General features: G+C 64.2%; 53 protein-coding genes (2 of these 53 cut by a window edge). 15 read left to right on the top strand and 38 right to left on the bottom strand.

The annotated features are described in order from the left end of the window. Positions 1–273: the 3' end of a hypothetical protein gene (locus tag O3300_RS25880; RefSeq protein ID WP_305054512.1), read on the top strand. 378 nt of this gene lie to the left of the window's left edge; the window shows 273 of its 651 coding nt (coding positions 379–651); its start codon lies off the left edge, out of view; it ends in the stop codon at positions 271–273. Here the strand turns inward: O3300_RS25880 and O3300_RS25875 are convergent. From O3300_RS25875 to lptF, 4 genes are read right to left on the bottom strand one after another with little or no spacing between them, the layout of a single operon-like run. Then, on the bottom strand, positions 270–1238 hold the full coding sequence (locus O3300_RS25875; RefSeq protein WP_305054511.1) for a Stealth CR1 domain-containing protein: 969 nt from the start codon (positions 1236–1238) through the stop codon (positions 270–272). The two genes, O3300_RS25880 and O3300_RS25875, sit on opposite strands and share 4 nt — an antisense overlap. Then, complete coding sequence (locus tag O3300_RS25870) at positions 1235–1642, bottom strand: sirohydrochlorin chelatase (protein ID WP_305054510.1); 408 nt, start codon at positions 1640–1642, stop codon at positions 1235–1237. Before O3300_RS25870 ends, O3300_RS25875 begins: the two co-directional genes overlap by 4 nt. Further along, on the bottom strand, positions 1642–2811 hold the full coding sequence (gene lptG, locus O3300_RS25865) for an LPS export ABC transporter permease LptG (protein WP_289900075.1): 1170 nt from the start codon (positions 2809–2811) through the stop codon (positions 1642–1644). The genes O3300_RS25870 and lptG overlap by 1 nt, the downstream gene beginning before the upstream one ends. Beyond that, positions 2808–3953, bottom strand: a complete 1146-nt coding sequence (lptF, locus tag O3300_RS25860; RefSeq protein WP_077401100.1) for an LPS export ABC transporter permease LptF — start codon at positions 3951–3953, stop codon at positions 2808–2810. Before lptF ends, lptG begins: the two co-directional genes overlap by 4 nt. A gap of 67 nt (positions 3954–4020) precedes the next feature. On the opposite strand from lptF, the gene O3300_RS25855 reads away from it, so the two are divergent. Further along, complete coding sequence (locus tag O3300_RS25855; protein WP_289906114.1) at positions 4021–5514, top strand: leucyl aminopeptidase; 1494 nt, start codon at positions 4021–4023, stop codon at positions 5512–5514. A 103-nt stretch (positions 5515–5617) separates the two neighbouring features. Here O3300_RS25855 and O3300_RS25850 read toward each other — a convergent pair whose 3' ends face one another. Genes O3300_RS25850 through O3300_RS25835 form a run of 4 tightly spaced genes read right to left on the bottom strand, consistent with a single transcriptional unit; the run spans position 5618 to position 7230 of the window. After that, complete coding sequence (locus O3300_RS25850) at positions 5618–6145, bottom strand: hypothetical protein (protein ID WP_305054509.1); 528 nt, start codon at positions 6143–6145, stop codon at positions 5618–5620. 10 nt (positions 6146–6155) lie between these two features. Further along, the gene (locus O3300_RS25845; RefSeq protein ID WP_251350049.1) at positions 6156–6626 is read right to left on the bottom strand and encodes a CreA family protein; all 471 of its coding nucleotides are present in this window, start codon (positions 6624–6626) and stop codon (positions 6156–6158) included. A 33-nt stretch (positions 6627–6659) separates the two neighbouring features. Beyond that, positions 6660–6848 (bottom strand): DUF1653 domain-containing protein, encoded by a 189-nt coding sequence (locus tag O3300_RS25840; RefSeq protein WP_034782199.1) that lies wholly within the window; start codon positions 6846–6848, stop codon positions 6660–6662. Positions 6849–6858: 10 nt separating this feature from the next. Next, positions 6859–7230, bottom strand: coding sequence for a hypothetical protein (locus tag O3300_RS25835; protein ID WP_034751548.1), 372 nt, complete (start codon positions 7228–7230; stop codon positions 6859–6861). Between the two features lie 569 nt (positions 7231–7799). Here O3300_RS25835 and xth point away from each other — a divergent pair. Beyond that, positions 7800–8564 carry an exodeoxyribonuclease III gene (xth, locus tag O3300_RS25830; protein ID WP_305054508.1) on the top strand — a complete coding sequence of 255 codons (765 nt, stop codon included), beginning with the start codon at positions 7800–7802 and terminating at the stop codon, positions 8562–8564. Here xth and O3300_RS25825 read toward each other — a convergent pair. Next, positions 8561–12223, bottom strand: a complete 3663-nt coding sequence (locus tag O3300_RS25825) for an EAL domain-containing protein (RefSeq protein WP_305054507.1) — start codon at positions 12221–12223, stop codon at positions 8561–8563. The two genes, xth and O3300_RS25825, sit on opposite strands and share 4 nt — an antisense overlap. A 211-nt stretch (positions 12224–12434) precedes the next feature. Here O3300_RS25825 and prpR point away from each other — a divergent pair, with 211 nt between their 5' ends. The 5 genes from prpR to O3300_RS25800 all read left to right on the top strand — a co-directional run bounded on the left by prpR (position 12435) and on the right by O3300_RS25800 (position 17762). Beyond that, positions 12435–14063: a propionate catabolism operon regulatory protein PrpR gene (gene prpR / locus O3300_RS25820; protein WP_305054506.1), complete on the top strand. Its 1629-nt coding sequence runs from the start codon at positions 12435–12437 to the stop codon at positions 14061–14063. 25 nt (positions 14064–14088) lie between these two features. Beyond that, complete coding sequence (locus tag O3300_RS25815; protein ID WP_305054505.1) at positions 14089–15015, top strand: phytanoyl-CoA dioxygenase family protein; 927 nt, start codon at positions 14089–14091, stop codon at positions 15013–15015. A 90-nt stretch (positions 15016–15105) separates the two neighbouring features. Further along, entirely contained in the window at positions 15106–15978 is an 873-nt protein-coding gene (locus tag O3300_RS25810) for an alpha/beta fold hydrolase (protein ID WP_305054504.1), read from the top strand. A gap of 3 nt (positions 15979–15981) precedes the next feature. Continuing rightward, on the top strand, positions 15982–17046 hold the full coding sequence (locus tag O3300_RS25805) for a sensor histidine kinase (protein ID WP_305054503.1): 1065 nt from the start codon (positions 15982–15984) through the stop codon (positions 17044–17046). Continuing rightward, the gene (locus O3300_RS25800) at positions 17043–17762 is read left to right on the top strand and encodes a LytTR family DNA-binding domain-containing protein (RefSeq protein WP_305054502.1); all 720 of its coding nucleotides are present in this window, start codon (positions 17043–17045) and stop codon (positions 17760–17762) included. Before O3300_RS25805 ends, O3300_RS25800 begins: the two co-directional genes overlap by 4 nt. A 5-nt stretch (positions 17763–17767) precedes the next feature. On the opposite strand, the gene O3300_RS25795 is transcribed toward O3300_RS25800, so the two are convergent. The 3 genes from O3300_RS25795 to clpS all read right to left on the bottom strand — a co-directional run bounded on the left by O3300_RS25795 (position 17768) and on the right by clpS (position 23928). Beyond that, positions 17768–21121: a S41 family peptidase gene (locus O3300_RS25795; RefSeq protein ID WP_305054501.1), complete on the bottom strand. Its 3354-nt coding sequence runs from the start codon at positions 21119–21121 to the stop codon at positions 17768–17770. Positions 21122–21328: 207 nt separating this feature from the next. Then, positions 21329–23629 carry an ATP-dependent Clp protease ATP-binding subunit ClpA gene (gene clpA / locus O3300_RS25790; protein ID WP_035825884.1) on the bottom strand — a complete coding sequence of 767 codons (2301 nt, stop codon included), beginning with the start codon at positions 23627–23629 and terminating at the stop codon, positions 21329–21331. Next, positions 23626–23928, bottom strand: a complete 303-nt coding sequence (clpS, locus tag O3300_RS25785) for an ATP-dependent Clp protease adapter ClpS (RefSeq protein ID WP_034751577.1) — start codon at positions 23926–23928, stop codon at positions 23626–23628. Before clpS ends, clpA begins: the two co-directional genes overlap by 4 nt. A 321-nt stretch (positions 23929–24249) precedes the next feature. Here clpS and O3300_RS25780 point away from each other — a divergent pair, with 321 nt between their 5' ends. After that, complete coding sequence (locus tag O3300_RS25780; protein WP_010395943.1) at positions 24250–24453, top strand: cold-shock protein; 204 nt, start codon at positions 24250–24252, stop codon at positions 24451–24453. Positions 24454–24545: 92 nt separating this feature from the next. On the opposite strand, the gene icd is transcribed toward O3300_RS25780, so the two are convergent. Next, positions 24546–25799, bottom strand: a complete 1254-nt coding sequence (gene icd, locus O3300_RS25775) for an NADP-dependent isocitrate dehydrogenase (RefSeq protein ID WP_099665050.1) — start codon at positions 25797–25799, stop codon at positions 24546–24548. A 292-nt stretch (positions 25800–26091) separates the two neighbouring features. Here icd and O3300_RS25770 point away from each other — a divergent pair, with 292 nt between their 5' ends. The 3 genes from O3300_RS25770 (at position 26092) to O3300_RS25760 (ending at position 27695) form a co-directional block, all read left to right on the top strand. Beyond that, positions 26092–26655: a pseudouridine synthase gene (locus O3300_RS25770; RefSeq protein ID WP_305054500.1), complete on the top strand. Its 564-nt coding sequence runs from the start codon at positions 26092–26094 to the stop codon at positions 26653–26655. Positions 26656–26765: 110 nt separating this feature from the next. Beyond that, the gene (locus O3300_RS25765) at positions 26766–27089 is read left to right on the top strand and encodes a hypothetical protein (RefSeq protein WP_099665052.1); all 324 of its coding nucleotides are present in this window, start codon (positions 26766–26768) and stop codon (positions 27087–27089) included. Between the two features lie 162 nt (positions 27090–27251). Next, the gene (locus O3300_RS25760; protein ID WP_305054499.1) at positions 27252–27695 is read left to right on the top strand and encodes a DUF192 domain-containing protein; all 444 of its coding nucleotides are present in this window, start codon (positions 27252–27254) and stop codon (positions 27693–27695) included. 162 nt (positions 27696–27857) lie between these two features. On the opposite strand, the gene rpsT is transcribed toward O3300_RS25760, so the two are convergent. Further along, the gene (gene rpsT / locus O3300_RS25755; protein ID WP_010395935.1) at positions 27858–28124 is read right to left on the bottom strand and encodes a 30S ribosomal protein S20; all 267 of its coding nucleotides are present in this window, start codon (positions 28122–28124) and stop codon (positions 27858–27860) included. A gap of 308 nt (positions 28125–28432) precedes the next feature. On the opposite strand from rpsT, the gene murJ reads away from it, so the two are divergent. Next, positions 28433–29980, top strand: a complete 1548-nt coding sequence (gene murJ, locus O3300_RS25750; RefSeq protein WP_305054498.1) for a murein biosynthesis integral membrane protein MurJ — start codon at positions 28433–28435, stop codon at positions 29978–29980. A gap of 160 nt (positions 29981–30140) precedes the next feature. Here the strand turns inward: murJ and O3300_RS25745 are convergent, their stop codons facing one another. From O3300_RS25745 to gspG, 12 genes are all read right to left on the bottom strand, one after another. Then, positions 30141–30638 (bottom strand): FxDxF family PEP-CTERM protein, encoded by a 498-nt coding sequence (locus tag O3300_RS25745; protein ID WP_077401053.1) that lies wholly within the window; start codon positions 30636–30638, stop codon positions 30141–30143. A gap of 222 nt (positions 30639–30860) precedes the next feature. After that, a complete protein-coding gene (locus tag O3300_RS25740) occupies positions 30861–31502 on the bottom strand; it encodes a type II secretion system protein (protein WP_305054497.1) in 642 nt (213 codons plus the stop codon). Between the two features lie 5 nt (positions 31503–31507). Then, positions 31508–31891 carry a type II secretion system protein gene (locus O3300_RS25735; protein WP_099665056.1) on the bottom strand — a complete coding sequence of 128 codons (384 nt, stop codon included), beginning with the start codon at positions 31889–31891 and terminating at the stop codon, positions 31508–31510. A 3-nt stretch (positions 31892–31894) separates the two neighbouring features. Further along, a complete protein-coding gene (locus tag O3300_RS25730) occupies positions 31895–32386 on the bottom strand; it encodes a type II secretion system protein (RefSeq protein ID WP_305054496.1) in 492 nt (163 codons plus the stop codon). Continuing rightward, positions 32383–34398, bottom strand: coding sequence for a secretin N-terminal domain-containing protein (locus O3300_RS25725; protein ID WP_289900060.1), 2016 nt, complete (start codon positions 34396–34398; stop codon positions 32383–32385). The genes O3300_RS25730 and O3300_RS25725 overlap by 4 nt, the downstream gene beginning before the upstream one ends. Next, positions 34398–34919 (bottom strand): hypothetical protein, encoded by a 522-nt coding sequence (locus O3300_RS25720; protein WP_305054495.1) that lies wholly within the window; start codon positions 34917–34919, stop codon positions 34398–34400. Before O3300_RS25720 ends, O3300_RS25725 begins: the two co-directional genes overlap by 1 nt. After that, the gene (locus O3300_RS25715) at positions 34916–35500 is read right to left on the bottom strand and encodes a hypothetical protein (protein ID WP_289900058.1); all 585 of its coding nucleotides are present in this window, start codon (positions 35498–35500) and stop codon (positions 34916–34918) included. Before O3300_RS25715 ends, O3300_RS25720 begins: the two co-directional genes overlap by 4 nt. Next, positions 35497–36045 (bottom strand): hypothetical protein, encoded by a 549-nt coding sequence (locus O3300_RS25710; protein ID WP_305054494.1) that lies wholly within the window; start codon positions 36043–36045, stop codon positions 35497–35499. The genes O3300_RS25715 and O3300_RS25710 overlap by 4 nt, the downstream gene beginning before the upstream one ends. Further along, positions 36042–36860, bottom strand: coding sequence for a hypothetical protein (locus tag O3300_RS25705; protein ID WP_305054493.1), 819 nt, complete (start codon positions 36858–36860; stop codon positions 36042–36044). Before O3300_RS25705 ends, O3300_RS25710 begins: the two co-directional genes overlap by 4 nt. Beyond that, a complete protein-coding gene (locus O3300_RS25700; RefSeq protein ID WP_305054492.1) occupies positions 36853–38559 on the bottom strand; it encodes a GspE/PulE family protein in 1707 nt (568 codons plus the stop codon). The genes O3300_RS25705 and O3300_RS25700 overlap by 8 nt, the downstream gene beginning before the upstream one ends. After that, positions 38556–39761 carry a type II secretion system F family protein gene (locus O3300_RS25695; protein ID WP_305054491.1) on the bottom strand — a complete coding sequence of 402 codons (1206 nt, stop codon included), beginning with the start codon at positions 39759–39761 and terminating at the stop codon, positions 38556–38558. The genes O3300_RS25700 and O3300_RS25695 overlap by 4 nt, the downstream gene beginning before the upstream one ends. Before the next feature lie 36 nt (positions 39762–39797). After that, positions 39798–40241 carry a type II secretion system major pseudopilin GspG gene (gene gspG, locus O3300_RS25690; RefSeq protein WP_034751618.1) on the bottom strand — a complete coding sequence of 148 codons (444 nt, stop codon included), beginning with the start codon at positions 40239–40241 and terminating at the stop codon, positions 39798–39800. A 262-nt stretch (positions 40242–40503) separates the two neighbouring features. On the opposite strand from gspG, the gene O3300_RS25685 reads away from it, so the two are divergent. Further along, positions 40504–40869, top strand: a complete 366-nt coding sequence (locus tag O3300_RS25685) for a protease inhibitor I9 family protein (protein ID WP_305054490.1) — start codon at positions 40504–40506, stop codon at positions 40867–40869. Between the two features lie 6 nt (positions 40870–40875). Here the strand turns inward: O3300_RS25685 and O3300_RS25680 are convergent, their stop codons facing one another. From O3300_RS25680 to O3300_RS25660, 5 genes are all read right to left on the bottom strand, one after another. Then, entirely contained in the window at positions 40876–41559 is a 684-nt protein-coding gene (locus O3300_RS25680) for a LuxR C-terminal-related transcriptional regulator (RefSeq protein ID WP_305054521.1), read from the bottom strand. After that, positions 41559–42269, bottom strand: coding sequence for a winged helix-turn-helix domain-containing protein (locus O3300_RS25675; RefSeq protein ID WP_305054489.1), 711 nt, complete (start codon positions 42267–42269; stop codon positions 41559–41561). The genes O3300_RS25680 and O3300_RS25675 overlap by 1 nt, the downstream gene beginning before the upstream one ends. Before the next feature lie 195 nt (positions 42270–42464). Next, positions 42465–43103, bottom strand: coding sequence for an NF038129 family PEP-CTERM protein (locus O3300_RS25670; protein WP_305054488.1), 639 nt, complete (start codon positions 43101–43103; stop codon positions 42465–42467). Between the two features lie 10 nt (positions 43104–43113). After that, complete coding sequence (locus tag O3300_RS25665; protein ID WP_305054487.1) at positions 43114–46128, bottom strand: ExeM/NucH family extracellular endonuclease; 3015 nt, start codon at positions 46126–46128, stop codon at positions 43114–43116. A 124-nt stretch (positions 46129–46252) separates the two neighbouring features. Further along, complete coding sequence (locus O3300_RS25660; protein ID WP_305054486.1) at positions 46253–46579, bottom strand: hypothetical protein; 327 nt, start codon at positions 46577–46579, stop codon at positions 46253–46255. Between O3300_RS25660 and O3300_RS25655 the strand changes: the two genes are divergently transcribed. Beyond that, positions 46578–47300, top strand: a complete 723-nt coding sequence (locus tag O3300_RS25655; RefSeq protein ID WP_251350025.1) for a PEP-CTERM sorting domain-containing protein — start codon at positions 46578–46580, stop codon at positions 47298–47300. The two genes, O3300_RS25660 and O3300_RS25655, sit on opposite strands and share 2 nt — an antisense overlap. A 65-nt stretch (positions 47301–47365) precedes the next feature. On the opposite strand, the gene O3300_RS25650 is transcribed toward O3300_RS25655, so the two are convergent. The 7 genes from O3300_RS25650 to asnB all read right to left on the bottom strand — a co-directional run. Next, positions 47366–48406 (bottom strand): TIGR03790 family protein, encoded by a 1041-nt coding sequence (locus O3300_RS25650; protein ID WP_289906139.1) that lies wholly within the window; start codon positions 48404–48406, stop codon positions 47366–47368. A gap of 74 nt (positions 48407–48480) precedes the next feature. Next, positions 48481–49935, bottom strand: a complete 1455-nt coding sequence (locus tag O3300_RS25645; RefSeq protein WP_305054485.1) for a mannose-1-phosphate guanylyltransferase/mannose-6-phosphate isomerase — start codon at positions 49933–49935, stop codon at positions 48481–48483. A 20-nt stretch (positions 49936–49955) separates the two neighbouring features. Next, positions 49956–51110 (bottom strand): NDP-sugar synthase, encoded by a 1155-nt coding sequence (locus O3300_RS25640; protein ID WP_289906141.1) that lies wholly within the window; start codon positions 51108–51110, stop codon positions 49956–49958. A 49-nt stretch (positions 51111–51159) separates the two neighbouring features. Next, complete coding sequence (locus O3300_RS25635; RefSeq protein ID WP_305054484.1) at positions 51160–52422, bottom strand: glycosyltransferase family 4 protein; 1263 nt, start codon at positions 52420–52422, stop codon at positions 51160–51162. Beyond that, positions 52403–53713, bottom strand: coding sequence for a nucleotide sugar dehydrogenase (locus O3300_RS25630; protein ID WP_077400992.1), 1311 nt, complete (start codon positions 53711–53713; stop codon positions 52403–52405). The genes O3300_RS25635 and O3300_RS25630 overlap by 20 nt, the downstream gene beginning before the upstream one ends. Then, positions 53710–55725: an alginate lyase family protein gene (locus O3300_RS25625; RefSeq protein ID WP_305054483.1), complete on the bottom strand. Its 2016-nt coding sequence runs from the start codon at positions 55723–55725 to the stop codon at positions 53710–53712. Before O3300_RS25625 ends, O3300_RS25630 begins: the two co-directional genes overlap by 4 nt. A 7-nt stretch (positions 55726–55732) precedes the next feature. Then, positions 55733–56036, bottom strand: the end of a protein-coding gene (gene asnB, locus O3300_RS25620; RefSeq protein WP_251350020.1) for an asparagine synthase (glutamine-hydrolyzing). Its footprint extends 1565 nt past the window's final position; 304 of the gene's 1869 nt are visible here — the last part of the coding sequence; its start codon lies off the right edge, out of view; it ends in the stop codon at positions 55733–55735.

Here is a 56036-nt window from a genome sequence, read left to right as displayed (position 1 = left end):
ATCTTTTTCGCACCGCGCGCGCGCAAGGTATTTGCCCATGCGCCGCAGATTTTCAGCATGCGCATCACCATCCTGACGGCCATCGGCGGCTTGCTGATGGTTGCCGGCTGGCCCTTCGACAAGAAGGTCTTCCATGGCATGCCGGACGCCTATGCGCTGCTGGGCGAGGAAGTCTTCGAACTGGGCGCCTATCTGCTGCTGTTCCTCGCTTCGCTGTCCGACAGCGCGGCCGCCGCCCGCATCAGCCTGGCGCCGAAGACACAGCTGGCCTAGCCCAGTTCAAACGAGGATGGCAACGGCAACAGCCGCTGCAAGGTAGCGGCCACGCGCAACAGGCGCGGGTCGTCGTCCTCGGCCTCGTCGCAGGTATCGTTGATACAGAAAAACGGCAAGCTGCCGAAACGCGCCGCCAGCTCCTCGAGCTGCTGCGGCGCCTGCACATCGCCGCTGGCGATATGCAGCGGGTCGAGCATGCGCGAGCGCGCCAGCCCCTGATGCACCATCCAGCGCGGCACCAGGTCGGGCAGCAAGGCCGGCACCTGCCACGAGCGGAACACCGTCGCGCGCACGCCGGCAAACATGGCCGGCGCCAGCCCTTCCAGTACCTGCAGTGCGCTTTTCAGCATGGGCCGCGGCGCATGCGCATACAAGCGCGGTTCATGCCGGTAATCGGCGTACTGCGCCGACAGCCATTGCCGCGACAAGGTGGCGCAATTGACGGGCGCCGCCACGTCGGCGCGCAAGCCCTGCAACTCATCCTGCAGCGCGCTCTCCGTGAAAACACTCAACCGTCCGTCCCCTTCCCCGCCAAACCAGAATGCGGGTTCGAACGGCGCGCCGAAAAACACGTCGTCGTTCAGATACAGGAAACGCTCGGACAGACCCTGAATATGGTGCAGATACGATTCGATATGGCCGGAATCGAACACCGGCAGGGATGCATCGGGCATCAGGCTGGCATGGTCGATCACCGTCAGACGCTTTGATGCGCGCAGCCAGCGGGGAACTTGCCGGTCCGTCAGCAGGTAGACATGGCCGTGGCCGGGGAAGAAGCGCTCGAGCGCGCGCAGGTTGTAGCGCAGTTCGCCATTGTCGCGGTAGCGCCCCGCCACGTTGCCGTGCAGGGCCAGCTGGCCGGGATGCGCCTGCGCCCAGGCGGCATATGCCTGCTGCCGGCGCGCGCGCCAGGCGGGATCGGCGCCGTCCACCCACAGGTAGACGATGTCGATGCCGTTCAAGGCAGAGGGCTGGAGCCTGGCGCCGCCACGCAGTAATCGGCGATGGCGGCGAGCACGCTGGCGTTCTCGCCCACCGCCTCGACCACCTTCAGGCGCAGCGCCGGATGCTGCTGGCGCAATTCTTCCAGCAACAGCGGCAAGTCGCGCAGCACATGCCCGCCCTGCCCCAGGAACACGGGCACCACGGTGGCGTCCAGGATGGCGCCGGCGGGCAGCTGGGCCAGCAGGGTCGCCACCAGTTCGGGCAGGCGCGGCGACATCAGCTCCAGGAAGGCCAGGTGCACGCCGGTGCCCGGCATGCGCGCCTGGATCAGGTCGCGCAGGCGCTCGAAGGGCGCGGCCCACGATGCGGCGCGCGCGCCATGGGCAAACAGGATCAGCGCCTGCTGCACGTTCGTCTCCATCAGTGCCGCTCCACCCACCACAGGGCGCCCAGCGCCAGCAGCAGGTACAGGGCGCTCGGCGCCACCGCCGTCAGGAAGGCCGGCCAGGTGCTGAGCAGGCCAAGATGCGAGAACAGGGTGTTGACCAGCATGAAGCTCACGCCGATCATGATGCCGATGAAGATCTTCAGGCTGATGCCGCCGCTGCGCGTATGCATGTAGGCGAACGGCAGCGCCAGCGCCATCAGCACGAAAATGGCCAGCGGATCGATCAGTTTTTTCCAGAAGGCGATGCGGAAACGCTCGGTTTCCTGCTTGTTCTCGGCCAGGTGGCGCGTGTACACGGCCAGTTCGCTGGCCGACATGCGCTCGGGATCGGACGCCGATACCGTCAGGATCTTCGGCGTCACTTCCGACGTCATGTCCTTGCTGGCGCTTTGCACCGTGCGCACCAGGCTCGTTTCCTGCCCATAGTAGTTCGCCAGCTTCGGCTCGAAGCCGGGCGAGGCGGCCGCGCTGTTCGAGAACGACGTTTCCGTCACCTCGGTCAGGCGCCAGATATTATTGCCCTGATACGTAGCTCCCTTGGCCACGGTCAAGGTGCGCAAACGCATATCGGTGTCAAATTCATACAGCTTGACGTTTTTCAGCTGGCCGTCCGGACGCGCTTCGCCGACATTGAAAAAGCGCGAACCGGTGACGGTGCCCGTCAAGCCCTCGCTCTTGACCATGTCCTTGGTCCACAGGCCGGAGCGGAATTCGCTCGATACGGCCGCGCCGCGCGAGGTCAGCTTGAGGCGTTCGGCCAGCGGTTCCGTGCGCGGCGTGATCAACTCGCCGAAGATGAAGGTGATGACGACGAAGACGATACCGATGCGGAACAGGAAACCGGCCGCCATCGCCGTCGACATGCTCGATGCGCGCATGATGGTAAATTCGGAGCTGGCGGCAAACTGCGCCATCGTGTAGATGGTGCCGATCAGCGCCGCGATCGGCATCACCTCGTACACGTGTCCCGGCACCAGCACCAGCACGTACAGGAAGGCATACTGGATGGTGTAGCCGTTGCGCCCCACCTTGGGCAGCTCGCCCGTCAGGTCGATGAAGGCTTGCAGTGCCAGGAAGGCCAGCAGCACGAACAGCACCGCCTGGAATATCGAGACCGCAAAATAGCGCTGTAAAATCTTCATTTCGATGCCGCTTTACTTGTGTTGCCGGCGCGGCGCGCGCGCTTGAAAGCCGCCAGCAGGACCAGCGGATGATAGCGGTGGTTCACATTCAGGCGCCACGCGAACAGCCCCACCACGGCCAGCGCCGCCAGCAGGTGCAGCGGCCACCAGGCCAGGCCGAAGGTCAGGCGGCCCTGCTTCACGCTCGCTTCGATGACCTTGATCAGGTTGCTGTACGTAAAGAAAATCAGCAGGGCGATGATCAAATTGGTCGAACTGCCGGCACGCGGATTGACAAAGCCCAGCGGAATGGCCAGCAGGATCAGCATCAGGCCGATCAGGGGCGCACTCACCCGCCACAGCAATTCGGCCATGGTGTAGGGATTCGGCTCGGCGATGAGCGCCATGGTGCTCATGGCGCGCACGCCCAGTTCCGCGCCCAGTTCCTGCTGCTTGCTCTCGATGCGCATGATGTACTGTTCGAATTCCATGGTCTGGAAGTCCGCCTGCGTCGGCACGCCCTGGTAGCGGCGGCCGCTCTTGAGCACCAGGAAGCGTTCGCCCTTGGCGTCGGTGTTGATCACGCCTTCCTTGGCGACGACGACGACGGCGCTGCCTTTTTCATCGACGGTATTGACGAAGACGTTCTGCACCACGGTCTTCTCGCCGCTGACGCCCTCGACGAAGAAGATGCGGTTGCTGCCGGCCGATTCGCGGAACTGGCCAGGCGTGACTTTCTGCAGGTCTTCGCGCTTCTCGAAGCGCGCCACGTATTCATCGCTCTTCTTTTGCGCCCACGGCGTGGCGTACAGGCTCAGGATGCCGGTGGCCAGCACCAGCGGCAAGCCGAAGCTGAGCACGGGCCAGATCCAGCGCGACAGGCTCAGGCCGGACGCGAACCACACCACCATCTCCGACTCCTTGTAGCTGCGGGTGACGACCATCAGCACCGAGATGAAACCGGTGAGGATGAGGATGGTGGGCAGCTGCATCAGGGCGGAAAAAACCATCAGCGACATGACGTCGGACGACGCGATCTTGCCGCCCGCCGCCTTGCCGAGAATACCGATCAGCATCCAGGTGAGCAGGATGCTGAACAAAACTGTGAAGGTGGCCCCGGCGGCACTAGCCAATTCACGTCGAAGGGCGCGTTGAAAGATCATTCGGAGTTTATAATTCGGGTCAGTTAGTTGAGTAACACGTTACTAGTAAATGAAAACGGAGAACCAAATGGACTTTAGCATAAAAGCATTCGATACCAAGAGCACCCTCGGCACGGCCAAAAGCGGATGCATCGCGGTTGCGGTATTCGAAAACAAAAAACTGTCGCCAGCGGCAAAATCGCTGGACAGCAAGGGTGCGATTTCGGCTGCGCTGAAGTCCGGCGACATCAGCGGCAAGCCTGGCAGCACTTTGCTGCTGCGCGCAGTCGATGGCGTCGCCGCCGAACGTGTTCTGCTGGTAGGCATGGGCAGCGATGACGCTGTCAGCGAAAAAAGCTTCACGACCGGCGTACAAGCCGCACTGAAGGCCTTCGGCTCGCTGGGCGCTGCGGACGCCATTATCGCACTACCGCTGACTGAAGTGAAAGAGCGCGACGTAAATTGGGCAATCCGTTGCGTGGTGCAAGCCGCCCACGACAGCGAATACCGCTGCGACTCGCAGAAAAGCAAAAAAGATCCGGCACCGGCAGGCGTGCGCAAGATCGTCCTGGCGGCGCCTGCAACGGCAGCCACGCGCGGCGCGCTGGCGCAAGCCATCGCCATCGCCAACGGTTCCGACCTGACGCGCAACCTGGGCGACCTGCCGGCGAACATCGCCAATCCGACCTACCTGGCCAACACCGCCAAGCAGCTGGCCAAGGATTACAAGTTCGAAGTCGAAGTGCTGGACCGCAAACAGCTCGAAGCGCTGAAAATGGGCAGCTTCCTGTCCGTCACCAACGGCAGCGAGCAACCGCCGAAGTTCATCGTCCTGAAACACATGGGCGGCAAGGCCAAGGATGCGCCAGTGGTCCTGGTCGGCAAGGGCATCACCTTCGACACGGGCGGCATTTCGATCAAGGCCGGTCCTGGCATGGATGAAATGAAGTACGACATGTGCGGCGCCGCCTCGGTCCTGGGCACCTTCCGCGCCATCGGCGAAATGAACCTGAAGCTGAACGTCATCGGCGTCATCGCCGCGTGCGAAAACATGCCGTCGGGCCGCGCCACCAAGCCGGGCGACATCGTCACCTCCATGAACGGCCTGACCATCGAAGTGCTGAACACGGACGCCGAAGGCCGTCTGGTGCTGTGCGACGCGCTGACCTACGCAGAACGCTTCAAGCCGGCGGCCGTGGTCGATATCGCCACCCTGACGGGCGCTTGCGTCGTGGCCCTGGGCCACCACAACAGCGGCCTGTTTACGCGCAGCGATGCGGCGCATGACCAGCTGGCCAATGAATTGCTGGCAGCAGGCAAGCAGTCGAGCGACACGGCATGGCGCATGCCGATCGAAGAGGCGTACAACGAGCAGTTGAAGTCGAACTTCGCCGACCTGGCCAACATCGGCACGCCAGGCGGCGGCTCGGTGACGGCAGCGGCCTTCCTGGAAAACTTCACCAAGAAGTACACCTGGGCGCATCTGGACATCGCCGGCACGGCGTGGAAGTCGGGCGGCTCGAAGGGCGCGACCGGCCGTCCAGTGCCACTCTTGACGACGTTCCTGATCAACCGCGTATAAGTTGACGCTTGCCGGTAGGGTAGCGCCATGCGCTATCGGCAGCGCCATGCACAAAAAACCGCCAGGTCTTGCGACCATGGCGGTTTTTTTATGTACGTTTGAATCAGTAGACGACGGGATTGGGCAGAGGCGATGGCGCCACTTTCGGCTGCACCACCGTTTCCGGCACGGCAGCCGCTGGCGGCGACGCTGAAATCGGCGCGGGCGGCGGTGCCAGGCGCGCGGGGTCCTGCATGACGATGGTCAGAATGGACGGGTAGTCGAAGCCGGCGCCCGTGTTGCGGTCGACGAAATAGCCGACGCCCAGGGTCAGGATGACATTGCCCCAGACGCTGCCATTGAGCTTGGGATCGATATGGTCGTCCGTCGCGATGGCGGGCGAACCGTGCTTGCGGCAATCGACCTTCAACGGTTCCTGGCTCTTGCGGATGGTGATGCGCCCGGGCGTGGTAACGAACCATTTGCCCACGTCGTTGCTGAGGATGCAGCCGGCGCCCGTCAGCTCGCGGTTGTCCTGGATGGTTTGCACCAGCACCATTTGCTCGGTGTTGCCCGTCAGCGTGGCGCAGCCGCCCAGGCCCAACAGCAGCAGCGTCCTGGCGGCAAAGGGAGCAGACAGCGGCACGCGCATGGGAGCTCGCTTAACGGACGGGAATCGGCTGGTCGCCAGGCACGGCGACGGCGGTGACGCTGTTTTTCGGACTGCCTTCGATCAGGCGGTCGGAATACACGAGGTAGACCAGCGCATTGCGCTTGCTGTCGACCATGCGCACGACGCGCACGTGCTTGAAGAAGATCGAGGCACGCTCGGTAAACACTTCTTCCTGGCGCGGCAGCTTGCCCTTGAATTGCAGCGGCCCCACCTGGCGGCACGCGACGGCCGCATCGGCCTTGTCTTCGGCCAGGCCGACGGCGCCCTTGATGCCGCCCGTCTTGGCGCGCGACAGATAGCAGCTGACGCCGGCGACGCGCGGATCGTCATACGCTTCGACGACGATCTTGTGGTCAGGGCCGATCAGTTTGAACACCGTGTCGACCGAACCGATGGTTTCGGCCCGCGCCGCGGCGCAGGCAAGGCCCAGCACCAGAGCGGCAGGCAGCAATTTACGCATGAAGAGTATCCCGGGCACGCACGCAGGCGGCCATCAGTTGATGGGAGCGAAACGCTGGACCATGACGCCTTCGACTTCGATCAGTTGAAAGAACACGTCTTTCGGCCTGGTCCAGATGGAACCGTCGGCGGCGCGATACACGATCATCGGCGTCAGATCCGCTTCCAGCGTGGCTTCGCACACCAGTTCATAAATGCCGCCCTTGTAGTGCCGATAACGCATCGCCGTCCCCTCAAGCCGTGGAATCTTCGCTCTTGTCGTCGGCCAGTGCCTTCTGCTTCTGCTTCAGGCCCTGGATCACTTTCAGTATGCCTTCCATGCCGGCCGCGCCATCGGCGCCGCTGAAGGCGTCGAGCACCTCATTGAGCACCTTGTTGCGCACGGTCGCTTCATCGGAAGACATTTCCAGCGCGCGCTGGGCTTTCGCCGCCTTTTCGGCCGCGCTCACGCGCGGCTTGGCAGCCGTCTTGCCATGCGTCAGAGCAGCCTGCCAGATAACCCAGCGGCGCTGGGTCTCGAAAATCAGGTACTCATCCGGTTTGTCTTCTCTTCGCCGCACAATGTGGCCGTCACGCTGCGCCCACGCTTCAAATGCAGTTCGCATTTTCTTCCTTTGCAAATGCTACGCGCAAGTCTCACTATTAAAACTGCAACATTTCAAAATAGTACCATCTATTGATGTCGCAAAACAGTCTCATAGATATAGTACTGCAATTTATATAACAAGTCTGGCGGCGCCAAGGACGGAATTGACACTCCGTCCCCGGCACAGTGGTCATGTAATCGGAATAGCAATTACAACTAATTACAACTGCTTCCTGTTCGGTTCTTAACTTGGCTGTAACAAAGCCGTATGACACAGTTGTTACACGGTGCCATTTTAGTAGTTTTTATCGCGTTTTAGCGAGAAACTTTACACCTTTGTCGCGTTAAACGGCCAGACGCATCCTGCCGCGCCAGCCACTTATGCCAAATCAAACATAGGGGTTGATCAATGATACACAAAAACATAATATTCATGCGCCACGATTGGTTAAGTATAAATATTTTATTTGCACTCTTATTCCCGGCAAGTAAATAAAGCCCGCACCGGCCAGGCAGCGCAGGACGCCGGCGACACGCATGCGGTAAGATTCGCGCCTATCGATACCTATTCAAGCAAGGATTTTTCCCATGAAACTCGCCACCTGGAACGTCAATTCGCTCAAAGTGCGCCTGCCGCAAGTGCTGCAATGGCTGACGGACAACCCGGTCGACATACTCTGCCTGCAGGAAACCAAGCTCACGGACGACAAGTTCCCCGTCGCCGAAATCGAGGCGGCCGGCTACCAGGTGGTCTTCAGCGGCCAGAAAACCTACAACGGCGTGGCCATCCTGTCGAAGCTGCCGATCACCGACGTGGTGAAGAACAACCCGCGCTATGAAGATGCGCAGCAGCGCATCCTGGCCGCCACCATCGGTGGCGTGCGCGTCGTCTGCGCCTACGTGCCGAACGGCCAGAGCATCGATTCGGACAAGTACGAATACAAGCTGGGCTGGCTGGCCGCCCTGCACGACTGGCTGGCCGAAGAAGCGCAGCAGCACCCGCAGCTGGCCGTCGTCGGCGACTACAATATCGCGCCCGACGACCGCGACGTGCACGACCCCGTCGCCTGGGCCGGCCAGGTACTGGTCTCGGACAAGGAACGCGCCGCCCTGCAGCGCCTGTTCGACCTCGGCCTGACGGACGCCTTCCGCCTGTTCGAGCAGGCGGACAAATCGTTCAGCTGGTGGGATTACCGCCAGCTGGGCTTCCGCCTGAACAAGGGCCTGCGCATCGACCACATCCTGCTCTCGCCCGCCCTCGCCGCCCGCTGCACGGCCTGCGTGATCGACCGCGTGCCCCGCAAATGGGAACAGCCGTCCGACCACGCGCCCGTCGTGGCGACGATTGATTAACTAAGGGCTATCCGCTCCAGCAAGGCCTGCGCGTTCACGGCAGGCACGGGCGCGGAAAACAGATAGCCCTGCGCATAGCGGCAGCCGTTCGCCTGCAGCAGGGCGAACTGCTCTTCCGTCTCCACGCCTTCGGCCACGGCCGACAATTGCAGGCTGTCGGCCAGCGCGATGATGGCCGCCACGATGGCGCGGTCCTCTCCGCTGTGTTCGAGGTCCTTGATGAAGGCGCGGTCGATCTTGACCTTCTTCACGGGGAAGCGCTTCAGGTAGGCCAGGCTGGAATAGCCGGTGCCGAAATCGTCGATCGACAGGCGCAAGCCCATGCCATTGATCTGCCGCAAAATCTCCAGCGTATGCTCGCCGTGCTGCATCAGCGCCGTCTCGGTGATCTCGAATTCCAGCAGCGCCGGGTCGATGCCCGTTTCCCGCACCACGGTCCCGATGGCAGCCACCAGGCCCTTGTGCATGAACTGGCGCGGCGACAGATTCACCGCCAAGGGCACGGGCTGCAAGCCCTGGCGCTGCCAGGCCATGCTTTGTTCGCACGCCTGGCGCATCACCCACTCGCCCACCGGCACGATCAAGCCGTTTTCCTCCATGATGGGGATGAAGCGGTCCGGCAGCACCAGGCCGTGGCCGGGACGGCGCCAGCGCAGCAGCACTTCCATGCCGTGCAGCCGGCGCGTGGCGATATCGATGACCGGCTGGTAAAACAGCTCGAACTGCTGCAGCGCCAGCGCCGTGCGCAAGCTGCTTTCCAGGTCGAAGTGCAGGGCCGCCGCCTGGTTCATCGTCTGCGTGAAGAACTGGTAGTTGTTGCGGCCATTGCCCTTCGCGTGGTACATGGCCGCATCCGCATGGCGCATCAGCGCGTCGACATCGCCGCCATCGTCCGGATACAGGCAGATGCCGATCGACGGCGTCACGTGCAGCACGTGGCCGTCGAGCGGAAAGGCGGGCGTCAGCGCCTCGATGACCTTCTCGGCCACGTGCGCCGCTTCGTCGCTGCCGCGGATGCCCGGCACCAGCACGACGAATTCATCGCCGCCCAGGCGCGCCACCGTGTCGCTGGCGCGCACGGCGCCGCACAGCCGGGCGGCCACTTCCTTGAGCAGCAGGTCGCCCGTCATGTGGCCCAGCGAATCGTTGATGGTCTTGAAGCGGTCCAGGTCGATGAACATCACGGCCAGCTTGCGCCCGGAGCGCTGCGCGGCCAGCATGGCCCGCTCCAGCCGGTCCGACAGCAGCGCGCGGTTCGGCAAGCCCGTCAGGTTGTCGTGGTACGCCATGTGATGCACCCGCGCCTCGGCCTGGCGCCGCTCGACGATTTCGCCCTGCAGCAGCAGGTTGGCGCCGGCCAGTTCGGCCGTGCGCTCCTGCACGCGCAATTCCAGCTCGTCGCGCGCGCGGCGCACCGCCTCGGCCGCCTCGCGGCGCGCCGTCACGTCGTCGACCAGCCACACGGAACGGCCATGCGCATGCGCCAGGTCGAACGGCCGGCCGGACAGGCGCGCCCAGAAGCGGCTGCCATCCTTGCGCACCAGCTGGTATTCGGACATGTGCACTCTGCCCGCATCGAAATCGCGCGCCGTCTCGCCGCGCGCCGCCTTCCACGCGGCCACGTCGGGATACAGGGCCTGCACCGACAGGCCGTTGATCTCGCCGGGTCCATAGCCGAACAGCTCTTCCATCTTGCTGTTGGCGCGCAAATTGTGGCCGCCCTCCACCACCGAGATGCCCAGCACGGCGCTGTCGAGGATGGCCTGGTTTTCCAGCAGCGCGTTGCGCAGGGATTCTTCGGCGCGCTTGGCTTCCGTGCGGTCCTCGATGATCCAGATGGTGCCGGCGGCGGGATCGTCGGGATTGACGACATAGGCGATCAGCTGCGCCCACAAGGTGCTGCCGTCGCGGCGCATCATTTCCACTTCCGTCTGGAAGGGCTTGGCCACGGACAGGAAGGGAAAGGCCGCCGCGCCCAGCAATTCGTAGGATTGCTGCGACACGTACAGCGCGCGCCCGGGCAAGCCCAGCGCCTCGTCGCCGCTGTAGCCGAACATCGCGGCAAAGCCCAGGTTATAGCGCGTGATCTGGCGGTTCTTGGTATACAGGATGCTCACTGAGGCATTCGTCATGATGGCCGCCACTTCCATCTGCGTCTGGCGGCTGGCCGTGACGTCTTCCAGGATCCAGATGGCGCCCTGCTCGCTGTGCGCCTGGTCGACGGCCTTGGCGCGGATGCGGCACCAGAACAGGCTGCCGTCGCGGCGGCGGAACAGCGATTCATCCTGCTCGTACGGCAAGCCCTGTCCCAGCAGCGGCGTGGCTTGCACGCCAAACGCCTCGTAGGCGGCGGGGGAGGGAAACAGCTCGGCGGCAGGCAAGCCCGTCATCTCCTCCTGCGCGTAGCCGAACATTTCGGCGAAGCGGGGATTGCAGCGCAGGACCAGGCGCGAACGGGAAAACAGGATGCCGACGGAGGCATTGTCGAGGATAGCCTGCTGCTCCAGCATCAGCTGGCGCGTCGCCTCCTCGGCCGCCTTCTGCGCGCTGCGGTCGTCGAACAGCCAGATCGTGTCGCGCAGGCCGCGATCCGTCTGGCTCTCCGGGTTCAGGACATAGCCATACGCCAGCGCCCAGAACGTGGAGCCGTCGCGGCGGCGCATCTCCATCTCGCCCTGGAACGGCAAGCCGCGCCGCAGCAGCGGCGCGGCCTGGCGCACGACATTGTCATACGCCGCGCGCGACGGGTACAGGTCGGCGACGGCCAGGCCCACGCCGCTGTCGCCATCGAAGCCGAAGCATTCGGCAAAGCGCCGGTTGTAGCGCAGCACGCCCATGTCGCGCTGGAAGCCGATGGCCAGCGGCGCGTTGTCCATCACGGCCTGCATTTCCAGCATGGCGCGGCGCAGCTGGTCTTCATCGCGGCGGTGGTCGCTGATATCCTCGATGATCCAGACCGTACCATCATGGGTATTGAGGGGGTCGACGGCGCGTCCGTGCAGGCGGCTCCAGAACAAGCTGCCATCCTGGCGCCGCAGTTCCAGCTCCGTGCGGTACGGCTTGCCCTTCGACAGCAGCGGCGCCGCTTCCAGTCCCAGGGCGCGGCAATGCTCGGCGGAGCGGTACAGCACCGCCCCGGGCATGCCCGTCAGCTGGTGGCGCGCATAGCCGAGCATCTCGGCGGCACGGATATTGCACTCCTCGATGAAGCCGCCCTTGGAAAAGACGATGCCGACGGCCGCGCTTTCCAGGATCGCCTGCTGCTCGAGCAAGGTCTTGCGCAAGGCTTGCTGGTCGCGCTGCTGCACGCTGATGTCGGCAAACACGAGGGTCGCGCCGGGCAAGCCATCGTCCACCAGCAGCGGCCTGGACCATACCTGCACGGCGATGGCGCCCGCCGTCCCTTCCAGGCTGCTGTCCCAGTGCCGCTCGCGCCCGGCCGCGCCCAGCGCGCCGCGCAGCATGCTGGTGCTCGACGCGCGGTAGGCATCCGTAAAGCAGTCGGCCAGCAGCCGGCCCGCGATATCCCGGCCCAGCAAGGCCTGCAAGGCGCCATTCGCCGCCACCACCATGCCGCAGGCATCGCAGGCGCAGGCCGGCAAGGCGATCAGTTGCAAGGCATCGGCGATGAAATCGGGACTGGTCGGTACGCGGTTCATGGACACCATGGGACGGTTGAGGACGAGATAAACATGCGCTTGGGAAAGTATTCCTCCAAGCATCATGGTGCTGCTAGATCATAAACCAGTTTCCGGCGGTTTTTTCATATTCCTTATTGGCAATATCTGAAACGCCACAGACCACTTGCAACACGCCCGTTGCAACGCCGTTGCATGGCAAGAAAATGAAACAAATCGTTTAGAATAAAGCATGCGCCGCCCTCCCCAACCTCCGCTCGACCACCGCGACAAACCCGTCATCTGGACCGTCTCCGTGTCGCGGCTGTTCGATCTGTTCCGCGACATCACGCTCGAATACGACGACTTGGCGACGATCGAACCGATCAACCTGGGCTTCGACGACGCCGTGCGCCACATCCGCGAACGCATGGCCACCGAGCGCTGCGACGCCGTCATCGCGGCCGGCTCGAACGGCGCCTACCTGAAAGGCCGCCTGTCGGTGCCCGTCATCATCGCCAAGGCCAGCGGCTACGACGTGATGCAGGCGCTGGCGCGCGCGCGGCGCATCTCGCCGCACATCGGCGTCGTCACCTACCAGGATCCGATGCCGGAACTGGCCGAATTCGCCGCCACCTTCGGCTTCCAGATCGCCCAGCGCACCTACGCCACCGAGGAAGACGCGCGCGCGCAGATCAATGAATTGAAGGCGGCCGGCGTCAAGGCCGTCGTCGGCGCGGGCCTCGTCACCGACCTGGCCGAAGAGGCGGGACTGTCCGCCGTCTTCGTGTATTCGGCCACGGCCATCCGGCGCGCCTTCGACGACGCGCTGGAACTGGCGCGCCTGACCCAGATCGAATCGAACCGGGGCCGGCGCGCGGTGGTGGCCGACACCCTGCGCGCGCGCCACGGCCTGCACGATCTGCGCGGCGAATCGGAAGCGATGGAAGCGCTGCGCCAGTCGGTGGTGCTGTATGCGCGCTCGCCGGCGACGGTGCTGATCCAGGGCGAGACGGGCAGCGGCAAGGAACTGGTGGCGCAGGCGATCCACCGCGAAAGCCCGCGCAGCCTGGGCGCGAACCGGCCCTTCATCGCCATCAATTGCGGCGCCATCGCCGAATCGCTGCTGGAATCGGAGCTGTTCGGCCACGAGGATGGCGCCTTCACGGGTGCGCGCCGGGGCGGCCATGCGGGCCTGTTCGAAGCGGCCAACCACGGCACCCTGTTCCTCGACGAAATCGGCGAAATGCCGCTGGCCCTGCAAACGCGATTGCTGCGCGTGCTGGAAGAGCGCGAAGTGGTGCGCGTGGGCGGCACGCGGCCCATCGCCATCAATGTGCGCATCATCAGCGCCACGCACTGCGACCTGGAACAGCGCATCCGCGAAGGACGCTTCCGCGCCGACCTGTTCTATCGCCTGGCCGTGCTGCGCCTGCATTTGCCCGCCTTGCGCGAACGCGCCAGCGACATTCCCGGCCTGGCCGAATGGTCGCTGAAAAACGCGCTGGCGGCGCTGGGCGCCCGCCCGCATCCCAACCTGCACGCGGAAATCCAGGCTTGCGCGCCGCTGCTGCGCCGCTACGACTGGCCCGGCAACGTGCGCGAACTGCGCAATCTGGCCGAGCGCCTGGCGCTGTTCCTGGCGGCAGAACCGCTGCAGGCGCTCACGCCCGCCTTCGTGCTGGGCGTGGCGCCGGAACTGGCCAGCGCTGGCGGCACGGCGGCGGCGCTGCCGGCGCCAGCCGCCGCCACCGCCGCGCCGCGCCTGGAAGACGAAAGCGCCAGCGCCGTGCTGGCGCGCTTCGGCGGGCGCCGCGACGCCGCCGCCCAGTACCTCGGCATCAGCCGTACCACCTTGTGGCGCCGCCTGCGCGCCGGCTGATTTTTCCAACCAGACAAAAAACACCATGGACGACTGGGCTCACTTGCACGATTTATGGCAGCGCTGCACGGGACAAGGCGCCGCGAGCGGCAACCTGGGACTGGCGCGCGACCACAGCGACATCAAGGCGCTGTACGCACGCGGCATTTCGATGGAAGACGCGCTGCACTTCCTGTATCAGCAACGGCCGACCCTGCAAGCCTACACGGACTGGATCGCCGCGCGCACGCGCCCACGCCCGGCCCATGCCGCCAGCGCGCACGAGGACGTGCTGTCCGCCGCCGAGCTGCACCATTTCGAGGAGCACGGCTACCTGGTGCTGCGCGGCGCCGTGCCGCGCGTGCAGTGCGCCGCTGCCCGGGCGGCCATCTGGGACTACCTGGGCGCCAGCCCGGATGATGCGGCATCGTGGTACCAGCCGCACCCGGGCAAGCGGGGCCTGATGCTGCAGTTTTCCGACCACCCGGCCCTCGAGGAAAACCGCCACGTCGCGCACATCCGCCACGCCTACCAGCAGCTATATGGCACTGGCGCCGGCATCTACGCCAGCATCGACAAGGTGAGCTTCAATGCTCCGGAAACGCCGCAGCACCGTTTCCTCGGCAGCGCCCTGCACTGGGACGTCAGCCTGCAGCAGCCGATTCCGTTCAAGCTGCAAGGCATGCTGTACCTGAGCGACTGTCCGGCGCAGCACGGCGCATTCCACTGCGTGCCCGGCTTCCAGCACCGCATGGCCGGCTGGCTGCGGCAAGTGCCGCCAGGACGCCAGCCGCGCGAATGGGCCGTCGACGACTTGCGGCCCGTGCCCGTCGAAGGCATGGCCGGCGATTTCATCATCTGGCACCAGGCCCTGCCCCATTGCGCCACGCCCAACCGCGGCCCGGCGCCGCGCATGGTGCAATACCTGACCTACCATCCGGACCACTGCCAGGACCACGATGGGTGGATCTGAACCGCTCATCCCGTCCTGGCGCCGCTCATCCCGCGGCGCTGGCCGCGCGTTCCCGGCGCCGCTAGCATGGTCGTCAAGGAGGAGTACCCCATGAAACGAACACTGCAAACATTGATCTTGCTCAGTACCGCGCTGCTGGCGGGCGCCAGCCAGGCCGCCGCGCCCCAGGCCTTCACGGTCGAGGTCACCGGACAAGGCCGTCCCCTGATCCTGATTCCCGGCCTCGCATCCTCGGGCGAAGTGTGGCAAGCCACGGTGGCGCGCCTGTGCGGCCCGCAAGCCGCGCGCCAATGCCACGTGCTGACATTGGCCGGCTTTGCCGGCGTGGCGCCCATCGAAGGCGACTTGCTGGCGCAGGCGGAACAGCAGCTGGCCGACTACATCGGCACCCACAAACTGGGCCAGCCAACCATCATCGGGCATAGCCTGGGAGGCTTCCTGGCCCTGAAAATGGCCATCGACCATCCGGCGCAAACGGGCAAGCTGGTGATCGTCGATTCGCTGCCGGCGCTGGGCGCGACCCAGCTGCCCTCCATCACGCCGGAGCAGCTGCAAGCCATGTCGCAGCAGATGCAGGCGGCCATGCGGGCCCAGGATGCGGCTGCCGCCAGCGCCAGTCAGCGCCGCACCGTCGCGGCCATGGCCAGCGCGCCGGCCGACGTGGAACGCATCATCGGCTGGGGCCAGCGCTCGGACCGCGAAACGGTGATCAAGGCCATGGGCACCCTGATGGCCAGCGATTTGCGCCAGGACGTGGCGAAAGTGCAGTCGCCCACGCTGGTGCTGGGCACCTGGATCGCCTACAAGGACTACGCGCCGCGCGCCGCCATCGAGGCCACGTTCCAGCAGCAGTACCGCCAGCTGCCCGGCGTGCAGATCGCTCTGGCCGACACGGCGCGCCACTTCATCATGTACGACCAGCCGGACTGGATGTTCGGCCAGATCGAGCAATTCCTGCGTTGAGCCATGACGCCACCCCACCGCCCCCCGTTGCTGGCCCGGATCGACTGGTACTGGACCTTCCAGCTGGCCGGCTGGGGCGCGCTGGCCCTGTTCAACAGCGTGTACGGCGGCTCCTCGCAACTGCGCATCGTCGCGACCATCGCCTGCTGGGGATCGCTGGGCGGCTTGCTGCTGTCGCACCTGTGGCATGGCGTGCTGCGCCGGCGCGGCTGGGCGGCAAACGGCTTGCGCTGGAAACGCATCGTGCCGTCGCTGATCCTGCTGGCCGCCATCCAGACGGCCAGTGTGACGGCCGCCTTCCACGCCATGTATCCGCCCGACCTCCTGCGCGGCATCGCCTGGCTGCCTGGCGCGCTGCTGTTCTGGTTCGGGGTCTTCCTGACCTGGACGGTGTTTTACTTCACCGCGCTGTCGCTGCGCCGCGCCGCTCGCCTGGAAGCGGAAACCCTGCGCCTGCAGCTGCACGGACGGGAGGCCGAACTGCGCGCCCTGCAGGCGCAAGTCAATCCGCATTTTTTCTTCAACAGCCTCAATAGCGTGCGCGCCCTGATCTTCGAAGACCGCGAAGCGGCCGCGCACATGATCGACCAGCTGGCAGGCCTGATGCGCCACGCGCTGCAATCGGGCCAGCACGCCACGGTGCCGCTGGCGGCCGAACTGGACGCCGTGCGCGCCTACCTGGCCATCGAACAGATACGCTTCGAGGAACGCCTGCGCGTCAGCTTCGCGATCGAAATCAGCGCGCCCGACGTGGAACACGTGCGCGTGCCGCCCATGGCCCTGCAGACGCTGGTGGAAAACGCCGTCAAATACGGCGTCGAAGCAAGCGCCGAGGGCGCCGACATCCGCATCGCGGTGCGGCGCGCCAGCCCCGCCGACGGCGCGGCCATGCTGCAGATCGACGTGGCCAACACGGGTGCCTTGCGCGAACCGGGCAACTCTACCTGCGTCGGCCTGCGCAATGCGCGCCAGCGCCTGCAACTGGCTTGCGGCGAGCGCGCCAGCCTGGAATTGCGCGAACAGGCGGGCTGGGTACATGCCACCATCCACCTGCCGGAGCAGGCATGAACGGCCATCCGCTCAAGGTACTGCTGGTCGATGACGAGCGCCTGGCGCGCGCCGAGCTGCGGCGCCTGCTGGCGCCCCACGTGCAGTGCGGCGCCGTCGAAATCGCGGGCGAGGCGGCCAGCGCGGCCGACGCCGTCGCGCAGATCGGCAAGCTGCGGCCCGACCTGCTGCTGCTCGACGTGCAGATGCCGGGCGGCTCCGGCTTCGACCTGCTGGCCGCGCTCGATAATGCGCCCGACGTCATCTTTTGCACGGCCTTCGACCAGTACGCGCTGCAGGCGTTCGAGGTCAGCGCCCTCGACTACCTGCAAAAACCCGTGCAGGCGGCACGCCTGGCCACGGCGCTGGCACGCGCCGGCGCGCGGGCGCAAGCCGTGCCGCCGCCCGCGCCGCGCAAAGTCTTCATCAAGGATGGGGAACGCTGCTGGTTCGTGGCGTTTGACGATATCCGCCTGCTGGAATCGGAAGGCAACTACACGCGCGTGCATTTCGGCGCGCAGCGTCCGCTGATGCTGCGCACCCTGAACCAGCTGGAAGAAAGGCTCGATCCCGCCCTGTTCCTGCGCGCCAACCGGCGCCAGATCGTCAACCTGGCGCAGGTGACGCAAGTGGCGCCGAATGCGGCCGATGGCCTCGACCTGCGCCTGCTGGACGGCAGCGTGGTCGAGGTGTCGCGCCGCCGCGCGCAGCAGTTCAAGGCCGCCTGCGGCCTGTAGCGGGACTACTTCAGCGCGGGGATCGGCTGCGCCTGGAAGGCGGGGCGCGGCTGCTCCCTGAGCTTTTTCGCCAGCATGTCGAGCGCCACTTCCAGCTGGCGGTCGACGCCATTGAAGGTGGCGTGCGGCGGATTTTCCACCTCCACGTCCGGCACCACGCCCACGCCTTCGATCAGCCACTGGCCGTCGATGCCGAACTGGCCGTTTTCCGCCACGCGCGCCATGCCATTGTCGGCCAGGCGCGTATTGTCGCTGAGCCAGACGCCCGCGCCGGCCGTGCGCTTGCCCACCAGCGGCGCCAGCCCCAGGGCCTTGATGCCGGCGGCGAAGGTCTCGCCATCCGAATACGTCAGTTCGTCGACCAGCACGACCAGGTGGCCGCGGAAGGTATTCTGCATGTTCGACGACGGCTGCACGCCCGGCGGCGCCCAGTAGGCCCAGGCCTTGCGCAGCAGTTTTTCGATGATCCAGCTGTCGATATTGCCGCCGTTGTTGCGCCGCACATCGATGACCAGGCCTTCGCGGTTGATGTTCGCATAAAAATCGCGCGCGAACGAGGCGATGTCGTTCGGCCCCATGGCGCGCAAATGCAGGTAGCCGATGCGCCCCTGCGAGGCGGCCGCCACCTGCTCGGCGCGGCTCAATTCCCAGTCGCCATAGCGCAGCGCCGTCTGTTTCGCCATGTTGACGGGCGTGACGATGACGGCGCGCGGCGCGCCTTTGCCCCGCCTGACCTGCAACAACACCTGCTTGTCAGCCTGATTCAGCAGCAGGTCGCTGATGTCGCGCGCGCCCAAGACGTCCTTGCCATTGACGGCCGTGATCACGTCGCCCGCCTGCACCTCCACTTCGGGACGCGACAGGGGGGCGCGCGCCGAGGGCAGCTCCGCTTCGCTGCGGTAGACATGCTCGACCCGGTAGCCGTCGCTGGTGCGCGCCAGCACGGCGCCCAGGCCCGCCGGCGTGCCTTCCTGCTCCGTGCGGCGCAATTCGCCGGGGCGGATCTGCGAATGCAGGGCGCCCACTTCGGCCACCATCATGCCGAGCACGTCATTGAGTTCGGCACGGTCCGTGACCCGCTCGACCAGCGGCGCATATTTGTCGCGCGCCGCCTTCCAGTCCACGCCGCGCATCTTCGCGTCGTAGAGAAAATCGCGGTGCAAACGCCAGGCGTCGTTGAACATCTGCTTCCATTCCAGGCGCGGATTCGACACGAAAGTCCAGTCGTCGACCTTGACCTTGGCCTTCGACAGGTCGGCCGGCAGCTTGGCGCCCGCCTCGATCACCAGCATCTCGCCCGGTCCAGTAGCCGCCGCCGTGCGGTAGTACAAATGCTTCTTGTCCTGCGCCAGGTCGAATTCGCGCACATTGGCCACCAGCAATTCCGGCTTGGAGCCGGTGTTGCCAATTGCCAAGGTCTTCAGGCTGGACTTGTTTTCGCCGCTGTCCCGCTCGAGGAAATACAGGCGCTTGTCATCGGCGGCCAGCGCGCTGTAATTGCCCGCCGCCAGCGGCACTTCATACAGGCGTTCGGCCAGACCCTGGCTGACGATGGCCGGCAAGGCGGCCGGCGCTTTTTTCACGGCGCCCTTGCCGCCCGCCTTTTCCAGCGCTTTTTCCGCCGCCGATTCGGCCGCCTTTTCATCGTCCGTCTCGGGCGGTTTCACTCCCGGACGGCTCAGCTCATCGTCGGGCTGGAACGGGAAACGGTTGCCCGGCTGCAGCGCCAGCGCATACACGCCGGTGCGCTTGTCGAACACGGGGCCCATGTTGCGGTCGCCCCATGGCGAACCGTTGGCCAGCTGGAAATTGCGCGCCGACAAGAAATACAGCCAGCGCCCGTCCGGCGAAAACACGGGCGAACCAGACGTGTAGCGGTCGCTGGTGACGAATTGCAGCTGCTTCGACGCGAGGTTGTACAAGCCGATCTGCTCGCGCTGCTCGTTGCTGGCCACGCGCACGATGGCCAGGTTGCGGCTGTCGGGCGACCATTGCACTTCGTCGTGCTTGTCCACGCCCGCCTTGCCCGCATCGTCGATCAGCTGGTTGCCCCTGGTCGCCAGATCCAGCAGCCAGAAACGGCCCTTTTTATCCGTGTGGGCCAGCCAGCGACCATCCGGCGACGGATACAATTTCCAGCGGTGATTATCGCCCTGCGTCGTCAGCTGCTCGCCCTTGCCCGATCCATCGGCGGCGTACTTCCAGATTTCATTCTCGCCGCTCGTGTCGACGATGGCGAAGACGGATTTCTCGTCGCTGGAAAAGACGGCGTCGCGCGCCCGCGCCCCTTCCGGAATGGCGATGTCGACGCGGCGCAGGCTACCCGTGCCGGCGACGCTGACACGGCCCCTTGCAGTAAGAATGATGCGCTCATCCTTGCCCGACACCTGGACATTGCTCAAGGTATCGAGCGGTGAGCGGATCTGGCGCGCGCGCTGCTGGTCGAAATCGGACACGAGGCTGATGGCCAGCGGCTGCGAGGCGCCCGTTGCCGGGACGTTCAGGTCGAGCACGTGCAAATCGGCGCCCAGCTGGTAGACGATCTTGCCGTCGCCCAGGGAAGCATTGCGCACGTCCCACTGCGTGTGGCTCGTCAAGACGCGACGGTCGGAGCCGTCGGGCAGCATGCTCCACAGATTGTCGCTGCCGCCCGCGTCGCTGATATAGTAGACACGGCCCTGCCACCACATGGGGCGCTTGTTGTTGCCAGCCAACACAGCGGGTTCCGCGTGCATGCGCACGGCCTCGCCCTTGCCATCAAGGTCATAGCGCCACAGGACGGCATGCGCGCCGCCCCGGTAGTTGCGCACATTGTCGTTGGTCATGGCCAGGCCGAAACGCGTAAAGAACAGCGTCTTGCCGGCGTCGTCGAGCACGGCATCGTTGGCGTCGGCCACGGGAAACACGCGGCGCGTCTGTTTCACGGGATCGATGGCGGCAACGATGCGGCGCGACGCGGGACCGTCCGTATTTTGCGTGCTGACCAGCACTTCGCCCTGCGCCGTCCAGCCCAGCACCAGCACGCCGCCATTGTCGTACGAAATACGCCGCGGCAAGCCGCCGGCCAGCGGCATCACATACGCTTCCTGCGCCCCTTCATAGGCGGCCGAAAAGGCGATCCACTGGCCGTCGCGCGAAATCGCCGCATTCGTTTCATAGCCCGGATGCGTGGTCAAACGCTGCGCCGCACCACCGCGCAGATTGCTTTTCCACAAGTCACCTTCGGCCGTGAAGACGACGGTATCGCCGCGCACGGCGGGAAAGCGGAAGTAGCTGCCGGCAGGCGCGGCAGCGGCGGCAGCGCTCCCCAGCAAGCCGGCGGACAACAGGAGGAAGGCGAGAGTACGGGAAATTTTCATGTAGGCAGTCTTTCAACGAGCAGTCAGCGGTCATGGAAACGATGCGGGGCAAGGCCGACACCGGGATCACGATTCTTGCATAGCTGATGCAAAAGCAATACCTTTTTTTAAACAAGGCAATTTGCATAATAGTTTCCATTACTCACTTACGGGCGTAAAAAAACCCGCGCCACTTGCGTGGGCGGGTTTTTGTTGACGGCAGGAAGCTTATTCCACTTCCACCGTTTCCGGCGCAGCCGTCGGCGCCGCATCTGGCGGTTCCGGGAATTCCAGCAAGACCTGGTCCTTGTCGTCGAGGTCGACCGTGACCCGTCCGCCCGTCACCAGGCGACCGAACAGCAGTTCGTCGGCCAGGGCCTTGCGGATCATGTCCTGGATCAGGCGCGCCATCGGCCGCGCGCCCATCAGCGGATCGAAGCCTTTCTTGCCGAGGAAAGCGCGCAGCTTCTCGGTAAACACGGCTTCGACCTTTTTCTCGTGCAACTGCTCTTCCAGCTGCATCAGGAACTTGTCGACCACGCGCAGGATGATTTCCTGGTCCAGCGAACGGAAGCTGATGGTCGCGTCGATGCGGTTGCGGAACTCCGGCGTAAACATGCGCTTGATATCGGCCATCTCGTCGCCAGCCTGCTTCGAGTTGGTGAAGCCGATCGACGTCTTTTGCAAGCTTTCCGCGCCCGCATTCGTCGTCATGATGATGATCACGTTGCGGAAATCGGCTTTGCGGCCATTGTTGTCCGTCAAGGTGCCGTGATCCATCACTTGCAGCAGGATATTGAAAATGTCCGGATGGGCTTTTTCAATTTCATCGAGCAGCAAGACCGCATGCGGCTTCTTGGTGATCGCTTCCGTCAGCAAGCCGCCCTGGTCGAAACCGACATAGCCCGGTGGCGCGCCGATCAGACGGCTGACGGCGTGGCGTTCCATGTATTCCGACATGTCGAAACGGATCAGCTCGATACCGAGGATGAAGGCCAGCTGTTTCGCCACCTCGGTCTTGCCGACACCCGTCGGACCGGAGAACAGGAAGGAGCCGATCGGCTTGTCCGTCTTGCCCAGGCCGGCACGGGCCATCTTGATGGCCGACGCCAGCGCATCGATGGCGGGATCTTGCCCGAACACAACATTGCGCAAGTCGCGGTCGATCGTCTGCAGCTTGCTGCGGTCGTCCTGGTTGACCGTTTGCGGCGGAATGCGCGCGATCTTGGCGATGATGTCCTCGATCTCGGCCTTGCCGATGGTTTTCTTTTGCTTCGACTTCGGCAAGATGCGCTGCGCCGCGCCCGCTTCATCGATGACGTCGATCGCCTTGTCGGGCAAGTGGCGGTCGTTGATGAAGCGCGCCGCCAGTTCGGCCGCCGTCGACAGGGCCGAGGCCGAGTATTTCACGCCATGGTGCTCTTCGAAGCGCGATTTGAGGCCGCGCAAGATTTGCACGGTTTGCTCGACGGTTGGCTCGTTGACGTCCACTTTCTGGAAGCGGCGGCTCAAGGCATGATCTTTCTCAAACACGCCGCGGAATTCCGTGTACGTGGTCGCGCCGATGCATTTCAATTGACCGTTGGCCAGTGCCGGTTTCAGCAGGTTCGACGCATCCAGGGTGCCGCCCGACGCCGAGCCCGCACCGATGATGGTGTGGATCTCGTCGATGAACAGGATGCCGTTCGGATTGTCCTTCAGCTGTTTCAGCACGGCTTTCAGGCGCTGTTCGAAGTCGCCGCGGTATTTGGTACCGGCCAGCAAGGCGCCCATGTCCAGCGAATACACGACGGCATTCTGCAGGATTTCCGGCACGTCGCTTTGCGTGATGCGGTAGGCGAGGCCTTCGGCGATGGCCGTCTTGCCCACGCCCGCCTCGCCGACCAGCAGCGGATTGTTCTTGCGGCGGCGGCACAGGATCTGGATCACGCGGTCGACTTCTTCCTCGCGGCCGATCAGCGGGTCGATCTTGCCTTCGGCAGCGGCCTTGTTCAGGTTTTGCGTGAACTGGTCGAGCGGGCTTTCCTTCGGCTGGCCGTCGACGGGCGCCTCTTCCACGCCTTCGGAGGCTTTCGCGCTTTCCGTCGACTGGTCCTTGCGCACGCCGTGCGAGATGAAATTGACCACGTCCAGGCGCGTCACGCCCTGCTGGTGCAGGTAGTAGACAGCATGCGAATCCTTTTCGCCGAAGATGGCCACCAGCACATTGGCGCCCGTGACTTCCTTCTTGCCATTCGAGGCGGACTGGACGTGCATGATGGCGCGCTGGATCACGCGCTGGAAACCAAGCGTCGGCTGGGTGTCGACTTCGCCCGTGCCAGGCACGGTCGGCGTGTTATCGCCGATGAAATTGGTGAGGGTCTTGCGCAGGTCTTCAATATTGACCGCGCAGGCACGCAACACCTCGGCAGCGGAGGGATTGTCCAGCAGTGCCAGCAGTAAATGCTCAACCGTGATGAATTCGTGCCGTGCCTGCCGAGCTTCGACAAACGCCATGTGCAAACTTACTTCTAATTCCTGCGCAATCATACTTCCTCCATCACGCACTGCAGGGGGTGCCCCGCCTTGCGCGCATGCGTTAAAACGAACTCCACTTTGGTACACGCTATATCTTTAGAGAACACGCCGCACACTCCTTTGCCGTAGCGATGAACACTGAGCATGATTTGCGTCGCCGTTTCACGGTCCTTGTTGAAATACTCCTGAATGATGGCCACCACAAATTCCATGGGGGTGTAGTCGTCATTGAGCAAGGCTACCTGGTAGAGCGGTGGCGGCTTCAGCACTTGCCGCTCCAGCAGGGTTTCTGTGTCGTGCTTGGTTGCCATACGCTTATTCTAATGCTTTCACAGTGGTTGTCATGCGCAATATCTACGCCTTTCCAATTGTTTTCAATCTTACGCGTTTTCTTAATAGTGCGCAGATGGCGACCTTGCCGTCAAAATCAAGAGTTGCTTTTTTGGTTGCCGTGAAGAATTTGGCAATATCGATGGAAAAGCGCTTGACTTCATTATTTATTCCGCCAACAATGCTGTATCGACTGTTGCAGTAATGTACAGCTTGATAAGAAGTGAGACGTCGAGGAGGGGGCAAGAAGCTTCTTGCTTTTATGGCTCGTGTGATTTGTTTTAATTTTGAAAGTTCTTTTTATGGCAACAGGTACAGTTAAGTGGTTCAATGATTCCAAAGGTTTTGGCTTCATCACTCCAGATGATGGCGGCGAAGATTTGTTTGCTCATTTCTCCGCAATCAACATGAACGGTTTCAAGACCCTCAAAGAAGGTCAAAAAGTTCAATTCGAAGTCACGCAAGGCCCTAAAGGCAAGCAAGCTTCCAACATCCAAGCAGCCTAAGCATCGCCGGCCCTCAGATGTGAAAAACCCCGTTTCCTTGAAGCGGGGTTTTTTTTCGTCCGCAGGGCGCGCAGCACCCTGCCCCGTTTCTTTTACATGTGCTCGACCATCACCTGGCCGAAACCGGAGCACGACACTTGCGTGGCGCCTTCCATCAGGCGGGCGAAATCATAGGTGACGCGCTTCGAGGCGATCGATTTTTGCATCGAGGAAATCACCAGGTCGGCCGCTTCCAGCCAGCCCATGTGGCGCAGCATCATTTCCGCGGACAAAATCAGCGAACCGGGGTTCACGTAATCCTTGCCCGCGTACTTAGGCGCCGTGCCGTGCGTCGCTTCGAACATGGCGACGGAATCGGACAGGTTGGCGCCCGGCGCGATGCCGATGCCGCCCACTTGCGCCGCCAGCGCGTCGGAAATGTAATCGCCGTTCAAATTCAGGGTGGCGATGACGCTGTATTCGGCCGGACGCAGCAAAATCTGTTGCAGGAACGCGTCAGCGATGGAATCCTTGACGATGATGTCGCGGCCCGTCCGTGGGTTCTTGAACTTGCACCACGGGCCGCCATCGATCAGCTCGGCGCCGAATTCCTTTTGCGCCAGCGCATATGCCCAGTCGCGGAAGCCGCCTTCCGTGTATTTCATGATGTTGCCTTTGTGCACGATCGTCACGGATGGCTTGTCATTGTCGATCGCATACTGGATGGCCTTGCGCACCAGGCGCTGCGTGCCTTCGATGGAGACGGGCTTGATGCCCAGGCCCGACGTGGCCGGGAAGCGGATCTTGGTCACGCCCATTTCATTGACGAGGAAATCCATCAGTTTCTTCGCTTCGGGCGAGCCTTGCTGGTATTCGATGCCGGCATAGATATCTTCCGAGTTTTCGCGGAAAATCACCATGTCCGTCTTTTCCGGTTCTTTCACGGGCGATGGCACGCCCGTGAAGTAGCGCACGGGGCGCAGGCAGACGTACAGATCGAGCTGCTGGCGCAAGGCCACGTTCAGCGAGCGGATACCGCCGCCGACGGGCGTGGTCAGCGGACCCTTGATGGAGACCACGTAATCTTTCAGCACGGCCAAGGTTTCTTCCGGCAGCCACACATCGGGGCCGTACACATTCGTCGCTTTTTCGCCCGCATAGATTTCCATCCAGCTGATCTTGCGCGCGCCGCCGTAGGCCTTGGCCACGGCCGCGTCGATTACCTTGATCATGACGGGGCTGATATCGATGCCCGTGCCATCGCCTTCAATGAAGGGAACGATGGGATTATCTGGTACATTCAGCGAAAAATCGGCGTTGACGGTGATTTTTTGGCCGTCAGCAGGTACAGTGATATGTTGATACATCGTGATCTCCGAAGTGGGACACACCGCTGGCGGGCAACACAGGCCGGCGACGCGCTCTGCGGTTGCAGAGTTTACAAAAACAAGTCCGAACAGGGCGGCAACAACGCACTTTAGCAGGGAAAGAACACCCGGGCCACCCGCGGCGCCAAAGAACCGCATTGCCATACCGCCTCAAGTCTTCTATAAGACATAAGACTAACATTTCACATTATGCACCAGTATCTTACAGGGCGCCACGCTTTTGCGGCGCCGATCAGCAGCCACCATCGCTTACATCAATTCCCTTACCAGCATGCCACTCATCCTCTTCAATAAACCATTCCAGGTCCTGTGCCAGTTTTCGCCGCAGGAGGGCCGCGCCACCCTGGCCGACCACATCACCATCCCCGGCATCTACCCGGCCGGCCGGCTCGATGCCGACAGCGAAGGCTTGCTGCTGCTGACGGACGACGGCCGCCTGCAGCACGAGATCAGCCACCCGGACCGCAAGGAAGCGAAAACCTACCTGGTGCAGGTCGACGGCGTGCCCGATGCGGCCAACCTGGCGCGCCTGCAGGCGCCGCTGGACCTGGGCGACTTCATCACCAAGCCGTGCAAGGCCGTGCGCATCGCCGAGCCGGACTGGCTGTGGCCGCGCAATCCGCCGATCCGCGCGCGCGCCGACAAGCCCACCTCATGGCTGGCGATCACCCTGAAAGAAGGGAAAAACCGGCAAGTGCGGCGCATGACGGCCGCCGTCGGCCTGCCCACGCTGCGCCTGGTGCGCAGCGCCATCGGCCCGTTTTCCCTGGCCAGCCACCCCTTGCTGCCCGGCGAATGGTGCGAAGTGCCGGCCGAAAACATAGGAAAAGCGTGAACCGGACAAGAAAAAACGCCCCCGTCGCCGAATTTTGCCAAGATGCACTATTTATTTTTAGATAATGCATTAAAATCATCCCACCTTAACATGATAGAAAAGGAAAGATGATGACAAAAGTAATCCTGGCCCTGGCCGCTTCCCTGCTTGCCGGCGCCGCACTGGCGCAATCGGGCGCCAAGGTGCACGCTTCCGCCGCGACCGATGCCGTCAAGCCGCCGCCCGCTTCGGCAGCCAGCCATGCGTCGGCCGCGACCGACGCCGTCAAGCCGGTGCCGCCGGCGTCGGCCACCGTCAACGCTTCGGCCGCGACGGATGCGGCGCGTTCGGGCGCATCGACCAAGGCTTCGGCCGCGACGGATGCCCCGCGCCTGGTTCCCCAGGCCCGCAAGGCGAAGCAGCCGGCCGCCGAGGCAGGCAAGCCGGTGAAGTAAGCAGCAAGAAGTAAGAAGTAGGAAGAAGCAAGGGTAATTCCCGGGGTTACGGCAGCAGCCATGTTGCTGTAACCCCACGCTTTCGGCGCGGACAGGCAGCATGCTTGACCAGGCAGCCGCCAGCATGGCTTAATCGCCGCTTCGCAGCCACCGTCCCGCCCCATGAAAAATTCCCTACGTCATCTCAGCCTGTCCATCGCCCTGCTGGCCGGCACCAACATTGCTCAAGCTCAAACAAAGAGCGTGCAACTGTCGGCTGGCATGCATTTGATCCAGGCGGAAGTGGCCGCCACGGAAGAGCAGCGCGAACAGGGCTTGATGTACCGTGAAAAGATGCCGGCCAATGCGGGCATGCTGTTCGTCTTTGGCAACCCATCGACGCAATGCATGTGGATGAAAAACACGCCGCTGCCCCTGTCCGTGGCCTTTATCGATGCCGGCGGCAAGATCGTCAACATCGAAGACATGCAGCCGCACACGCTCGACAGCCATTGCTCCACGAAGACCGTGCCCGTGCGCTATGCGCTGGAAATGAACCTGGGCTGGTTCAAGCAAAAGAACATCAAGCCGGGCATGAGCATCGGCAACTTGCCAGGGACACGCTAGGCCAGCGCGGCCGCGGCCTGCCGCTGGCGGGTGCGGCCGCAAAAAATCCTGAAAAAACGCGAAAAAACCCGCCAGAATGAATCTGCGGGTTTTTGCTTTTCAACCAGTGCCAGCGTACCGGCACAGGCAAGGCCGCCGTGGCGGCTTGCCTGCTGGCGAATATTAAGCGGACAGTGCTTTCAAAGCAGCTGCCAGACGGCTCTTATGGCGAGCTGCCTTGTTTTTGTGGATGATCTTCTTGTCAGCGATACGGTCGATGGTCGACACGGATGCTTGGAAGATTGCAGCAGCAGCTGCCTTGTCGCCGCCCTGGATCGCTTTGCGAGCAGCTTTGATAGCCGTGCGCAAGGTCGAACGTTGGGACGAATTGTGTGCGTTTTGCTTAACTGCTTGACGAGCGCGTTTGCGCGCTTGTGCGGTATTTGCCATGGAATTTCCTAAAACAGGGTCAAAGTGCGTTTGCAAACATTAGTGTTTGCCAACCGGTGCGTTCTGTGCGTCTGCCGAACCATGTGTGCCAAACCAGTGCCTGTCAAACATTAGTGTCTGCGTAACAGAATTCTGTACAGCCTTCGATTATAGCGATATTTTCAAGCGGGGGCAAATCAAAAAACCGTGTGTCACGCCAAAAACACGTGAAAATGGGCCTGGCAAGGGCGAATCGGCCCCGCTTGTTACCCGCTTGTTACCATATTTTAACCGTTTAACGGTACCGCGCCCGGCTATAATCTGCCCCCATGAACTTGCTTAAAACCCTCGCCGCCATTTCCAGCATGACCATGCTGTCCCGTGTAACCGGATTATTGCGCGAAAGCCTGTTCGCGCGCGCCTTTGGCGCCGGCGCCTACACGGACGCCTTCATCGTTGCCTTCCGCATTCCCAACCTCTTGCGCCGCCTGTTTGCCGAAGGGGCCTTCTCGCAAGCCTTCGTGCCGATCTTGTCTGAATACAAGAACCAGCATGGCCAGGAAGCGAGCAAGCAACTGGCCGACCATGTGGCCACCACCCTCGTCTGGGCCACTTTGCTCGTGTCCGCCATCGGCATCGTCGGCGCGCCCTGGTTCGTGTACGCGATCGCCACGGGCCTGTCCAAGGACCCAGGGGCCTTCGACGCGGCCGTATGGATGACGCGCCTGATGTTTCCGTATATTACTTGCATGTCTTTCGTGGCCCTGGCCGGCGGCATCCTGAATACCTGGCGCGAATTCAAGATACCCGCGTTCACCCCCGTCTTGCTGAACCTGTCGTTCATCGCCGCCTCGCTGTTCCTCGCGCCGTACTTGAAACAGCCGATCTACGCCATGGCCATTGCCGTGTTCGCCGGCGGCCTGCTGCAGGTAGCGATCCAGATACCCGCGCTGATCAAGATCGGCATGCTGCCGCGCCTGTCGATCAATCCCGCCATCGGCCTGTCCGACGGCGGCGTGCGCCGCGTGCTGAAAAAGATGGGACCGGCCGTGTTCGCCGTCTCGGCAGCGCAGATCAGCCTGATGATCAACACGAGTATCGCGTCGCGCCTGGCCGAGGGCAGCATTTCCTGGCTGTCGTATGCGGACCGCCTGATGGAGTTCCCCACCGCCATGCTGGGCGTAGCCCTGGGCACCATCTTGCTGCCCAGCCTGTCGAAGGCGAATGTCGATGGCGACAAGACGGAATACTCGGCCCTGCTGGACTGGGGCTTGCGCCTGACTTTCCTGCTGGCCCTGCCCGCCGCCGTCGGCATGGCGACCCTGGCCACGCCGCTGATCGCGACATTATTTCACTACGGCAAGTTCACGGCTGAATCCGTGACCATGTCGACGCAGCCGCTGGTGGCCTACAGCCTGGGCTTGATCGGCATCATCCTGGTGAAAACCCTGGCGCCCGCCTTCTATGCGCGCCAGGATATCCGCACGCCCGTGAAAATCGCCATCGGCGTGCTGATCGCCACGCAACTGATGAATCTGCTGTTCGTGCCCTACATCGCCGTGGCCGGCCTGGCCCTGTCGATCGGCCTGGGCGCCTGCCTGAACGCCAGCTTCCTGTACTGGGGCTTGCGCAAGCGCGGCATCTACCAGCCAAAACCGGGCTGGGCCAAGTTCTTCCTGCGCCTGCTGCCGGCACTCGTCGTGATGGGCGGCGTGGCGTGTGCTGGCGCCATGCGCATCGACTGGATCGCTATGCAAGCCCATCCGCTGTTGCGGGCCGGCGCGCTGGCCCTGGTGGTGGCCCTGTGCGGCGTGGCGTATTTTGCCACCCTCTTTTTGGTTGGCTTCCGCTTCCGCGACTTCAAGCGCCACGCTTGACAGCATGGGCAGGACGTTGTTGCCTGCGTCTCGCCGTACTGGCGTACTGCCTTCGACTGGGCGCCTAGTCCTGCACATGTTGTCGCAATCGCACATGTAATCATGCAGTGGAAACAAAAAAACCCGCCTCGGCGGGTTTTGTCATTCTTGCCAGCAAAAATCAAACAGCTTTGCGGGCGCGGCGGCGGGCGGCGAAACCGACCAGCGCCAGGCCACCCAACAGCATGCCGTAGGTTTCCGGTTCCGGCACAGGCAAGGCCGAGACCGTGCCCACGTACTGGCCATTCTGCAAACCGGTCAAGCCCGAAACACGCACCTCATAGGTACCTGCCGCCAGGGAACCGGCCCAGCTCAGGCTCTGGATGCCGGCCACCGACGTCAGGGTCAGGTCGCCATAGCCCACCAGGGTGGCGGCGAAGTTGCTGATCGCGCCTTCGGCAACGGAAAACGTTTGCAATGCGCCAAACGAGGTCGACGACGGGGTCAGCAGTTTGAAGGTCCACAAATCATCGACCACCGAATTGGCGGCGAAATTGGTGGTGATCGATGCCCGCGTATCGAAGCCGCTTGGATCCAGGATGCCCAGATTGTAGGTGGCCGCCGATGCGCTGAACGATGCTGCAGCCAGAATGCCTGCCGCGATAAATTTCAATTTCATAAATTATCCCTTAAAAGTAATTTATGGCCGCCAGGTGGGCCAGCCATCGCTTTAGTACTGAAAGTACCAGGAAGGATGGTAGCATAAAGACATCAAATTACTTGTAATTATTTTATTGAAATTTCATTTATTGAAAGTATTTCCTCTATGAAATGGTTCCAGGTCAAGATGAATTTCCAGGTGAAAATAGTTATCCCTGCATTCTTCATCGTTGACTTATGGTTAAAGCGGATTGCGCGCTTGCGCGCCAGCCTCTTCCTCCGGCTCCGCCGCCTCGGGCGCCGACGGTTCGGGTGCTGGCGCAGCCGGATGCGGCGGCGGGAACAAGGCGGGCGGCGCGGCGGAGGGCGGCGCGGCGGCGTCTGGCGGCGCCAGGACCAGTCCCGCCGGCTGCACGGGCCCGCCGGCGACGAACTGCCACTCGGACAGGTGCGACTTGCCTTCGAAACCGGTGAAGCGGGCATCGAAATTGCCCACTTTTAAGGGCGCGGACGATGACAGGCTATGCACGCCGATGATGCCCTGGCCGCCGGGCTGGTACAGCAAGCCCCATTCGGCGCGTCCCGTGACGGGGTCCACATACAGCTTGCGCAAATGGCGGCGTACTTGCGGAAAGCGCGGGTCGCGCAGCAAGGCGGCCAGGGTCGGCGGATGCTGCGGCTGGCCGGCGGGCGTGGCGCCCGTGTAACTCTGCAGCGCATCGACAAACTCCGCCCCGATGTCGAGCAGCTCCTGCTCGGCCGCCTGGCGCTGCAGCAAGGAGCCCATCTTCAGTCCGGCCGCCCCCACGAGGCCCAGGATGGCGACCAGGATGATCAGACCCAGATACGTAACACCGCGCTGGCGGCGCGCAGGACGGTGCATGGCCGCTACCAGTCGGCGAACGGCGTGCCGCTGCGGTCCTTGCCGGGCGCGCCGCTTTTCACGTCATACACCTGGCCCGGCGTATCGTCGGGCGGCGGCACGATCAGCCATGTCGATTCGCTGTCCGTGATGGGGTCGATGGGCATGGCGCGCAGGTATTTCTTTTCGACCAGTTGCTCCAAAGTATCGGGATAACGGCCCGTATCGCCGTGAAACTGGTCGATGGTCGTGCGCAGGTTGCGCAAGTTGTCCGCCAACACGGTTTCCTTCGCCTTGTCGAGGCTGGGAAAGTAGCGGGGCACGGCCAGGGTCAGCAACAGCGCCACGATGCCGAGCACCACCAGCAGCTCGATCAGCGTAAAACCGCGCGCGCGGTCAGGGACAGGCATGGTTCACCATAGACGGTAAGGCACGTTGTTCAGGCCGGTCTTGTTGGAAGTCGAGTACACATCGTACACATCGTCGCCCTCGCGCGGTTCGGCCGCTTCGCTGGCGTAGCTGCGCTTGCCCCACGTTTGCGCATTGCTCAGGCCCGCATCCGCATTGAACGGGTCGCGCGGCACGCGGCGCAGGAAAAACAGCTTGCTGCGCTTCGGGTTGCGCTGGTCCGGCACGCCCTCGACCAGCAGGTCCAGGCTTTTCGGATAGCCGCTGGCGTCGGGCGTGCGCATGACGCGGCCTTCGTCGCCGGCCCGTTTATAGGCGTCGAGCCCCTGGCGGATCTCGCGCAGCGCGCGCCGCAATTCCTGCTCCTGGCGCCGCTGCACCGTCACCTGCGTGACGGGGATCACCAGGGTGGCCAGCACGCCCAGGATGGCCAGGGTCACCAGCAGCTCGATCAGGGTGAAGCCGCCTGGCCCGCCCTGCGCATGCGCCAGTCTCATTTGGCGGGCGCCACCGGCACCGGCTGGCTCGATGACAGCGGCAAGGGCGACGCCTGCAGCGGCACGGGCTGGCCAGCCGAGATCGGCAAGGGCGAGGCGGCCGGCTCGGGCGACGGCGCCACTTCCGGCGCGGGGACGCTCTGCGGCAAGGCGGGCGGCACCTGGCCCGGCGCCATCAGCTGCTGCGCCGGCGCCGGCTGCATGCCGACGGCCGACGGGCCGGAACGCACGATCACCGTGCCCGGCATCTGCGTGGGCGCTTTGGCCGCCATGTCGGGCCGGCGGCGGAAGCTGCCTTCCGTGCCGGCGGAAAATTCCGATTCCTTCGCTTCCGGACGCTGCACCGTGCGCACCAGGTGCGGCGTGATCGACAGCACGATTTCCGTCTTCTGGCTATCGTCCTTGCTGCTGCCGAACAGGCGGCCCAGCACGGGAATGTCGCCCAGGCCCGGCACCTTGTTGCCCGAGCTGCGCTCTTCATTGTTGATCAGGCCCGCCAGCACCTGGTTTTCGCCATCCTTCAGCTGCAGCATGGTCGACGCCTGGCGCGTGCCGATCTGGTACAGGGTCGAGCCGCTCCGGGTGGTGGTGGCCGCGCCCAGGTTGCTCACCTCGAGCGAGATGCGGATGCCCACCTCGTTGTTCAAATAGATGGTCGGCTCGGCGTTCACCGTCAGGCCCACGTCCAGGTAGCTGATCGATTCGGAAGCGAAGCCGCCCGTGCCCGGCGAAATCGTGGTGGTCACCACGGGCACCCTGTCGCCGATGACGAATTTCGCCTTTTCCCGGTTGCGCACGCGGATGCGCGGGTTGGCCAGGATGTTCGCGTCGCCGTCCGTCTTGTTGGCGTTCGCCGTCACGGCCAGGTTGCTCACGCCGAGTGTACGCTGATTCAGATTATTCAAGTCGTTGATGGTCAACCCGATCCCGCCCGAAGTACTGAGCGGCGTCAAGGTCAGGCTCGATGGCCAGGCCACGCCCAGCTCCATCAGGCGGCTGCGCTTGACTTCGAGGATTTCCAGCTCCAGCACCACTTCCGCCTCCGGCACGTCCTGCAGCGCGATCAGGCGCTCGGCCAGGCGGATCGCCTCGGGCGTGTCGCGCACGATGACGAGGTTGAGTTTTTCATCGGCCACCACGTCGCGCGTCTTGAGGATGGTCTTGAGCGTGTTGGCCACCTGCTTGGCGTCCGCGTTCGCCAGGAAGAAGGTTTTCACCAGCACTTCCTGGTATTCCTTCAATTTCGCCGCCACATTGGGATAGATCAAAATGGTGTTCGCATCCATCACCTGCTGTTCCAGCTGGTTCGTCACCAGCAGGAAGTAGACGGCCGATTCCACCGTGCTGTTTTTCAGGAAGATCGACGTTTTCGCGTCCGCCTTGACGTCCTTGTCGAAGACGAAATTGAGGCCGGAACGGCGCGCGATCAGCTCGAACACCTGTTTTAACGGCGCGTCGCGAAACTCGATCGTGATCGGCTGCTTGTACGACCTGGCCAGGCCCGATTCGACGATGGGCGGCGCCGTCTTTTCATCGACCTCGCGCAGCAGCGCGCGCGCGCCCGCGTGATTCGGCTGCTCCGTCAGGATGGCGTTCAGGCGCTGGCGCGCGGGGTCGTATTGTTTTGCCTCAAGCGCCGTGCGTGCATCGGCCAGCAATTTCCCCTGGCGCTGCTCGCGTTCGAGCGCGCGCAAGCCGCTGTTGGCCCGCTCGTTCTGCGCATCGATTTCCAGCACGCTCATGAAGGAGGCGCGCGCCAGTTCGCCCTGCCCCGCCTGCGCCTGGCGCTCGGCCTGCTGCAAGCGGCTGCCGGTGGCCCGCTCGCGCGCCTGCAGATAGGCGCTGCGGTATTGCGCGTTGCCGGGGTCTTGCTGCAGCGCTTCCTGCAGCTTTTGCAGGCCGGCCGGGATGTGATCTTGCGCAATCAGCTCGCGCCCGTCGCGGTAGGCTTGCTGCCCTGCGCAGCCGGACAGCAGCAAGAGCAGCAGCGCCGATGAAAAGGAACGAGACATCACTCGGAAACTCCAATGTTGAGCTGCTGAAGCTGGTTCAACGGCAGATAAGTGAGCGTCATGACGGGCGGCGCGATCGTCACGACCTTGTAGGCGCCATCGACGACGGTATTGGCGCGCACGATATACGTCTTGTCGGCGCGCGATAAAAACACTTCCCAGGCGCCGTCGGCGGCCGCCTTGCCCAGGTAGACGAAGGGCAGCGGCGGCGCCATCGGCGGCGGTGGCGGCGGCGCTGCCGTCACTGCCATTTTCGGCGGCGGCGGATTCCAGTTCTGGCTCTGGAAGACGCCGTCGGCGCCGCCAAAGGTCTCGCCCTCCTCGCCCGCCACTTCGCTGCGCGGCAGCAGGGCCAGGATGGCCGGCTGCGCGGCCGGCGCCTTGACGGCCGCATGGCGCGCGGGCGCGACGGCCCGCTCCACCGCTTCGGCCACGTCGGCCACGGGCTGGCGCTCGCCGAACAGCAGCAAGGCGCCCGCGCCCAGCACGCCGGCCAGCATCAGATAGTGGCGCGGCGTCATGGCGCGCCTCCCGCATCGCCCGGCGCATCGGCCTGCGTTTCGGTCAGATAAAACGTCAGGCGCAGGCGCGCTTCCAGTTGCGTATCGGCGATCTGCTCGCGGCGGAAACTCAGTTCGTCGAGCGAGGCGAAGGGAGCGGCGCGCAGCGCTTGCAGCGCGAACTGCCACACGGCCCCGTAACTGCCCTTCAGCGGCAAGGTCACCTGGTAGGTGGCGACCCTGCTGGCCTTGTCGTAGCCGCTCTTGTATTCGCCCTGCGCCAGCAGCAAGCCATTTTTCGCGGCCAGGTCGAACAGCTGCTTGACCTGCTGCTCCGCGTGGCGCTGCTGCCCCAGGGCGGCATAAAAGCGCGCCAGGTTCTCGCTGGCCGTCGCCGGCGGCGCCGCGATGGCGACGGCCAGCGATGGCACGGGCAAGGGACGCGCTTCCAGCTGCGCCGCCACGGCCCGTTGCTGCCAGGCCCACGCCCAGGCGGCCACGCCCAGTGCGAGCAAGGCCACGGCGATGCAGGCGGGCGCGCCCAAGCGGCGCAGCAGCAGTTGCGCGCGCAGGCGCAGGATATTGATGTCGATGGCCATCATGGCGTGCCCCAGCGCGCTTCGAGCTGGAAGCGCAAGGGTTTGTTCGGGTCGAGCGCATTGATTTCATGGCGCAGCAGCTGCACCCTGGCGCCAAACAGCTCCTGCTGCTTCAGTTGCGCGATGTAGGCCACCATGGCGTCGCTGCCGGTCGTCTCGGCCGTGATCTTCAGCACGCGCTTGCGCGCATCCGGTTCCAGCGCCAGCAGCGCGATGGCGGGCGGCGTGGCGCTGGCCAGCGCATCCTGCAAGTCGCGCCACGGCAGGTTCAATTGCAGGATGGCCGCATTCACGGCCGCCGCCTGCGCGGGCGCGATGGCGATTTGCGGCGCAGGCGCGGGGCCCTGCATGGCGGCCATCACGCGCTGCTGCGCGCGCTGTAACTGCCCCTCGCGCAGCTGCTGGCGCTGCAACGCGGCGCTGCCGCTGCAGGCCGCCGTGACGGCCAGCGCCACGCCCAGCACCCCCGTCATCCACGCCCAGACGGGCACGCGGTGCAGGCTGCGGCGCCAGCCGGGTGGCGCGAAATCGAAATCGAGGCGCGTCATGCCACGCCTCCGCTGCGGGCCAGCCGGGCGGCCGGCGACAAGGCGCCTTCCCCGTCCGGCGCGGAAAAAATCTGGCAGCGGAACGCTGCCGCCGGCGCCAGCCAGAGCGCTGGCGGCGCGCCGCATAGCTGCAGCAGCGCCGGTGCGGGCACGCCTTGCAGCAGCGCCTCGCGCGCCAGCGTGTGTTCCAGCCAATCCTGGCCCGCGCCGGGCGGCACGGGCAGCGCGCGCACGGCGCGCAGGCGGCCATCGTGCCGCACGCCCAGGGTCAAGGCATTCTCCTGCAGCTGGCCGAACCAGGCGCCCGGTTTCAGCGCGTCGTGCCAGCGGTTCCAGTGGCGCGCGAATTGCGGCGTGATGAAAATCAGGGCCAGCTCGCGCGCGGCCGCCACGCGCGTCAGCTGCGCCAGCAGGGCACGGGGCACGGCGCAAAAAAACGGCGCGCGCGCATCCCAGGCGCTGCTGCTATGCCACAGGCCGGGAGGATCGCCATACAGCGACTGGAAGCGCAGCGCGGCGGCCGCCTCGATATCGGCCAGGCGCGCGGCGCCGTGCGGCATGTCCACTTGCCACAGGCGCGCCAAGCCATCGTCGAGCACCACGGACAGGGGCCAGCCCGCGTACTCGCCGGCCGGCAGAATCTGTTCCAACGCCTGCCACAGGGCGGCAAAGTCGCCGTGCAGCGTGTCGCCCGGCACATACGCGGCTTCGCCCAGCGGTGTCCAGGCGGGCGCGCGCCAGCGGCTGCTGCGCCACAGGCTCACCTTGCCCGCCGCCACGCCCAGGCGCAGTCCCAGTCCATAACTTCTACGCATGCAGGGTGACCCTCTTGATTTCCGTGATGGTGGTGGCGCCCCGCTTGACCAGTTCCAGCGCCGCCAGGCGCAGGCTGCGCGTGCCGTTCGCATGCGCGGCCGCCTTGATCTGGCGGATCGGCTTCTTGTCGACGATGAGTTCGCGGATTTCATCGGTCAGCACGAGGATTTCGGCGATCGAACGGCGCCCCTTGTAGCCCGTGCCGCGGCAGTCGCCGCAGCCCTTGCCCTGCTTGAATTGATATGCATCAACGTCGGCGCGCGCCAGGCCCACGCTGGCCAGTTCAGAATCGTCCGGCGTATATTCGGTAGCGCAATGGGGGCAGTTGGTGCGGATCAGCCGCTGCGCCCAGATGCCGTTCAGGGCCGAGACAAACGCATACGGATCGATGCCCATGTGCGTGAAGCGGCCGAACACATCGAAGACGTTATTCGCATGCACGGTGGTGAGCACCAGATGGCCCGTGAGGGCCGACTGCACGGCAATTTCCGCCGTCTCGCGGTCGCGGATCTCGCCCACCATGATCTTGTCGGGGTCGTGGCGCAGGATCGAGCGCAAGCCCTTGGCAAAGGTCAGCCCCTTCTTCTCATTCACGGGAATCTGCAGAATGCCGGGCAGCTGGTATTCGACGGGGTCTTCGATGGTGATGATCTTTTCGCGCCCGTTATGGATTTCCGTCAGCGCCGCATACAGGGTCGTCGTCTTGCCCGAGCCCGTGGGACCCGTGACGAGCAGCATGCCGTAGGCTTCCTGCGCCAGCGCGCGCAAGGCTTCCAGCGACGGCGCGTCAAAGCCCAGCGCTTCGAGGGTCAGGGCGCCGTACGCCTCGATCATGGCGCGCTTGTCGAGGATGCGGATGACGGCGTCCTCGCCATGGATGCTGGGCATGATGGAGACGCGCAGATCGATTTCGCGCCCGCCCGATTCGACGCGGAAGCTGCCGTCCTGCGGCACGCGGCGCTCGGCGATATCGAGTTCGGCCAGCACTTTCAGGCGCGAGATGATGTGCTCCGCCACTTCGATGCCGTTGACGGACGTGGCGTGATCGAGCACGCCGTCGACGCGATACTTGACGGCCAGGCCGCCGGCCGTGCTTTCCAGGTGGATGTCCGAGGCGCCCGCCTTCAGGGCGTCATACAAGGTCGAGTTGACCAGCTTGACGGCGGGGCTGGCCGCTTCCGACACGCTGGCGAACGACAGCACGGCGGCCGTCTTGCCGTCGCGCCGCGCGTCGGTGGCGGCGCCGGGCAGCAGGCTGTCGACGGCGCGCGCCGACTCTTCCTGCTTCGACAGGTAGGCGCCGATGTCGGCTTGCAGCGCCAGACGCACGCTCAGGGCGCCCGGCCCCGCGCGCGCGCCGAGCCAGGTTTGCAGGTCCAGGTCGAACGGGTCGGCGATCACGCCCACCAGCTGGCCGTCGGCGGCGCGCAGCAGCACGCTGTGGCGCGCCAGCGCCTGCGACAGGGGCAGCACGTCGAAGGCGGGAGACAACGCCAGCATGTCGGCCGTTTCCAGCACATCCAGGCCGAACGGGCGCGCCAGCGCGCGCACCACGGCGCGCGCCTCGATGCCGCTCAATTGCTGCAATTCCTCGACCAGGCTGCGCTTCGATTGGCGGCACAGGAGGCGCGCGCGCTGCAGCAGCGCGGGATCGATGGCCACGCCGGCCACGGGGGATTCGGCTACGCTCTGCATCATGAAATATCGCCGGCAAGATCAAAGATGGGCATGTACAGCAGGATCACGATGGCGCCCACGACGAGGCCGATGGCGGCCATCAGCAGCGGCTCGAAGGTGCGCGTAAAACGGTCGATCCAGCGGCTGATTTCGCCGTCATAAAAGGCCGCCGACTGCGTCAGCATGGGGCCCATGTCACCCGTGCGCTCGCCCACGCGCAGCATGCGCAGGGAAATGGGCGTCGTCAGTTGATATTGCTCAAACGCGGACGACAGGGGCTGGCCCGCCTCGATGGCGCCGCGCGCCTGCTGCAACGACACCTGCATGCCGGGCGACACCATCGCCTGCACGGTGGCGATCGCCTGCACGATGGTGATGCCGCCCTCGGCCAGCATGCCCAGCGTCAGGTACAGGCGCGACAATTCATAGATGCGCACGCGCTCGCCGATGCCGGGCAACTTCGCCAGCAGGCGCGCCACGCCGCCATGGCGCAGCACGCGCCGCACGGCCGACCATGCGACGCCGCCCGTGATCAGCAGCCCGAGCAACAGCAGCACGCCATGCTGCGTGACGAACTGGCCCCAGCTGAGCATGACTTGCGACATCCACGGCAAGTTGCGTCCCGCGCCCTGATACACCTCGGCGAAGCGGGGCACGACATAACTGATCAGGAAGGCGCTGACGCCGCCGCCCACGGCCAGCAAAATGGCGGGGTAGATGGCGGCGCTGACGATCTTGCCGCGCACCGTATCGATGCGCTGCTGGTAATCGATGTAGCGCGACAAGGCGCGCGGCAAGTCGCTCGTGCCTTCGGCCGCCTTGACGATGCCGATATACAAGGGAGGAAACAGTTCCGCCTGCTCCGCCAGGGCGGCGGAAAAGCGCTTACCTTCGCGCAAGCCTTCCAGCAGGCGCGTGAGCACGCTGCGCGTGGCCGGCGACGCTTCCTTTTCCAGCAAGGCTTCCAGCCCTTCGACGATGCCCAGGCCCGCGTTCAGCAGCGCCAGCAACTCCTGGCTGAACAACAGCAGGGGCAAGGCCCGCGCGCGCTGGCGGCCGGCGGCGCTGAACGGCGTGGCCCGCAGCGGGCGGATGGCGCTGACGAACAGGCCGCGCGCCTCGGCCTGGCGGCGCGCGTCGGCTTCGTTGCGGCCGTCGATCACGCACGTCTGCAAGGTAGCTACGGCCTGGTCCGTGGAAAGCGCGCGTACTTCGAACTGCATGATGGCTTGTCCGTAGGAAAAAGAATGGTGCTGGCGTTATTGCGAACTGATGTCGGCGTTCTCGCCGCTGCCGCCCGGCTGGCCATCCTTGCCCATCGAGACGATGTCATATTCGCCCTTGCTGCCCGGGGCGCGGTATTGATAGGCATGGCCCCACGGGTCGAGCGGCACGGCCTTTTTCAGGTAGGGTCCATTCCAGCGCGTGCCGGCGGCGGGCGGCGCGACCAGCAGCGCGGCCAGGCCTTCTTCCGTGGTCGGGTAGCGCCCCACGTCGAGGCGGTAGGTATCGAGCGATTTTTCAAACGCCTCGATCTGCGCCTTGGCCACCGTCACTTCGGATTTGCCCAATTGGGCGAAATATTTGGGGCCGACATACGCCGCCAGCAAGCCGATGATGACGATGACGACCAACAGTTCGAGCAAGGTAAAGCCGCGCGCATGGCGCGTTGCTGCAAGGTTCTGCCTGTGTGCTGCATGCATCCGGTAACTCCTTATTGCCTACCTTCAATACATTGCCGCCATGTGCACCGCTGGTGGCCGCGCACAGGCGGCGCGCGCCTGCCTGATGCCTAGCAGGCTACCATGCCGCTTATGGTTAATACAATCTTTTGTTTGTACTGAAAACAACAAAATCCTAGGGGAAACCATCGCGTTTGCACTAACGCAAGTCGCGCGCCACCTGTCCCGCGGCAGGCGTACAATCGGCGCATGTGCGGCCACGCCGCCTGCCTTGGGAGCTTGCATGTCTGCAATCCGTTTCAGCCTTGCCATCCTGGCCGCCGCCAGCGTACTGCCTGCCAGCGCGTCGGCGACGCCACAGCGGCAGCCATATATTGTTGAAGTGCGCATGCAGTTGACGCCGCCTGACACAATCCAGCGGGAAACCCAACGGGAAGCGGGACGGCGCGCCGTGCTGGCGCTGGTGCCCGATGCCATCGTGCAATATCACTACACGGCCGCGCTGAACGGCTTTGCCGCCCTGCTGACGCCGGCCGAAGTCCAGCGCCTGCGCACCAGCCCCCTCGTCGCGCGGGTGGCGCCCGACACCGAGGATCAGTTCAACAGCGGCGGCATGCACCGGACCGCCGCACCCCGGCCACAGCGCTAAGCAGCATCAGGCGGCCAGCAGGCGCAGCGCGATGCCGCGCGAGACGGCTTGCGTGCGATTGCTCACCCCCAATAATTTATAGATGCGCTGCAAGTGGCTTTTCACGGTCCCCCCGCTGATGCCGAGGATTTGCCCCACCTCTTCATTGCTCTTGCCGATGCTGACCCAGTGCAGCACTTCCAGCTCGCGCGCACTGGCCGCGCGCGCCGCGCCGGCGGGAGCTGCCTGCGCGCCGTCCGGCAGCGCCAGCCAATGCAGATGCAGGCAGGGCAGCAGCAATTCCAGCACGTACGCCTGGCGCGCCGGGTCGGGCCAGGCAGCGCAGGGGGCGCGGAACAGGGCAAAGAAACTGCCGCCGCCAGCGCCCGCGCTGCCATGCACGAGGGTCCCGTCGATGAAGGCGACGCGCCGCCCGCCAGCGCGCCAGGCCTGCGCCAGCCGGGCCACCTGTCCGTGGCGCGGGTCGCTGAAGTCCCGCACCTCGGCTTCGGCCAGCACCGCGCTATGCCAGGCCGCGCTGCGCACCACGCCGCCATCGGCGCCCAGTTGCGCGCAGACGAGGACGGCATGCGGCAGCAGCGCCTGCAGCGGTCCCTGGCTCCACAAAAAGAAGTCGCCGGGCGCGGCGATGCCATGCGCGCCGAGTATGGCGTGCAGCAAGTATTCCTGTTCCCGCCCCGTCAGCAGCATCAGGCGCACACGGCGGTGTCAAACGCCAGGTAGCGGTAGCCGCTGCCGCGCACGGTTTCGATACGGTGGCCGCAGCCGCCCGGCAGCAAAGCCTGCCGCAAGCGTCCCACGTGGGCGTCGACCGTGCGTTCGTCCAGATACGCGGCATGGCCCCACACCTGGTCCAGCAGTTGCGCGCGGCTATGCACCCGGCCCGGATGGTCCATCAAAAAATGCAGCAGCTTGAATTCCACGCGGCCCAGGCTGACAGGCACGCTGCCGGCCGTCACGCGCCGGGTGTGCGGATCGAGCCGCAAGGCGGTGCCGTCCGCGCTTGAACCTGCGCGCAAGGCCGCTGGCGCGCGGCGGCGCAGCAAGGCATGCACGCGTGCCAGCATTTCACGGGGGCCGACGGGCTTGCACAGATAATCGTCGGCGCCGCTTTCCAGGGCCAGCACCTTGTCCTGTTCGCTGTCGCGCGCGCTGACCATAATGATGGGCAAGTCGCACAGCACGCCATCCTGACGCACCTGGCGCAGCAGCGCGATGCCGGACGCATCGGGCAGCTCCCATTCCAGCAGCAGCACGTCGGGCGGATCGGCGGCCAGCAAGGCCAGCGCGCCGCGCGCATCCACGGCGCAGCTGACCCGGTAGCCGGCGCCTTGCAGGTTATGCACCAGCAAGGCTTGCGAGGCTGGCGCAGGATCCAGCAGCAGAATATGACGGCGCATCGATGCATCCTCCCGAAAAAAAGTGGGCGGCCCTCCCTGAGAAACTAGACGGCACGACAAGTTTTTGACTATGCATCAAGCGTAAAACGGTGACTAATACAATTTAGTTTCCTGATTTATAGCTATTCCGAATAAATAGGCGAAAAAAAACACAGCGCACCGAGGCGCGCTGTGTTCAGGCGGGACAACGACTATTTATGCTGGCGTGACGAACTGGCGCCGGCGCAAGGCAAAACCGATCAGCGCCAGGCCGCCCGTGAGCATCATCCATTCCGACGCTTCCGGCACGGCCGAGATTGTCGCGATGCTGGCGTAGGTGCTGCCGGCTATGCTGGCGGGCAAGCCGCCGTTCAGCGGGGTCAGTTCGAATTGCAGCAGGTTGCCATTCGCATTGCCCAGGTAAGCCATACCCGTGTAGTCGAGCAAGCCCACGCCAAACGTCGTGCCCGCGTTGCCGGCCGTGTTCAGGAAGTCGCCGCCGAAGACGACGTTGAATCCGAACTTGCCGCCCAGGGTCACGTTGTGGAACCAGTCGTTGTAGGCGCCGCTATTGCCGAAGGTCAAGGTACCGGGCACGCTGCCGCTGACATTGCCTTCCAGCGATTCCAGCGCGCCGAACGCGCCCGAAAAATTGCTGAGCACGGCGCTGGCGCCCGGCGCGGGGCTGTTGCCGGCGATAAAGGCGAAGTCGAGGAAGCCGGCGCCGGAAAAGGCGCTCGTGTCGATTTCCACGCGATAGGCCAGCGGATCCGCCAGCGCCACGCTGGAGCTGGCGGCCAGCACGGCGGCCAGCATGGCGCGGCGCAGGGCCGGATGGAGTTTTGTTGTCAACATGATGGTGTCCTTAGAAGTTGCCGGCGTAGATGCTGGCCGAGTAGGTGATCGTCACTTTCGACGGATTGGTGAAACTGACGGCAAACGATGCCGTCGCGCCCGGCGCCAGGCTGGCGGCGTTGACGGTGACATATGCGGCGCCCGCATGGGTGCCCGTGGCATTGGCCAGGCTGACGCCGGCCGGCAAGCCGCCGAACGCCACCTGGAACGGGCCGGCCAGGGCGCTCGTGCCCGTGTTGGTGAACGAGAACGTGCCCGTGTATTTTTGCGTCGCGCGGTTGTACGCGAGGCCCGAGCTGGTCGTCGAGACGGCGGCCGTGATGTCGCGGTAGGCGGGCTGCAAATCCAGGCTGATGACGACCGGGTCGTGATCCGAGGCGCGGTAAGGCAAGGCGTTGTACAAGTCTTGCGGCTTGGCCGAATCGATGTTGTAGTCGATCACTTCCGGCTCGTCCGCATTCACATGCCATTCGGCCACGCCGGCCACTTGCGGGCTCAGCGACGCGCTCGCCAGCGCGTGGTCGAGGTAGCCGCTCTGGCCGCCAAACACGTACGAGTACGGCATGCCGGATGGCCGCACGAAACGCTCGAGTTCATTGACGAAGCCGGCGCCCGTGATCACCTGGATCGGGTCTTCCGCGCCATAGGAATTCAAGTCGCCGATGACCAGCACGTCAGCGTCGCCGGCAGCGGCCGCCACCTGCGGCACGAAGCTGCCCACCAGACGCTGGGCTTGCTGCACGCGGGTGGCGTTCCAGCAGCTCTGGCTATCGTTCTGGTCCGCGTCCAGCCCGCTCGAAGGGCAGCTGCCCTTCGATTTCAGGTGGTTGACGATCAGCGAGAATTTCTCGCCATTGCTCGCAAGAAAAGTTTGCGCCATCGGTGGCCGGTTGTTGATGGCATTGGCGTCCGACAAGGCGCCGCCCACCAGGCCCAGCTTGCCCGGCTTGTAGATCATCGCCACGCGGATGGCGTCCGTGCCCGTGGCGGCCGGTTTCGGCACCACGGCGTACGTGACGCCGCCGGTGGCCGCGTTCAGCTGGTCGACCAAATAGGTGACGGCGATTTCGCCATTGTTCTGGATTTCCATCAAACCCACCACGTCCGCATCGATGGCTTTCAGTTCGGCCACGATCTTGTCGCGCTGGCGCTCGAATTCGGCCAGGTTGTCGGCACCGCGGCAGTTCGACTTGGTGGTCGAGGCGCCCACGGTGCAGCCCTGCCCCGTCTGCCCAAAGATATTGTTGCCATTCGTAAAGGTCGTGAAGAAATTCAGCACATTCGCGCTGGCCACCTTGACGTTGCCGGATGGCAGTTCCGGACTGCCCGTGCGCGGGTTATCGCGCGAAAACTGCGGCGTCTGCGTCGGCTGCAATTTATATGCGGCGCCGCCACCGCCGATGGCACCGAAATCGACCACGCCCGTCAGGTCGGCCACCGTGTCGCCGCTGCGCACGGTGTTGTCCTGGCCGATGTAGGGAATCGTGGGCGGCGTGACGAAAATGCCATCATCGAGCACAATCAGGTTGTTCGCATTGGCGGCGATCAAGGCTTGCGCCTCGGCGGAGCCGGCCGGATAGCGGTTGGTCGGCACTTCGCGCCGGCCCGCCGACAGGGTCAGCTCGCCGCGCGCGCCCAGGTAAGCGTTTTGCGACACGGTCAGGGGCTGCGTGAAACGCACCAGCATGCCTTCCACGGCGGCCAGCTTGTCGTTCGGCAAGGTCACATTCGTCGGCACGATGCCGTGGCCCGCGCTTTGCGTGAGGATGGCCGTCACGTCCTTCAATTCCGTGTAGGAATTCTTGGCGCCCGTGGGCGTGTATTCGAACACCGTGCCCGTCACGCGCACCAGCTCGCCCGGCTGCACGGTGGTGGCCGTCGCGCCCGTGTACACGAAGATGCCGTCCGACGTCGATGGATCGCCGTCGCCGGCCGCGTCCTGGATGAAGAAGCCCGTGCCCACTTTCAGGGTCACCACGCCTTCCGTCGTCTGCACGGAATTGGCGTAGGGGCTGGCCGCGCCGCTGCCCTGGATTTGCGGAATCGTGTGGCTGACGGCGGCCAGGCCTTGCACGGCGACATCCACCTTGCAGGTAGCCGTCTGCTGCTGGTCATTGCTGAAGCTGACGATCACGGGATAATTGCCCACCGGCACGCCGGCGGCCACCAGCAGGCTGACCATGGCGCTCTCGCCCGCCACGCCGGCCGCGCTGAAGTTGGCCAGGCTGATGCCGGCCACGGCCGGCGAACTCAAGATAGCGGCGTTCACGACGCCATCCGCATCGGACGCGCGCAGCACGGCGCTGCCGCCATTGCCCACGGCCAGGGCCAGGCTGGCGGGGCAACTGGTGATGATCTTGTGCACGACGGGGCCGCCGCACACATTCAGCGGCGAGGCCGTATTGCGCGGCGTCACGCTGCCGGTGGCAAAATCCGCGCTGTTATCGTCCGTGTCGCCGCAGCCGCCATTGGCGCGCAGAATCGCCAGGGTATTCGAGGGCGCGGGCGCCACGGCGCCTTCGAAGCCGTTGGCCGTACCGAAGCCGACCAGGTCGATGACGGCCGCGCCCGTGGGGCTGGCACCCACCTGGGCCGTCTTGCTATTACTCAACAGTACCTTGCCCGTCGTGCCGGACATGGCCAGGGTGCCCGTCGCGTCCGGCGTCGGCAAGTCTTGCGTGCCGCCCGTGCCCTTGGCTTGCTGGACCAGCAAATACTGGCCAGGTTGCAAATCGATAGCCGGCAAGGCCGTCACGGACCAGCTCGTGTTGGCGGCGGCGCCGTACTGCACGCTCCAGTTGCTCAGGTTGACGGGACTGGCGCCACGGTTGAACAGCTCGATGAAATCGTTGCGGTACACGGCGCCCGTGTTGCCGCCGCCCCCATACACCTGGCTGATGACGACATCGGATACGGCCAGGGCTGGCAAGGACAGGCTAGCCAGCACGGCGGCCATGACCGTCAGGCGCAACGGTTTACGCAGGGACGAGAGCGGGACGGACGGGACGGCAAGGTGGACATTCATGGTTTTCCTGGTCGGTAAGATGACGCCAACCCGGACAGGCGCTGGCAGGCTGTTCTTGACAAAATGATGACGAACTTATGATTTGCATACTAAACAGTGTGCATGACGAGTTGATGACATTTCATTAAGCTGAACGGAGTAATGCGCAGCACGGATCCAGGCTGGCGGCCGCCTGCCGAAAGTATCCTTTCAACAACGCCAGGCTGTACAAAGCAAGCCAGGTCGTTATGCCGCTGCACAATATGATATAATTCAAACAAATAAGTTTAGTTCCTGACAAGGAATTGAACGGCAACACCAGACCCAGTAGTGCAGGCCCCATCCATGCCTGACCTTGAAACGCACTCCCTGCCTTGCTCGCAACAGTAGCCTGGACGGGAGCGGTAACAATCGCATGCGGACACACGCGCCCGGCGGCGCACCCTTCCATGCCTTTTGAGAGATCGATCATGCCAACACCAATTTTCACGCCAGCCTCTTCCCGTCCCTTGCTGCTGGCCGCGGCCTTGATGTTCTTCGGCGCCAGCGCCCAGGCACAAACGGCCGCGCCTGCGCAAAAGAATGAAAAGAATTGCCAGGCCAGCACGCAATCGGCGAATGGCAATACGAAAGACGCCAACCTGGACGGCACCTACAGCGCCTGCAGCCTGGCCAATGGCTTCATCGGCTCCGGCACGCGCACCAACGACGGCTCGAACAAGACGCCGGAATTTGACGGCATCGTGTCCGACCAGGAATTCCGCAATTCGTCATCGGCCGAGAATAATCACCGCCTGACCGCGCGCCAGTTGCCTGACGGTGCCGGTGCCGGCGAACCGCGCAAGGTGCGTGCCAGCGACGACCGCGACTTCAGCTTTATCACGCGCGACTTCGTGGCCGCCGAAGAAAACCGTCCTTTCGATGACGCGGCCGGCTACCGTGGTCCGGGCCGTTCGTATCAGGCCCGCAGCGGCGACACCCAGGCGCCCTTGATCGTTTCGTCGTCGCTGGGTGAAAACTTGCCCACAGGCAGCAACGGTGTCGGCGGCGGCGGTTCGGGTGGCGGCTTCACGGGCGGCAGCATCCTCCCCGTGACGCCGGAAATCCCGGCCGTGCCGGAACCGGAAACCTATGCCATGCTGCTGGCCGGACTGGGCCTCGTCGCCCTGGCGCGCCGCCGCAAAAGCAAGTAACCGTCACGCAGCACCATGAAAAAAGGCCCGCAAGGGCCTTTTTTATTGTCTGGAAGAATCCGGTTTCAGCGCCGGAAACCCGCATACGGCGCCGCCAGCGGGTCGCCGATGAACAGGCCCTGGGCCGGCCACAGCACGCTGCCCCAGTACGCTTCCAGCGCCGTGCTGCCGGACAGGTAGCGGCGCAGCAGCACGGTCGGATTGGGAAACTTTTGCCAATAACTGCACGGTTCGCTGACAGTGCCATAACTGGCCGTCGCGCCCGCCTCCAGCCAGCGCTGGCTGCTCATCTGGCTACTGCCCTGCAGGTCGCCGCCAAACGAGGTCAGGTGGTCGGCCAGGGCGCCGGGCAGGAAATGCAGGGTCTCCAGCTTGGCCACCTTGGCCTGCCCCGTCTGGTACACCATGATGTCTTGCGCCCCTTCCAGGCTGTCCGCCTTGAGGTTCTTGACGGTCAGCTTGCGCTGGCGCACGACGCCAGCGGGTGGAAAGAAACCGGCCCGGCTGTTGCGCACCGCGTCGCTGGTGGTCAAATAATAGGCGCTGGCGGCCGGCACGGAAAAGCCGCTGACGGCGCCGCGGTCCACCACGGCCTTGGCCTCTTCCACGAAATCGACAGGCAGCAGCATCGACAGGCGCAAGCCCAGCTGCGTGTAGGGTTGCGCCGCCTCGCTGTTGAAATACTTGCTGGGCTTGCCGGGATCGCAGGTCTTCGCGCATTGATCCCCGTCATAACCGAGGGTGAAAGCGGCGGTGATGGCATTGCATTCGACGGCATACGGCGCGCTCCACACCATCAGTACGGCCTGGATCTCGGGTTTCAGCTGCGCATTGATGCGTTCCTTCAACTGCGCGAACTGGTCGATGCTGAGCTTGCGGGGGCGGTTGGGAATATTCACGTGCGCCACATTCGCGGCAGGAATGCCGTGCGCCTTGCGGTAGTACTCGCCCACCTCGACACTGTTGGGTTCGGCGTCGTTGATGACGATGGCCAGCTGCGACGCCTGCAAGCCGGGCGGCGCCACGGCTGCGGCAGCGGCGGCTGGCGCGTCGGCATGGGCGGCGCCGGCGGCCAGCGCCAGCGAAAGACAAAGGAAGTTGCGCAAGGGTCGGTACACCGGTAAGTGAGGGATCGGAGGCAGCCGGCCAGGGGCGCGGCTGCCCTGCGATGAGAACGCCATCAGGCGCGCTGGTAGACATCCTCCAGGCGCACGATGTCGTCTTCGCCCAGGTAGCTGCCCGACTGCACTTCGATCAGGTGCAAGGGCAGCTTGCCCGGGTTTTCCAGGCGGTGCGTCATGCCGATGGGAATATACGTCGATTCGTTTTCCGTCAGCAAGGTCACCTTCTCGCCGCACGTGACTTGCGCCGTGCCGCTGACCACCACCCAGTGTTCGGCGCGGTGATGGTGCATCTGCAGGGACAGCTTGCCGCCCGGATTGACGGTGATGCGCTTGACCTGGAAGCGTTCGCCGATATCGATGCCTTCATAACTGCCCCACGGGCGGTACACCTTGCGGTGCTGCACGTGTTCGCTGCGTCCCGCCTGCTTCAAGTGGTCGACCACCTGCTTCACGCGCTGCACCTGGTCCTTGTGCGCGATCAATACCGCATCGTCCGTTTCCACCACGACCAGGTCCTGCACGCCCAGCACGGCCACCATGCGGCGCTCGGCGCGCACCAGGCAATTGCTCACGCCATCGAGATACACGTCGCCGCGCACCACGTTGCCGTTGGCGTCCCCCTGCTGCACTTCCCACAGGGCCGACCAGGAACCGACATCGCTCCAGCCTATGGCGGCCGGCAACACCACCGCATGCGCCGTATGCTCCATGACGGCATAGTCGATCGAATCGGATGGGCAGGCGGCGAAGGCCTGCTCTTGCAGGCGGCAGAAATCGAGGTCGCGGTAACCGTCGCGCACGGCCGTTTCGCAGGCGGCCAGCATGGCGGGCTGGAATTGCCCCAGCTCGCCCAGATAGCGTTCGGCGCGGAACATGAACATGCCGCTGTTCCAGAAATAATTACCAGCGGCAAGGAACGACTGCGCCGTGGCCAGGTCCGGCTTTTCCACGAAACGCTCGACCTTGCAGCCCGCGGCGCCCGGATTGACGGGCGCGCCGCTGCGGATGTAGCCATAGCCCGTTTCCGGCGCCGTCGGCACGATGCCGAAGGTGGCCAGCGCGCCATCGGCCGCCAGCAGGGCCGCCTCGGCGATCGCCTGGTGAAACGCGGCCACGTCGGTGATGACATGGTCGGCCGGCAAGACCAGCATCAGCGCCTGCGGGTCGATACCCAGCAGGAATTGCGCGGCCACGGCCACGGCGGGCGCCGTATTGCGCCCCACGGGCTCAAGCAAGATGCCCAGCGGCGGCAAGCCGATCTCGCGCAATTGCTCGGCCACCATGAAGCGGTGCTCGTTGCCGCACACCACCAGCGGCGGCATGACGTCGAAACCGGTCAGTCCGCTATCGCCGGCACGGCGGTTGGGCAGGCTGGTCACGCGCAACGCCGTTTCCTGCAACATGGTCTTGTCCGTTACCAGCGGCAACAGTTGCTTAGGTAACACAGCGCGCGACAGCGGCCATAAACGGGTGCCCGAACCGCCGGACAGGATGACTGGATAAATTTTCATGGTTTCACTTCGCAAACAGTTTATTGGGCAGCATACAGGGCCGGCGGCGTTTCGTCGCGGCGCAGGCTGCGCCGGTCGCGCGCATTGCCCCAGGCATCTTTCTCATAGTCGGAGACATGGCGCATCTGGCCGGCACGGTCGACACTATAATCCTTGAAGACGATCATTTCATCCAGCACCACGCCAGGCAGCACGCGCGTGTACTCGAACAGCACGCTGCGCACCACCTCGGCCCCGCCGCAGACGTGGCTGCCATGGCCGATCCAGGCCGGCCCGATGATGGTCGTGCCCGCTTCGATGCGGCAACCCGAGCCGATGTAGACGGGGCCTTCGATGCGCGTGCCGCCGCTCCAGTCTATGCTCGTGTTCAGGCCGGCCCACACGCCATCGGCGATCTGGGTGCCAGGCACGTGCAAATGGGCCACTTTTCCCATCAGCACGCTTTGCAGCACTTCCCAGTAATCCTTGATGCTGCCGATATCGATCCAGTTGTACTGGCGTTTTTGCGCATGGAAGGGCAAGCCTTGCGCGACCAGCAGGGGAAACAGTTCCGAGCCGATATCGAAGGGCTGGCCGGCGGGAATCAGGTCCAGCACGGCCGGCTCGAACAGGTAGATGCCGGTGCTGACGCAATTGGACAGCGCATCGGCCTGCGCCGGCTTTTCCTGGAAGGCGCGCACGCGCCCGTCGGCATCGCTGACCACCACGCCATAGCTCGACACCTTGTCCCATGGCACTTCCAGGGTGATGACGGACGCCAGCGCGCCCTTGCTGCGGTGCTCGCGCAGGGCCGCTTCCAGGTCGAGGTCGATCAAGGCGTCGCCGCACAGCACGATCGTCGTATCGTCGAAAAAGCCGCCGAACTCCTGGATCTTCTTCATGCCCCCAGCCGAGCCGAGCGGTTGCGGCACGACCTCGCCCGCATCGTTCGTATAGCCTTCGAAGGAATAGCCGATGCGCACGCCGAACTGGTGGCCTTCGCCGAAATACTCCTCGATCTTTTCATGCAGGTAACTGACGTTGACCATGATGTCGGTCACGCCATGCTGCGCCAGGTGTTCCACCAGGTAAGCCATCACGGGTTTGCCCAGGATGGGGATCATCGGCTTGGGCAAATCATAGGTCAGGGGCTGCACGCGCGTGCCCTTGCCTGCTGCCAATATCATCGCTTTCATCGTCAAACTGCTCCATCAGGGTTGGGGATGGCTGGCCAGGCGGCGCACTTCAGCGGCCATCCTTGCTCAAGGTCACGGGAGCGGCGGGCGCGGCGGCGGGAAACAGGCGCGCATACGCGGCCAGCAGCTTCGGCGCTTCATATTCCCACTCCAGTTCGTTGATCACGCGATGGCGGCCAAACGCCCCCATCTGCTCGCGGCGGGCCGGGTCGTCCAGCAAGTCGACGATCTTGCGCGCCATGTCGATGGGATCGTTCTTCAATGCATACAAGGATGCCTGCTGCGCGGAAACCTTGCCCTCGACCAGATCAAACTGCACGATCGGTTTGCCCAGCGCCATGTATTCCATGATCTTGTTCATGGTCGACTTGTCGTTCATGTCGTTGGCCACGTCCGGATTCACGCACACATCGGACGTATTGAGCATTTCCAGCAATTGCTGGTCCGGCACGCGCCCCGTAAACGTCACGTAGTCGGCAATGCCCAGGTCCTGCGCCATCTGCTTCATCTGTTCCAGCGAGGTGCCGCCGCCCACCAGGCCGAACTGCACATCGTCGCGCTTCAGGGTTTGCACGATGTATTGCGCCGCCTGCAGCAGCAAGTCGATGCCTTCCTGCGCACCCATCACGCCCACGTAGCCGACCAGGTAGGCGCGGCCCTTCTTGAGTTCCGGCACGGGCGGCAGCACGCGCAGGCGGTCCAGCTTGGGTCCGCTGCGCACCACGTACACATCCTCGGGCTTCATGCCGCCCCGCTCGATGGCGATCTTCTTGTACGACTCGTTGGTGGCGATCGACACGTCGGCGCTCCGGAACGACCAGCGCTCGAACAGCACCATCAGTTTATAAAAGAAATCGCGCCGGCCGAACTTGGCTTCGTACAGCTCCGGATTGATGTCATGGTGGTCGAACAGGAAACGCTTGCCCATCGTCAACTTGAAGAAGCCGCCGATGAGGAACAGCAGATCGGGCGGATTGCAGGCGTGGATGACGTCGAAGCCGCGCGCGAAATGCACTTTCCATGCCAGGCGGAAAGTGTGGAACAGCGCCAGCGAATACTCCACCAGGTAGCCCTTCGCCCCTTCCGCTTCCAGCGGCAGGTGGTAGCGGTAGATATGGATGCCGTCGATGGCTTCATAGCGCGACTCGTAGCCCTTGCCCGTCGGACAGATGATCGACACTTCATAACCGTTCGCATGCAGGGTGGTCGCTTCCTGCCACACGCGCCGGTCGAACGGCGACGGCAGGTTTTCCACCAGGATCAGCACCCGGCGCGGCTGTCCTGCCACGGTGTTACCAGCAGATGCCGTCATATTGCTCTCCACTTTGTTCTTTGCTGATGCGCACCAGGTCGACGATGTGCTGGTGCGGCTGCAGGCTGGCGGGCACGGTCTTGAATTCGGCCGCGCCATTGCCGATGACGATGGTGTCGGCAAAATCGAGCACGTCCTGCATGTTCGTCACCATCAGCTTGGAAATGTGCGGGATGTGATTGAGGATGTAATCCTGGTTGGCGCCCGTCAAGGCGGCCAGGTTGACGTTCTTGTCGTACAGTTTCAGCTCGTAGCCCTTGCCCAGCAGATACTCGATGACATCGACCAGCGGCGACTCGCGCAAGTCGTCCGTGCCGGCCTTGAACGAGAAGCCCAGGATGCCCACCTTGCGCGCACCTTTGTCGACGATCATCTTGATGCCTTTTTCCACTTGCCGCTGGTTCGACGGCAGGATAGAGTTCAGCAAGGGCAAATCGAGGTCCAGGCTGCGCGCCTTGTAGGTCAGCGCGCGCACGTCTTTCGGCAGGCACGAGCCGCCGAAGGCGAAGCCCGGCTTCATGTAGTACGGCGACAGGTTCAGCTTGGTGTCCTGGCAAAAGATTTCCATCACCTTGTGGCCATCGATGCCGACGGCCTTGCAGATGTTGCCGATTTCATTCGCGAACGCCACTTTCACGGCGTGCCAGGTGTTGTCCGTGTACTTGACCATCTCGGCCGTTTCCACATCCGTGCGCACCAGCGGCGCATCCATCTTTTCATACAGCTGCACCAGCAGCGCGCCCGCCTTTTCGTCGGATTCGCCGATCACCGTCTTCGGCGGATTGTAGTAATCATAGACGGCCGTGCCTTCGCGCAAGAATTCCGGGTTGTTGCACACGCCGAAATCGACGCCGGCCACCTTGCCCGACGCCGCTTCCAGGGTCGGGATGACGAGCGAACGCATGGAGCCGGGCAGCATGGTCGAGCGCGCCACGACGACGTGGAAGGTATCCTTTTCACGGATGGCGGCGCCGATTTCCTGGCACACCTTGCGCACGTGGCTCAGGTCCAGGTTGCCATTGAGCTGCGACGGCGTGCCCACGCAGATGAGCGACATGTCCGAACCGAAAACGGCGTCGCGCACGTCGAAGGTGGCGCGCAAATGGCCGCTCTTCACGGTCGCGGCGATCATTTCGCCGATGTCTTTTTCAATGATGGGCGTGGTGCCCTGATTGATCAGCTCCACCTTGGTCCTGTTCGGATCGACGCCGATGACTTCGTGTCCATCCGTTGCCAGGCAGCCAGCCGAGACGGCACCCACATAACCCAAACCAAATATGCTAATTTTCATGTTTTCCTCGTATTTTCTGACAGATCAGGGGTAGCCAAACTCAGGTGAAACTCCGTGCGCAAGGTGGCTGCGCCTTGCAGCCGCCCGCGCCAGACCAACACAGGCGCAGCCTGTTTTTCATCGAAGCGGTGCGAAATCCAGCCCAGCGGCGGATGGTCGCTGCCGCATACCAATTGCACGGAAGCATCCGGCAACGGCGGTAAATGCATCTCCAGCGCGAAAGCGTCGCCCGTCACGCGCAACACCTGGCCATCCAGTTGCACGCGGCAGCGGGGATCAAAGTGCCAGAACAACTCCACCTCATGCGCGTCCTGGCATTCGAGCACGTCATCGACCACGATCAGCGCGGCGCCGGGCGCGACGCGCACGTCGCGCCGGTGCAGCACGCCATCTTTCAAGCCCAGGTAGCCGTCATGGCTGGCGCTCCAGAATTGCCCATCGGCATCGTCACGCCACGCCAGGCACGCTGCCCTGGCCTTGCGCAGCCACAGGAAGTTGCCGCCCGACTCGGACTGGTCGCGGCCATCGATGCGCACGGTGTTGTGCGCGCTGGTGCCACGGAAATAATCGCGCCACTGCTTGTGCGTATGGTAGGCATAGGTGCCCGGATCGACCAGCACCATCTGGCCCGCCACGGACAAGGTCAGCGCCAGCGCATCGGCGTGGCCGTGCGCGGCGATGCCCAGGTAGCCCAGTGGGCCGGCATCGGCAATCAGGCGCACTTCGTCGGGCGTGCCAAAGCCGGCGCCCATCACGTAATAGCCGCCATCGGGGAAGGCGCGCGGCAAGGTATCGGGCTCAGCGTCCGGCAAGGCGTCAAACGCCTGGCTCCCCGCCTCGCCCAGCAGCCAGGCGCTTTTCTCGTCGAACGTGCGCGCCTTGGCCTTGAAGTCCGCGCGGCCGAACAGGGCCGCGCCGCTGGCCAGCAGCGACGTGTAGGGATTGGCGCCCGGCGCCTTGTCCCAGTGCGCCAGCAGCGCGTCGTCGGCGTCGCCGAGCATCGGCACCTCGCCCGCCACGTTCGTCATGGCGGCGATAAATTCCAGCATGGCTTCCAGGCGCCGCAAGAAGGCGGCCGAGCGGGGCCGGCCATTGGCGCGGCCCGCCAGCACGCACAGCAGCATTTCATCGGCCACCGTGTGCTGGTAATAAATGGCTTGCTCGCGGTTCACGCCATCGGGGCCATTCTGCTGCAGCGCCTGCGCTTCCAGCTCGCGTTCCGTCTGCGCCAGCCAGCCGGAACTTTCCGGCCAGCAAGGCCACGTGAGCGCGGCGATATGCAAGCCCGTCAATTCGCCAAACAGGTGGTTGTTGGCCGACGAGTGGCGCGAAAAGTGTCCCGCGATGAAGTGGCAATGCTGGTAGATGCTGTCGAGCCAGCGCTGCAGGAAGGCTTGCCCCTGCGTACCCTGGAACAAGGGACTGTTGATGCCACCGAGCAAGTGCCACGCATGCGACCAGCTGACCAGGCGCAAGGCCAGCTCCAGCGCGCTGCTCCAATTCGGCCCCAGCGGATACGGACATTGCTGCCACCACGATTCAAGCAGGACTTGCACACCTTGCGCATGGCGCAAGTCGCCGCCGAGGCGGTAGGCCATCGCCAGGTCGGCCACGGCCAGGTGGCGGTTCGGTTCCCACAGGCATTTGATATCGCCCACCACGGTTTCGTCGCGGTAATTGAGCGTCTTGCCAAACTCCAAGGGCACGACGGTGCCCGTCTTCGGATCGCGGTTCCATTGCGGCGGGAAACCCAGCTCCGTATCGCGCAGGGCGAACACATCGAAACGGCCCGCGAGGATGCGCTCGGCCGCCGCCAGGTGCGGGGCCGTGTCGATGGGCATGCCCAGCCAGGGCGCGCCGAAACGCTGGCGCACGGCGGGCGGCGGCACATGCGCCAGGCCGTAGCCGCGCGCCTGCAGCCGTTGCTGCAAGGCATCACGCACGCGATGCGCCACCTCGGGCGCCCCCATGGCGCGCAAGCGGTTCAGTTTCCAGGACAGGTTGCTCAGCATGGACGTCTCACAGATACTGGCGGTGCCAGATTTCCAGGGTGAGCAAGCTCCACAGCAGTTTCTCGTGGTTTTGCCGTCCGGCCACGTGCTCGGCCAGCACCTGCTGCAGGGCTTGTGTATGGTAATAGTGGCGCGTGCGCGACCCGGCGCCCGTCAAGTGTTCATACAGGTAATCCTTCATGGGGCCGCGGAACCATTCGTTGACGGGCACGCGGAAGCCCACTTTCGGCCGCTCCAGTATGGCTTGCGGCAACAGTTGCTTCATGGCTTCGCGCAAGATCCACTTGGTGGTGCGGCCGCGCACGCGGTAC

Source organism: Janthinobacterium sp. SUN206, from assembly GCF_030587305.1.
Taxonomy (GTDB): Bacteria; Pseudomonadota; Gammaproteobacteria; order Burkholderiales; family Burkholderiaceae_D; genus Janthinobacterium; species Janthinobacterium kumbetense.
This window is presented reverse-complemented; position numbering and strand designations above follow the sequence as displayed.

Bases quoted from the DNA above. Each gene is read 5' to 3' on its own strand.
- O3300_RS25730 (WP_305054496.1), bottom strand. From the start codon at position 32,386: ATGAGACTGGCGCATGCGCAGGGCGGGCCAGGCGGCTTCACCCTGATC.
- O3300_RS25725 (WP_289900060.1), bottom strand. From the start codon at position 34,398: ATGTCTCGTTCCTTTTCATCGGCGCTGCTGCTCTTGCTGCTGTCCGGC.
- O3300_RS25720 (WP_305054495.1), bottom strand. From the start codon at position 34,919: ATGACGCCGCGCCACTATCTGATGCTGGCCGGCGTGCTGGGCGCGGGC.
- clpA (WP_035825884.1), bottom strand. From the start codon at position 23,629: ATGATTGCGCAGGAATTAGAAGTAAGTTTGCACATGGCGTTTGTCGAA.
- O3300_RS25780 (WP_010395943.1), top strand. From the start codon at position 24,250: ATGGCAACAGGTACAGTTAAGTGGTTCAATGATTCCAAAGGTTTTGGC.
- O3300_RS25810 (WP_305054504.1), top strand. From the start codon at position 15,106: ATGAAACGAACACTGCAAACATTGATCTTGCTCAGTACCGCGCTGCTG.
- xth (WP_305054508.1), top strand. From the start codon at position 7,800: ATGAAACTCGCCACCTGGAACGTCAATTCGCTCAAAGTGCGCCTGCCG.
- O3300_RS25805 (WP_305054503.1), top strand. From the start codon at position 15,982: ATGACGCCACCCCACCGCCCCCCGTTGCTGGCCCGGATCGACTGGTAC.
- lptG (WP_289900075.1), bottom strand. From the start codon at position 2,811: ATGAAGATTTTACAGCGCTATTTTGCGGTCTCGATATTCCAGGCGGTG.
- O3300_RS25870 (WP_305054510.1), bottom strand. From the start codon at position 1,642: ATGGAGACGAACGTGCAGCAGGCGCTGATCCTGTTTGCCCATGGCGCG.
- O3300_RS25735 (WP_099665056.1), bottom strand. From the start codon at position 31,891: ATGCCTGTCCCTGACCGCGCGCGCGGTTTTACGCTGATCGAGCTGCTG.
- O3300_RS25855 (WP_289906114.1), top strand. From the start codon at position 4,021: ATGGACTTTAGCATAAAAGCATTCGATACCAAGAGCACCCTCGGCACG.
- O3300_RS25815 (WP_305054505.1), top strand. From the start codon at position 14,089: ATGGACGACTGGGCTCACTTGCACGATTTATGGCAGCGCTGCACGGGA.
- lptF (WP_077401100.1), bottom strand. From the start codon at position 3,953: ATGATCTTTCAACGCGCCCTTCGACGTGAATTGGCTAGTGCCGCCGGG.
- O3300_RS25665 (WP_305054487.1), bottom strand. From the start codon at position 46,128: ATGAATGTCCACCTTGCCGTCCCGTCCGTCCCGCTCTCGTCCCTGCGT.
- O3300_RS25660 (WP_305054486.1), bottom strand. From the start codon at position 46,579: ATGATCGATCTCTCAAAAGGCATGGAAGGGTGCGCCGCCGGGCGCGTG.
- O3300_RS25695 (WP_305054491.1), bottom strand. From the start codon at position 39,761: ATGCAGTTCGAAGTACGCGCGCTTTCCACGGACCAGGCCGTAGCTACC.
- O3300_RS25710 (WP_305054494.1), bottom strand. From the start codon at position 36,045: ATGACGCGCCTCGATTTCGATTTCGCGCCACCCGGCTGGCGCCGCAGC.
- gspG (WP_034751618.1), bottom strand. From the start codon at position 40,241: ATGCATGCAGCACACAGGCAGAACCTTGCAGCAACGCGCCATGCGCGC.
- O3300_RS25850 (WP_305054509.1), bottom strand. From the start codon at position 6,145: ATGCGCGTGCCGCTGTCTGCTCCCTTTGCCGCCAGGACGCTGCTGCTG.
- icd (WP_099665050.1), bottom strand. From the start codon at position 25,799: ATGTATCAACATATCACTGTACCTGCTGACGGCCAAAAAATCACCGTC.
- O3300_RS25795 (WP_305054501.1), bottom strand. From the start codon at position 21,121: ATGAAAATTTCCCGTACTCTCGCCTTCCTCCTGTTGTCCGCCGGCTTG.
- O3300_RS25800 (WP_305054502.1), top strand. From the start codon at position 17,043: ATGAACGGCCATCCGCTCAAGGTACTGCTGGTCGATGACGAGCGCCTG.
- O3300_RS25700 (WP_305054492.1), bottom strand. From the start codon at position 38,559: ATGATGCAGAGCGTAGCCGAATCCCCCGTGGCCGGCGTGGCCATCGAT.
- O3300_RS25770 (WP_305054500.1), top strand. From the start codon at position 26,092: ATGCCACTCATCCTCTTCAATAAACCATTCCAGGTCCTGTGCCAGTTT.
- prpR (WP_305054506.1), top strand. From the start codon at position 12,435: ATGCGCCGCCCTCCCCAACCTCCGCTCGACCACCGCGACAAACCCGTC.
- O3300_RS25715 (WP_289900058.1), bottom strand. From the start codon at position 35,500: ATGATGGCCATCGACATCAATATCCTGCGCCTGCGCGCGCAACTGCTG.
- O3300_RS25635 (WP_305054484.1), bottom strand. From the start codon at position 52,422: ATGACGGCATCTGCTGGTAACACCGTGGCAGGACAGCCGCGCCGGGTG.
- O3300_RS25745 (WP_077401053.1), bottom strand. From the start codon at position 30,638: ATGAAATTGAAATTTATCGCGGCAGGCATTCTGGCTGCAGCATCGTTC.
- O3300_RS25835 (WP_034751548.1), bottom strand. From the start codon at position 7,230: ATGCGAACTGCATTTGAAGCGTGGGCGCAGCGTGACGGCCACATTGTG.
- O3300_RS25655 (WP_251350025.1), top strand. From the start codon at position 46,578: ATGCCAACACCAATTTTCACGCCAGCCTCTTCCCGTCCCTTGCTGCTG.
- murJ (WP_305054498.1), top strand. From the start codon at position 28,433: ATGAACTTGCTTAAAACCCTCGCCGCCATTTCCAGCATGACCATGCTG.
- O3300_RS25740 (WP_305054497.1), bottom strand. From the start codon at position 31,502: ATGCACCGTCCTGCGCGCCGCCAGCGCGGTGTTACGTATCTGGGTCTG.
- O3300_RS25625 (WP_305054483.1), bottom strand. From the start codon at position 55,725: ATGCTGAGCAACCTGTCCTGGAAACTGAACCGCTTGCGCGCCATGGGG.
- O3300_RS25640 (WP_289906141.1), bottom strand. From the start codon at position 51,110: ATGAAAGCGATGATATTGGCAGCAGGCAAGGGCACGCGCGTGCAGCCC.
- O3300_RS25760 (WP_305054499.1), top strand. From the start codon at position 27,252: ATGAAAAATTCCCTACGTCATCTCAGCCTGTCCATCGCCCTGCTGGCC.
- O3300_RS25630 (WP_077400992.1), bottom strand. From the start codon at position 53,713: ATGAAAATTAGCATATTTGGTTTGGGTTATGTGGGTGCCGTCTCGGCT.
- O3300_RS25840 (WP_034782199.1), bottom strand. From the start codon at position 6,848: ATGCGTTATCGGCACTACAAGGGCGGCATTTATGAACTGGTGTGCGAA.
- O3300_RS25645 (WP_305054485.1), bottom strand. From the start codon at position 49,935: ATGAAAATTTATCCAGTCATCCTGTCCGGCGGTTCGGGCACCCGTTTA.
- O3300_RS25845 (WP_251350049.1), bottom strand. From the start codon at position 6,626: ATGCGTAAATTGCTGCCTGCCGCTCTGGTGCTGGGCCTTGCCTGCGCC.
- O3300_RS25680 (WP_305054521.1), bottom strand. From the start codon at position 41,559: ATGCTGCTGACGGGGCGGGAACAGGAATACTTGCTGCACGCCATACTC.
- O3300_RS25765 (WP_099665052.1), top strand. From the start codon at position 26,766: ATGACAAAAGTAATCCTGGCCCTGGCCGCTTCCCTGCTTGCCGGCGCC.
- O3300_RS25670 (WP_305054488.1), bottom strand. From the start codon at position 43,103: ATGTTGACAACAAAACTCCATCCGGCCCTGCGCCGCGCCATGCTGGCC.
- O3300_RS25675 (WP_305054489.1), bottom strand. From the start codon at position 42,269: ATGCGCCGTCATATTCTGCTGCTGGATCCTGCGCCAGCCTCGCAAGCC.
- O3300_RS25825 (WP_305054507.1), bottom strand. From the start codon at position 12,223: ATGAACCGCGTACCGACCAGTCCCGATTTCATCGCCGATGCCTTGCAA.
- clpS (WP_034751577.1), bottom strand. From the start codon at position 23,928: ATGGCAACCAAGCACGACACAGAAACCCTGCTGGAGCGGCAAGTGCTG.
- O3300_RS25685 (WP_305054490.1), top strand. From the start codon at position 40,504: ATGTCTGCAATCCGTTTCAGCCTTGCCATCCTGGCCGCCGCCAGCGTA.
- O3300_RS25705 (WP_305054493.1), bottom strand. From the start codon at position 36,860: ATGCGTAGAAGTTATGGACTGGGACTGCGCCTGGGCGTGGCGGCGGGC.
- rpsT (WP_010395935.1), bottom strand. From the start codon at position 28,124: ATGGCAAATACCGCACAAGCGCGCAAACGCGCTCGTCAAGCAGTTAAG.